The 50,468-nt window shown below is 74.0% G+C and carries 45 protein-coding genes, 1 pseudogene and 1 riboswitch (1 of these 47 only partly in view); of the genes and pseudogenes, 21 read left to right on the plus strand and 25 right to left on the minus strand.

Annotated features, from left to right (window positions below):
* The 7 genes and pseudogenes from AC0693_RS32545 to AC0693_RS32575 form a co-directional block, all read left to right on the plus strand.
* Positions 1-1,060, plus strand: partial view of an inorganic phosphate transporter gene (locus tag AC0693_RS32545; RefSeq protein ID WP_356409134.1) — the 3' portion only. 212 nt of this gene lie to the left of the window's left edge; the window shows 1,060 of its 1,272 coding nt (coding positions 213-1,272); its start codon lies off the left edge, out of view; the stop codon is at positions 1,058-1,060.
* Positions 1,061-1,080: 20 nt separating this feature from the next.
* Positions 1,081-1,302, plus strand: coding sequence for a hypothetical protein (locus AC0693_RS32550; protein WP_356409137.1), 222 nt, complete (start codon positions 1,081-1,083; stop codon positions 1,300-1,302).
* 105 nt (positions 1,303-1,407) lie between these two features.
* Positions 1,408-1,555: riboswitch (cobalamin riboswitch) on the plus strand.
* A 35-nt stretch (positions 1,556-1,590) separates the two neighbouring features.
* On the plus strand, positions 1,591-2,577 hold the full coding sequence (locus AC0693_RS32555; RefSeq protein WP_469319283.1) for a cobalamin biosynthesis protein: 987 nt from the start codon (positions 1,591-1,593) through the stop codon (positions 2,575-2,577).
* Positions 2,574-4,214: pseudogene (locus tag AC0693_RS32560) on the plus strand (cobyric acid synthase). Before AC0693_RS32555 ends, AC0693_RS32560 begins: the two are co-directional and overlap by 4 nt.
* 61 nt (positions 4,215-4,275) lie before the next feature.
* Positions 4,276-6,414 (plus strand): putative cobaltochelatase, encoded by a 2,139-nt coding sequence (locus AC0693_RS32565; protein WP_478803771.1) that lies wholly within the window; start codon positions 4,276-4,278, stop codon positions 6,412-6,414.
* Positions 6,414-7,013, plus strand: coding sequence for a cob(I)yrinic acid a,c-diamide adenosyltransferase (gene cobO, locus AC0693_RS32570; protein WP_356409143.1), 600 nt, complete (start codon positions 6,414-6,416; stop codon positions 7,011-7,013). Before AC0693_RS32565 ends, cobO begins: the two co-directional genes overlap by 1 nt.
* 5 nt (positions 7,014-7,018) lie before the next feature.
* Positions 7,019-8,503 (plus strand): cobyrinate a,c-diamide synthase, encoded by a 1,485-nt coding sequence (locus AC0693_RS32575; RefSeq protein WP_478803772.1) that lies wholly within the window; start codon positions 7,019-7,021, stop codon positions 8,501-8,503.
* 2 nt (positions 8,504-8,505) lie between these two features.
* On the opposite strand, the gene AC0693_RS32580 is transcribed toward AC0693_RS32575, so the two are convergent.
* Positions 8,506-9,252 carry a ZIP family metal transporter gene (locus AC0693_RS32580; RefSeq protein WP_356409149.1) on the minus strand — a complete coding sequence of 249 codons (747 nt, stop codon included), beginning with the start codon at positions 9,250-9,252 and terminating at the stop codon, positions 8,506-8,508.
* A gap of 80 nt (positions 9,253-9,332) precedes the next feature.
* Between AC0693_RS32580 and cobC the strand changes: the two genes are divergently transcribed.
* Together cobC and AC0693_RS32590 are read left to right on the plus strand one after the other, a co-directional pair.
* A complete protein-coding gene (cobC, locus tag AC0693_RS32585) occupies positions 9,333-10,793 on the plus strand; it encodes an Rv2231c family pyridoxal phosphate-dependent protein CobC (RefSeq protein WP_478803773.1) in 1,461 nt (486 codons plus the stop codon).
* 112 nt (positions 10,794-10,905) lie between these two features.
* Entirely contained in the window at positions 10,906-12,150 is a 1,245-nt protein-coding gene (locus AC0693_RS32590) for a CapA family protein (protein WP_478803774.1), read from the plus strand.
* 23 nt (positions 12,151-12,173) lie between these two features.
* On the opposite strand, the gene AC0693_RS32595 is transcribed toward AC0693_RS32590, so the two are convergent.
* The gene (locus AC0693_RS32595; protein WP_478803775.1) at positions 12,174-13,127 is read right to left on the minus strand and encodes an SCO1860 family LAETG-anchored protein; all 954 of its coding nucleotides are present in this window, start codon (positions 13,125-13,127) and stop codon (positions 12,174-12,176) included.
* Positions 13,128-13,389: 262 nt separating this feature from the next.
* Positions 13,390-14,484: an amidohydrolase family protein gene (locus AC0693_RS32600; protein ID WP_478803776.1), complete on the minus strand. Its 1,095-nt coding sequence runs from the start codon at positions 14,482-14,484 to the stop codon at positions 13,390-13,392.
* Between the two features lie 64 nt (positions 14,485-14,548).
* Between AC0693_RS32600 and AC0693_RS32605 the strand changes: the two genes are divergently transcribed.
* On the plus strand, positions 14,549-15,646 hold the full coding sequence (locus AC0693_RS32605; RefSeq protein WP_469337721.1) for an aminotransferase class V-fold PLP-dependent enzyme: 1,098 nt from the start codon (positions 14,549-14,551) through the stop codon (positions 15,644-15,646).
* Between the two features lie 53 nt (positions 15,647-15,699).
* Here AC0693_RS32605 and AC0693_RS32610 read toward each other — a convergent pair whose 3' ends face one another.
* The 8 genes from AC0693_RS32610 to AC0693_RS32645 form a co-directional block, all read right to left on the minus strand.
* On the minus strand, positions 15,700-16,818 hold the full coding sequence (locus tag AC0693_RS32610) for an aminotransferase class V-fold PLP-dependent enzyme (protein ID WP_478803777.1): 1,119 nt from the start codon (positions 16,816-16,818) through the stop codon (positions 15,700-15,702).
* Between the two features lie 91 nt (positions 16,819-16,909).
* Positions 16,910-17,620, minus strand: coding sequence for a DsbA family oxidoreductase (locus tag AC0693_RS32615; protein ID WP_478803778.1), 711 nt, complete (start codon positions 17,618-17,620; stop codon positions 16,910-16,912).
* A 123-nt stretch (positions 17,621-17,743) separates the two neighbouring features.
* The gene (locus AC0693_RS32620; protein WP_478803779.1) at positions 17,744-18,238 is read right to left on the minus strand and encodes an N-acetyltransferase family protein; all 495 of its coding nucleotides are present in this window, start codon (positions 18,236-18,238) and stop codon (positions 17,744-17,746) included.
* Between the two features lie 63 nt (positions 18,239-18,301).
* Positions 18,302-19,759, minus strand: coding sequence for a peptidoglycan D,D-transpeptidase FtsI family protein (locus AC0693_RS32625; RefSeq protein WP_469319275.1), 1,458 nt, complete (start codon positions 19,757-19,759; stop codon positions 18,302-18,304).
* A gap of 62 nt (positions 19,760-19,821) precedes the next feature.
* Complete coding sequence (locus tag AC0693_RS32630) at positions 19,822-20,484, minus strand: response regulator (RefSeq protein WP_478803780.1); 663 nt, start codon at positions 20,482-20,484, stop codon at positions 19,822-19,824.
* Positions 20,481-21,827 carry a sensor histidine kinase gene (locus AC0693_RS32635; protein WP_478803821.1) on the minus strand — a complete coding sequence of 449 codons (1,347 nt, stop codon included), beginning with the start codon at positions 21,825-21,827 and terminating at the stop codon, positions 20,481-20,483. Before AC0693_RS32635 ends, AC0693_RS32630 begins: the two co-directional genes overlap by 4 nt.
* A 149-nt stretch (positions 21,828-21,976) precedes the next feature.
* Complete coding sequence (locus tag AC0693_RS32640; protein WP_478803781.1) at positions 21,977-23,044, minus strand: hypothetical protein; 1,068 nt, start codon at positions 23,042-23,044, stop codon at positions 21,977-21,979.
* Between the two features lie 93 nt (positions 23,045-23,137).
* On the minus strand, positions 23,138-23,932 hold the full coding sequence (locus AC0693_RS32645; RefSeq protein ID WP_478803782.1) for an IclR family transcriptional regulator: 795 nt from the start codon (positions 23,930-23,932) through the stop codon (positions 23,138-23,140).
* Positions 23,933-24,067: 135 nt separating this feature from the next.
* On the opposite strand from AC0693_RS32645, the gene AC0693_RS32650 reads away from it, so the two are divergent.
* From AC0693_RS32650 to AC0693_RS32665, 4 genes are all read left to right on the plus strand, one after another.
* The gene (locus AC0693_RS32650) at positions 24,068-25,612 is read left to right on the plus strand and encodes an aldehyde dehydrogenase (NADP(+)) (protein WP_478803783.1); all 1,545 of its coding nucleotides are present in this window, start codon (positions 24,068-24,070) and stop codon (positions 25,610-25,612) included.
* A gap of 106 nt (positions 25,613-25,718) precedes the next feature.
* Positions 25,719-25,940 (plus strand): hypothetical protein, encoded by a 222-nt coding sequence (locus tag AC0693_RS32655; RefSeq protein ID WP_356409190.1) that lies wholly within the window; start codon positions 25,719-25,721, stop codon positions 25,938-25,940.
* 104 nt (positions 25,941-26,044) lie between these two features.
* Positions 26,045-27,259: a TerD family protein gene (locus AC0693_RS32660; protein ID WP_478803784.1), complete on the plus strand. Its 1,215-nt coding sequence runs from the start codon at positions 26,045-26,047 to the stop codon at positions 27,257-27,259.
* A gap of 113 nt (positions 27,260-27,372) precedes the next feature.
* Positions 27,373-27,552 carry a hypothetical protein gene (locus AC0693_RS32665; RefSeq protein WP_356409195.1) on the plus strand — a complete coding sequence of 60 codons (180 nt, stop codon included), beginning with the start codon at positions 27,373-27,375 and terminating at the stop codon, positions 27,550-27,552.
* A 106-nt stretch (positions 27,553-27,658) separates the two neighbouring features.
* Here AC0693_RS32665 and AC0693_RS32670 read toward each other — a convergent pair whose 3' ends face one another.
* Both AC0693_RS32670 and AC0693_RS32675 read right to left on the minus strand, forming a co-directional pair.
* Positions 27,659-29,104: an alkaline phosphatase PhoX gene (locus tag AC0693_RS32670; protein ID WP_356409198.1), complete on the minus strand. Its 1,446-nt coding sequence runs from the start codon at positions 29,102-29,104 to the stop codon at positions 27,659-27,661.
* A gap of 172 nt (positions 29,105-29,276) precedes the next feature.
* Entirely contained in the window at positions 29,277-30,836 is a 1,560-nt protein-coding gene (locus tag AC0693_RS32675) for a hypothetical protein (protein WP_478803785.1), read from the minus strand.
* 246 nt (positions 30,837-31,082) lie between these two features.
* Here AC0693_RS32675 and AC0693_RS32680 point away from each other — a divergent pair, with 246 nt between their 5' ends.
* Together AC0693_RS32680 and AC0693_RS32685 are read left to right on the plus strand one after the other, a co-directional pair.
* Positions 31,083-32,927: an endonuclease/exonuclease/phosphatase family protein gene (locus AC0693_RS32680; protein ID WP_478803786.1), complete on the plus strand. Its 1,845-nt coding sequence runs from the start codon at positions 31,083-31,085 to the stop codon at positions 32,925-32,927.
* 192 nt (positions 32,928-33,119) lie between these two features.
* Positions 33,120-33,374, plus strand: a complete 255-nt coding sequence (locus AC0693_RS32685) for a hypothetical protein (RefSeq protein WP_356409207.1) — start codon at positions 33,120-33,122, stop codon at positions 33,372-33,374.
* Positions 33,375-33,482: 108 nt separating this feature from the next.
* Here the strand turns inward: AC0693_RS32685 and dapD are convergent, their stop codons facing one another.
* The 11 genes from dapD to AC0693_RS32740 form a co-directional block, all read right to left on the minus strand.
* A complete protein-coding gene (gene dapD / locus AC0693_RS32690; protein ID WP_356409210.1) occupies positions 33,483-34,463 on the minus strand; it encodes a 2,3,4,5-tetrahydropyridine-2,6-dicarboxylate N-succinyltransferase in 981 nt (326 codons plus the stop codon).
* A 222-nt stretch (positions 34,464-34,685) separates the two neighbouring features.
* Positions 34,686-35,186, minus strand: a complete 501-nt coding sequence (locus tag AC0693_RS32695; RefSeq protein ID WP_478803787.1) for a TetR/AcrR family transcriptional regulator — start codon at positions 35,184-35,186, stop codon at positions 34,686-34,688.
* Entirely contained in the window at positions 35,147-36,532 is a 1,386-nt protein-coding gene (locus tag AC0693_RS32700; protein WP_478803822.1) for a hypothetical protein, read from the minus strand. Before AC0693_RS32700 ends, AC0693_RS32695 begins: the two co-directional genes overlap by 40 nt.
* 258 nt (positions 36,533-36,790) lie before the next feature.
* Complete coding sequence (locus tag AC0693_RS32705) at positions 36,791-37,135, minus strand: metal-sulfur cluster assembly factor (protein WP_330329783.1); 345 nt, start codon at positions 37,133-37,135, stop codon at positions 36,791-36,793.
* On the minus strand, positions 37,132-37,593 hold the full coding sequence (gene sufU, locus AC0693_RS32710) for a Fe-S cluster assembly sulfur transfer protein SufU (protein WP_053681643.1): 462 nt from the start codon (positions 37,591-37,593) through the stop codon (positions 37,132-37,134). The genes AC0693_RS32705 and sufU overlap by 4 nt, the downstream gene beginning before the upstream one ends.
* Positions 37,594-37,633: 40 nt before the next feature.
* Entirely contained in the window at positions 37,634-38,890 is a 1,257-nt protein-coding gene (locus tag AC0693_RS32715; RefSeq protein WP_356409216.1) for a cysteine desulfurase, read from the minus strand.
* Positions 38,887-39,654 carry a Fe-S cluster assembly ATPase SufC gene (sufC, locus tag AC0693_RS32720; protein WP_356409219.1) on the minus strand — a complete coding sequence of 256 codons (768 nt, stop codon included), beginning with the start codon at positions 39,652-39,654 and terminating at the stop codon, positions 38,887-38,889. Before sufC ends, AC0693_RS32715 begins: the two co-directional genes overlap by 4 nt.
* A 7-nt stretch (positions 39,655-39,661) precedes the next feature.
* Positions 39,662-39,979 (minus strand): non-heme iron oxygenase ferredoxin subunit, encoded by a 318-nt coding sequence (locus tag AC0693_RS32725; protein ID WP_330329787.1) that lies wholly within the window; start codon positions 39,977-39,979, stop codon positions 39,662-39,664.
* Positions 39,979-41,190, minus strand: coding sequence for a Fe-S cluster assembly protein SufD (gene sufD, locus AC0693_RS32730; protein ID WP_356409221.1), 1,212 nt, complete (start codon positions 41,188-41,190; stop codon positions 39,979-39,981). Before sufD ends, AC0693_RS32725 begins: the two co-directional genes overlap by 1 nt.
* A gap of 67 nt (positions 41,191-41,257) precedes the next feature.
* Positions 41,258-42,673 (minus strand): Fe-S cluster assembly protein SufB, encoded by a 1,416-nt coding sequence (gene sufB, locus AC0693_RS32735; protein WP_478803788.1) that lies wholly within the window; start codon positions 42,671-42,673, stop codon positions 41,258-41,260.
* A complete protein-coding gene (locus tag AC0693_RS32740; protein ID WP_469319266.1) occupies positions 42,670-43,449 on the minus strand; it encodes a helix-turn-helix transcriptional regulator in 780 nt (259 codons plus the stop codon). Before AC0693_RS32740 ends, sufB begins: the two co-directional genes overlap by 4 nt.
* A 173-nt stretch (positions 43,450-43,622) precedes the next feature.
* On the opposite strand from AC0693_RS32740, the gene AC0693_RS32745 reads away from it, so the two are divergent.
* The 4 genes from AC0693_RS32745 (at position 43,623) to AC0693_RS32760 (ending at position 47,634) form a co-directional block, all read left to right on the plus strand.
* A complete protein-coding gene (locus AC0693_RS32745; RefSeq protein ID WP_356409230.1) occupies positions 43,623-44,549 on the plus strand; it encodes an ABC transporter ATP-binding protein in 927 nt (308 codons plus the stop codon).
* Entirely contained in the window at positions 44,546-45,328 is a 783-nt protein-coding gene (locus AC0693_RS32750) for an ABC transporter permease (protein WP_468467363.1), read from the plus strand. Before AC0693_RS32745 ends, AC0693_RS32750 begins: the two co-directional genes overlap by 4 nt.
* A 152-nt stretch (positions 45,329-45,480) precedes the next feature.
* Complete coding sequence (locus tag AC0693_RS32755) at positions 45,481-46,638, plus strand: hypothetical protein (protein WP_478803789.1); 1,158 nt, start codon at positions 45,481-45,483, stop codon at positions 46,636-46,638.
* 33 nt (positions 46,639-46,671) lie between these two features.
* Entirely contained in the window at positions 46,672-47,634 is a 963-nt protein-coding gene (locus AC0693_RS32760) for a COX15/CtaA family protein (RefSeq protein WP_478803790.1), read from the plus strand.
* Positions 47,635-47,653: 19 nt separating this feature from the next.
* On the opposite strand, the gene AC0693_RS32765 is transcribed toward AC0693_RS32760, so the two are convergent.
* Positions 47,654-48,778, minus strand: coding sequence for an amidohydrolase family protein (locus tag AC0693_RS32765; protein WP_478803791.1), 1,125 nt, complete (start codon positions 48,776-48,778; stop codon positions 47,654-47,656).
* A 1,178-nt stretch (positions 48,779-49,956) separates the two neighbouring features.
* On the opposite strand from AC0693_RS32765, the gene AC0693_RS32770 reads away from it, so the two are divergent.
* Positions 49,957-50,468: hypothetical protein (locus tag AC0693_RS32770; RefSeq protein ID WP_478803792.1), on the plus strand; the 512-nt coding region annotated here is incomplete at its 3' end.

Here is a 50,468-nt window from a genome sequence, read left to right on the forward strand (position 1 = left end):
GGTCAACGAGCAAGGCATCCAGCCGGAGGTCATCTTCGCCGCGCTGGTCGGCGCCATCCTCTGGAACCTCGTCACCTGGCTGGTCGGCCTGCCGTCCAGTTCCTCGCACGCCCTGATGGGCGGCCTGGTCGGTGCGGCCGTCGCCTCCGCCGGTCTCGGCGCCGTCAACGGCGGCACGCTCGTCACCAAGGTGCTGCTCCCCGCGGTCGCCGCGCCCATCGTGGCCGGAGTGGCCGCGATGCTGGCCTCGCGGCTCACCTACAAGGTGGGCAAGAACGTCGACGAGAAGACCTCGGCCAAGGGCTACAAGGCCGGTCAGATCGCCTCGGCCGGACTCGTCTCCCTGGCGCACGGCACCAACGACGCGCAGAAGACCATGGGCATCATCACCCTGGCGCTGGTCGCCGGCGGTGCGCTCGCCCCCGGCTCCAACCCGCCGGTCTGGGTCATCTTCTCGGCCGGCATGGCGATCGCGATGGGCACCTACCTGGGCGGCTGGCGCATCATCCGCACCATGGGCAGCGGCCTGACCGACCTCCAGCCGCAGCAGGGCTTCGCCGCCCAGACCTCGGCCGCCAGCGTCATCCTGGCCTCCTCCAGCCTCGGCTTCTCCCTCTCCACCACCCACGCCTGCTCCGGCGCGGTCATGGGTGCGGGCCTGGGCCGCAAGGGCGGCGTGGTCCGCTGGTCCACCGCCAGCCGGATGTTCATCGCCTGGGGCCTGACCCTGCCGGCCGCCGCCCTGGTGTCCGCGGGCGCCGAGCTCGTCATGCGGACCGGTGACGTCGGCGTGGCCGCCGTCGCGCTCTTCCTCGTCGGCTCCTGCGTCGCCATCTGGCTCGTCTCGCGCCGCCAGGTCGTCGACCACACCAACGTGAACGGCACGCCGGACGCCCCGGCCGAGGCTCCCGGCGTGGTCACCACCGCGATCGCCGCCGTCGTCGTTCCGCCGCTCGCGGGCACCACCGCCGCGGTCACGGACGAGGCCTTCAAGGCGACCATCCCCACCCCGGCACCGGCCGCTCCCCCGGCCCCGGCGGCTCCCGCCGCCGCGGTCTGACCCACAGAGGAATCGGCAGTATGAAGATCGACTGGGCAGCACTCGGCTCCGTGTTCGGCGTCAGCCTCTCCGCCACCGTCGCCCTCGTGACCCTGTTCACCCTGGGCATCGTGGGCCTGTCGAAGCACGAGGCCGCGACCGGCCGGGGCGGCGCCGCCCACCTGGCACGCACCGGCGCCTACGCCTGCTTCTCGCTCTGCGCGGTGGCCGTCGGCTACGCGATCTACCTGATCGTCAGCTGACGCCGCGCGGCCACCCCCGCGCGTCCCACCCGCCCCAGCACGTCCGAAAGCTCCCTCCGGCCCACCGCCGGGGGGAGCTTTCGCAGGTCAACGGCAAGTTGACGGGCGTTCGCGGGGCGTGGTGGACTGCCGGAGCCAACACGGCGGCATGAAGAGGAAGTCCGGTGCGAATCCGGCGCGGTCCCGCCACTGTCACCGAGGAGCCGACGGCTCCCCGGAAGCCAGGAACTCTCGCCACCGGACACGTCGAACCAGGGCGCGGACCCTGAGTGAGGACCTACCTGCCACATGCGTGCCGATCGCGTTTTCGCGTACGGCGCGACGGCCGGCCTGATCGGCGACCGGATCCTCGGTGATCCGCGCCGCGGGCATCCCGTCGCCGCCTTCGGGCGGACCGCCGCCACCGTCGAACGGGCCCTGTGGGGCCACAGCCGGGCCCGGGGCGCCCTGCACGCCCTGGTGTGCGCGGGGGGCGCGGCCGCCGTCGGCGCGCTCGGCGCCCGCGCCGTGCGCTCCCGGCCCGCCGCCGCCCGCATCGCCCTGACCGCCGCCGCCACCTGGGCGGTGGTGGGCGGCACCTCGCTGGGCCGCGAAGCCCGGGCCATCGGGGGCGCCCTGGCCGCCGGGGACACCGAGGTGGCCCGGGAGCGGCTGCCGCACCTGTGCGGACGCGACCCGCAGGCCCTGGACGAGCAGCAGATCGCCCGCGCCGTCGTGGAGTCCGTCGCCGAGAACACCTCGGACGCCGTCGTCGGCGCGCTGGTCTGGGGCGCCCTGGCGGGGGTGCCCGGGTTGCTGTTCTTCCGCGCCGTGAACACCCTGGACGCGATGGTCGGCCACCGCTCCCCGCGCTACCTGCGCTACGGCTGGGCCTCGGCCCGGCTCGACGACGTCGCGGGCTGGCCGGGCGCCCGGCTGACCGCGCTGGCCGCCGTGGCGGCCGGACCCGACCGGCGGGGCGCCGTACGGGCCTGGCGCGCGGACGCCGCCGCCCACCCCAGCCCGAACGCCGGCCCGGTGGAGGCCTCCTTCGCGGGCGCGCTCGGGGTCCGCCTCGGCGGGACCCTGGCGTACGCGGGGCGCGTGGAGCACCGGGCGGTGCTGAACGGGGCGGCGGGCCGTCCGGTCGACGCCCCGGACATCGAGCGCGCCGTACGGCTCTCGCGCCGGGTCACCTGGATCTCCCTCGGGGCATGCGTGGCCCTGCGGTCGCTGGTGTCGTCACTGCGCGCGTCACGCCGCGCATCCGGTCGTACGACGAAGGGAAGCGCATGAGCGGCGCACGGCGCGGCGGCGGACTCCTGGTCGCCGGCACCACCTCCGACGCGGGCAAGAGCGTGGTCACCGCGGGCATCTGCCGCTGGCTGGCCCGCCAGGGCGTGAAGGTGGCGCCCTTCAAGGCACAGAACATGTCGCTGAACTCCTTCGTCACCCTGGAGGGCGCCGAGATCGGCCGCGCCCAGGCGATGCAGGCCCAGGCGGCGCGGGTCGAACCCACCGCGCTGATGAACCCGGTGCTGCTGAAACCCGGCAGCGACCGCAGCAGCCAGGTCGTGCTGCTGGGCAAGCCGGTGGGTGAGATGAGTGCGCGCGGCTATCACGGGGGGAGGCAGGAGCAGTTGCTCGGCATCGTCACGGACTGCCTGGAGCAGCTGCGGGGCACGTATGACGCCGTGATCTGCGAGGGGGCGGGCAGTCCGGCCGAGATCAACCTGCGGCGCACGGACATCGTGAACATGGGGATCGCGCGGGCCGCGCGCTTCCCGGTGGTCGTGGTCGGCGACATCGACCGCGGCGGGGTCTTCGCCTCCTTCTTCGGTACGACGGCCCTGCTGTCGCCCGAGGACCAGTCGCTGATCGCGGGGTACCTGGTCAACAAGTTCCGCGGGGACGTGTCCCTGCTGGAGCCGGGCATGGAGATGCTGCGCGGGCTGACCGGGCGGGCGACCTACGGGGTGCTGCCCTTCCGGCACGGGCTCGGCATCGACGAGGAGGACGGCCTGCGGGTCTCGCTGCGCGGCGCCGTACGGGAGTCCGTGGTCGCCCCGCCGGTCGGCGAGGACGTGCTGCGGATCGCGGTGTGCGCGGTCCCGCTGATGTCGAACTTCACGGACGTGGACGCGCTGGCCGCCGAACCGGGCGTCGTGGTGCGGTTCGTGGACCGGGCCGAGGAACTGGCCGACGCCGACCTGGTCGTCGTCCCCGGCACCCGGGGCACCGTGAAGGCGCTGGCCTGGCTGCGCGAGCGCGGGCTCGCCGACGCGCTGGCCCGCCGGGCCGCCGAGGGGCGTCCGGTGCTGGGCGTCTGCGGTGGCTTCCAGGTGCTGGGCGAGTCCATCGAGGACGAGGTCGAGTCCCGGGCCGGGGTCGTCGAGGGGCTCGGGCTGCTGCCCGTGCGGGTCCGCTTCGAGCGGGAGAAGACCCTCGCGCGGCCGAGCGGGAGCGCGCTGGGCGAGAGCGTCCAGGGGTACGAGATCCACCACGGCGTCGCCGATGTGCGGGGCGGCACCCCCTTCCTGGACGGGTGCCGGGTCGGTGAGGTGTGGGGCACCCACTGGCACGGGTCACTGGAGAGCGATGGCTTCCGGCGGGCCTTCCTGCGGGAGGTCGCGCGGGCCGCCGGCCGCCGGTTCGTTCCGGCCCCGGACACGTCGTTCGGCTCCCTGCGGGAGGAGCAGCTGGATCTGCTCGGCGATCTGATCGAGGAGCACGCCGATACCGATGCGCTGCTGCGGTTGATCGAGTCCGGCGCCCCGGCGGGGCTCCCGTTCCTGCCGCCGGGCGCGCCGTGACGGCGCCCCGGGCCCTGCGGGGCTCTCCCCCACCCCGCCCCTTCCCGAAACCGGGCTCCGCCCGGACCCGGTCCTCAAACGCCGGACGGGCTGACACCCTCCGGCCCCGCCCGCGATTGAGGCGCGGGGTCCGGGGCGGAGCCCCGGGTACGGTCCGCACCTTCGAAGGAGTGAGCAACACGTGAGCACCCCCTACCCGTTCACCGCACTGGTCGGTCAAACCGACCTGCGCCTCGCGCTGCTGCTCAACGCGGTGAGCCCCGCGGTCGGCGGCGTGCTCGTGCGCGGCGAGAAGGGGACGGCCAAGTCCACCGCCGTCCGCGCGCTGTCGACGCTGCTGCCGCACGTGGACGTCGTCCCCGGCTGCCGGTTCAGCTGCGCGCCCACCGCGCCGGATCCGGCCTGCCCCGACGGCCCGCACGAGCCCGGCCCGGCCGCCGCGCGCCCCGCGCGGATGGTCGAGCTGCCCGTCGGCGCCTCCGAGGATCGGCTCGTCGGCGCGCTGGACATCGAACGGGCCCTGTCCGAGGGCGTGAAGGCCTTCGAACCGGGCCTGCTGGCCGACGCGCACCGCGGGATCCTCTACGTCGACGAGGTCAACCTGCTGCACGACCACCTCATCGACCTGCTCCTCGACGCCGCCGCGATGGGCGCCTCCTACGTCGAGCGCGAGGGCGTCTCCGTACGGCACGCCGCCCGCTTCCTGCTGGTCGGCACGATGAACCCGGAGGAGGGTGAGCTACGGCCGCAGCTGCTGGACCGGTTCGGGCTGACCGTCGAGGTCGCCGCCTCCCGGGAGCCCGCGCAGCGCGTCGAGGTGGTGCGCCGCCGGCTCGCGTACGAGGACGACTCCGCGGGCTTCGCCGCGCGCTGGGCCGGTGACGAGGCGGACGTACGGGCCCGGGTGATCGCGGCCCGGGCGCTGCTGGGCCGGGTGGTGCTCGGGGACGGCGCGCTGATGCAGATCGCGGCGACCTGCGCCGCCTTCGAAGTCGACGGGATGCGGGCCGACATCGTGATGGCGCGCACCGCCACCGCGCTGGCGGCCTGGGCCGGGCGCACCGACGTGCGCAAGGAGGACGTGCGCCAGGCCGCGCTGCTGGCGCTGCCGCACCGGCGGCGGCGCAACCCCTTCGACGCGCCGGGGCTGGACGAGGACAAGCTGGACGAGATCCTCGACGGGTTCCCGGACGAGGAGCCCGAGCCCGAGCCCGGCCCGGAGCCGGAGCCGGAGGGTCCGGACGACGGCGGACCGGAGGGCGGCCCCGGGGACGGCCCCGACGGAGACCCCGACGGCGGCCCGGACGGCGGCGGGCTGCCGCCGCAGGGCCACGGGCAGGACCCGGCGCCGCAGACCGGACCGGCGGACGCGCCGGAGGCGGACGGACCGGCCGGTCCCGCGGAGCCGGAAGGGGCCCCCGAGCCCGCCCCGGCCCGCGCCGACGCGGCCGAAGGACCCACCCAGGCGGCCGTGCGCGCCGCCGACCCCTTCCGGACCAAGATGCTCAGCGTCCCGGGGCTCGGCGAGGGCGCGTCCGGGCGGCGCTCGCGGGCCCGTACCGCGCACGGGCGCACGACCGGCGCGCAACGCCCCCGGGGCCAGCTGACCAAGCTGCACCTCGCGGCGACCGTCCAGGCGGCCGCCCCGCACCAGCTGGCCCGCGGGCGCAGCGGCCGCGGCCTGGTCGTGCGCAAGGACGACCTGCGCCAGGCGACGCGCGAGGGCCGCGAGGGCAACCTCGTGCTCTTCGTCGTCGACGCCTCGGGATCGATGGCGGCCCGCAAGCGGATGGGCGCGGTCAAGGGCGCGGTCCTGTCGCTGCTGCTGGACGCCTACCAGCGGCGCGACAAGGTCGGCCTGATCACCTTCCGCGGCGCCGGCGCCGAGCTGGCGCTGCCGCCCACCTCGTCGGTGGACGCGGCGGCGGCCCGGCTGGAGCAGCTGCCGACCGGCGGGCGCACCCCGCTGGCGGCGGGGCTGCTCAAGGCCCACGAGGTGCTGCGCGTGGAGCGGCTGCGCGACCCGTCGCGCCGCCCGCTGCTGGTGGTCGTCACCGACGGGCGCGCCACCTCGGCGGGTCCGGCGGGCGGTGACGCCCGGGCGCTCGCGCGCCGGGCCGCGCTGCTGCTCCAGGGCGAGCACGTCGCCTCGGTGGTCGTGGACTGCGAGGCGGGTCCGGTCCGGCTGGGGCTGGCCGGATTGCTGGCCGCCGACCTGGGCGGCCCCGCGGTGACCCTCGACGGGCTGCGGGCCGACTCGCTGGCCGGGCTCGTGAAGAACGTACGTACCTCATCCCCGACCCACAGGAGGGCCGCTTAATGCCGCAGGGACAGCCGTCCGTCGTTCCCGACGACGGGCTCACGACGCGCCAGCGCCGCAACCGGCCGCTGGTCTTCGTCCACACCGGACCCGGCAAGGGCAAGTCGACGGCCGCCTTCGGGCTGGCGCTGCGCGCCTGGAACCAGGGCTGGCCGGTCGGGGTGTTCCAGTTCGTCAAGTCGGCGAAGTGGAAGGTCGGCGAGGAGAACGCCCTCAAGGCGCTCGGCGAGACGGGCAAGGGCGGTCCGGTCGTCTGGCACAAGATGGGCGAGGGCTGGTCCTGGGTCCAGCGCGACGCGCAGCTCGACAACGAGCAGGCGGCCAAGGAGGGTTGGGAGCAGGTCAAGCGCGACCTGGCCGCCGAGACGCACGCCCTGTACGTCCTGGACGAGTTCACCTACGCGCTGCACTGGGGCTGGATCGACGTGGACGAGGTGATCGAGGTGCTGCGCGGCCGTCCCGGAACCCAGCACGTGGTCATCACCGGCCGCAACGCCCCCGAGAAGCTGGTCGAGTTCGCGGACCTGGTCACCGAGATGACCAAGGTCAAGCACCCCATGGACACCGGCCAGAAGGGCCAGCGAGGCATCGAGTGGTGACGTCCGTGACCGTCCCGCGCCTGGTGATCGCCGCGCCGTCCTCCGGCAGCGGCAAGACCACCGTCGCGACGGGTCTGATGGCGGCCTTCACGGAGCGCGGCCTCGCCGTCTCCCCGCACAAGGCCGGGCCCGACTACATAGACCCGGGCTACCACGCGCTGGCCACCGGCCGGCCGGGGCGCAACCTGGACGCCTTCATGTCCGGCCCGGACCTGATCGGCCCGCTGTTCGCGCACGGCGCGGCCGGGTGCGACCTCGCCGTGGTCGAAGGCGTGATGGGCCTCTACGACGGGGCGGCCGGCCGCGGTGAGCTGGCCTCGACGGCGCAGGTCGCGAAGCTGCTGCGGGCTCCGGTGGTGCTGGTGGTGGACGCGTCCTCGCAGTCCCGGTCGGTGGCGGCGCTCGCGCACGGCTTCGCGTCCTTCGATCCGCAGGTGCGGATCGGGGGCGTGATCCTGAACAAGGTCGGCTCCGACCGGCACGAGGTGATGCTGCGGGAGGCGCTGGAGGAGGCCGGGATGCCGGTGCTCGGCGTGCTGCGCCGGGTGCCGCAGGTCGCGGCGCCCTCCCGGCACCTGGGGCTGGTCCCGGTCGCCGAGCGCCGGGCGGACGCGCTGGCCTCGGTGGCGGCGCTGGCCGAACAGGTGCGGGCGGGCTGCGATCTGGAGGCGCTGATGGCGCTGGCCCGGACCGCGCCGCCGCTGGACTGCGAAGCCTGGGCCCCGGAACAGGCCCTGTTCCGGGCGCCGGACGGGCTGGATCTTCCAGCCCCGCCGGCGTTCGAGGCGCGGGGTCCGGGGCGGAGCCCCGGCGGCGGCGCCGTACCCGTCGTCGCCGTCGCGGGCGGGCCCGCCTTCACCTTCTCCTACGCCGAGCACGGGGAGCTGCTGAGCGCCGCCGGGGCGCGGGTCGTCACCTTCGACCCGCTGCGGGACGAGGCGCTGCCCGAGGGCACCGCCGGGCTGGTCATCGGCGGCGGGTTCCCCGAGATGTACGCGCCCGAGCTCTCGGCCAACGCACCGCTGCGCGCGGCGGTGGCCGCCTTCGCCGCGTCGGGGGCGCCGGTCGCCGCCGAGTGCGCGGGGCTGCTCTACCTGGCGGGTTCGCTGGACGGCAAGCCGATGTGCGGGGTGCTGGACGCCGACGCGCGGATGTCGGACCGGCTCACCCTGGGCTACCGGGAGGCGGTGGCGGTCTCCGACAGCCCGCTGGCGCGGGCGGGGACCAGGCTGCGCGGTCACGAGTTCCACCGCACGGTGATCGAGCCCGGGGCGGGGACCGGCGACGGCGCCGGGGCGGGCGCCGCGCCCGCGTGGGGCTTCACCCGTCCCGAGCGCCGGGTCGAGGGCTTCGTCCTGGGCTCCGTACACGCCAGTTACCTGCACACCCACTGGGCCGCGGAGCCGTCGGTGGCGTGGCGCTTCGTCGCCGCGGCGCGCGCGGCCGCCGTGCGCGCGGGGGCGCCGGCGGGGGCAGCGGAGGTCCCGTGAGGTCAGTCCGCGAGGCCCACGAGCAGCCAGATGCCCGCGACCCCGCCCACCGTGCACATCAGCGTGGACAGGGCGGGGTGGCGGTGGTGCGCCTCGGGCAGGATCTCGGCCGACGCGAGGTAGAGCAGGATGCCGGCGAAGAAGCCGAGGTATCCCCCCAGCGGTTCCTCCGGAAGGGTGAACAGCAGGGTGGACGCCGCTCCGGCGACGGGGGCCACGGCGTCCGCGAAGAGCATCATCAGGGCCTTGCGGCGGGCGTTCCCGTACAGGCTGGTGAGGGTGTAGGTGTTGAACCCGTCGGCGAAGTCGTGGGTGATGACGGCCAGCGCGACGGCCACCCCCATCCCGCCGCCGACCTGGAAGGCGGCCCCCAGCGCGACCCCGTCGGCGAGGCTGTGGCCGACCATCGCGCCCGCCGCCGTCAGGCCGACCTGGGGCACCCTGGCCCCGTGCTCGCCGTGCCCGGAGCCGTTCGCGCCGCCGTGCGAGGCCTGGCGGACCGCCAGGGCCCGCTCCACCACGTGCGCGACGAGGAACCCGGCCACGAAGAGCAGCAGGGCGAGCGGGACGCCGAACACCTCGTCCCCGGCCGCCCGCATCGCCTCCGGCAGCAGGTCCAGGCCCACGACGCCGAGCATCAGCCCGCCCGCCAGGCCCAGCACGAGGTGGCGGCGGTCGGTGACGCGTTGCGCCGTCCACCCGCCCGCCAGCGTCATCAGGAACGCGCCCAACGCCACGATCACGGCCATAGGCCCCTGGATACCGACTGCCGGCCCCGCGCGCACCTTCGCGCGCGGGGCGGCGGACGATGCGAAGTTGACGGCTGACGATGTCGAGGGAGCGAGGGTCACCGGTGGGCGAGCAGGGCGGTTACAGCGGGTACGAGCGGGTGGTCGTCGGGGTCGGCGGCCGTTCGGGGGTCTCGGCGGCGGAGGTGTGCGCCCTGGTCGAGGAGACGCTGCGGGACGCGGGGCTGGCCGTGGCGGCGCTCACCGCGCTGGCCACGGTGGAGTCGAAGTCGGCCGAGGCCGGGATCTCGGGCGCGGCCGAGCGCTTCGGCGTGCCGCTGCTGACCTACGGGCCCGGGGAGCTGGAGCGGATCGCGGTCCCGCATCCGAGCGAGGCCGCCCGGGCGGCGGCCGGCACGCCCTCGGTGGCGGAGGCGGCGGCGCTGGCGGCGGGCGGCGAGCTGCTCGTCCCCAAGCGGAAGTCGGCGGCGGCCACCTGCGCGGTGGCCCGGGCCGAGGCGCACGACCTGCGCCACCACGGGGACGCGGAGCTGGTGGACGCGCCGGGGCGGCTGGTCGACCTGGCCGTCAACGTACGGTCCGGCACACCCCCGGCCTGGCTGAAGGAGCGGATCGCCGCCTCGCTGGACACGCTGTCGGCCTATCCGGACGGGCGGGCGGCGCGCGCGGCGGTGGCCGCGCGCCACGGGCTGCCCGTGGAGCGCGTCCTGCTGACGGCCGGGGCGGCGGAGGCGTTCGTCCTGATCGCCCGGGCGCTGGGCGCCGTACGGCCGGTGGTGGTGCACCCGCAGTTCACCGAGCCGGAGGCGGCGCTGCGCGACGCCGGGCACCGGGTGGAGCGGGTGCTGCTGCGGCCCGAGGACGGCTTCCGGCTGGATCCGGCCGCGATACCCGAGGACGCGGACCTCGTGGTCATCGGCAATCCGACCAACCCGACGTCGGTGCTGCACCCCGCGACGGGGCTGGCCGCGCTGGCCCGGCCGGGGCGGACGCTGGTGGTCGACGAGGCCTTCATGGACGCGGTGCCGGGGGAACGCGAGGCGCTGGCCGGCCGGACGGACGTGCCCGGGCTGGTGGTGCTGCGCAGTCTGACCAAGACGTGGGGGCTGGCCGGGCTGCGGATCGGGTACGTGCTGGCCGAGCCCGCGGTGATCGCCGCGCTGTCGGCCGCGCAGCCGCTGTGGCCGGTGTCGAGCCCGGCGCTCGCGGCGGCCGAGGCGTGCGTGGGCCCGGCGGCACTGGCGGAGGCGGAGGCCGCCGCGCGGCAGATCGAGGTGGACCGGACCCACCTGCTGGCCGGGCTGGCCGAATTCGACGAGGTCACGGTGGCGGGAGAGGCGGCGGGCCCGTTCGTCCTGATCCGGGTGGACCGGGCGCCGGAGGTACGGGACCGGCTGCGGGCCCTCGGCTTCGCCGTCCGGCGCGGGGACACCTTCCCCGGGCTGGACCGGTCCTGGCTCCGGCTGGCGGTGCGCGACCGCGCGACGACGGGGCGGCTGCTCCAGGCGCTGGACCACGCGCTGACGCTGACGTCGTCCTGACCGCGGGGCGGCCGGTGATCGCCTCGCCCGCCGCGAACGACCGTGCGAGAGTGTTCGGACACGAAGCGTGGCCGGAACGGGCCGGTGCGCGAGGCTCCGGGGGAACACCAGGATGAGGACATCCGTCAGGATCGCGGTGGGCGCGGCGGGGCTGGCCCTCGTCGCGGGCGGCGTCCACGCCGTGCCGAGGCTGCTCGACGGCGGCGCCCCGGCGGCCGGGCAGCGGCTGGCCGCCGACGCGCCCGAGCCGGGCGGGACGGGCGGGACCGGCGCGGCGACGGGCGGGGCGGCCACCCCTTCGGACGCCCGGCCCTTCACCCTCGTCGGGACGGGCGACATCATCCCGTACCCCTCGATCATCGAGCGCTCGGCGCTGGACGCGGGCGGCGACGGCGGCCACGACTTCCGCAAGATACTCGCGGGCGTCAAGCCCGTGGTGAGCGCCGCGGACGTGGCGATCTGCCACCACGAGATACCGTACGGGGAGCCGGGCGGCCCCTTCACCGGCTACCCCGCCTTCAAGGCACCGCACGAACTGGCCGACGCCCTGAAGGACACCGGGTACGACAGCTGCTCGACGGCGTCGAACCACACCCTGGACGCCGGTTACCCCGGCCTCGCCCGGACGCTCGACCACCTCGACCGGGTCGGTCTGGGCCACACCGGCTCGGCCCGCAGCGCGGCCGAGGCCAAGACCCCGGCGCTGCTGAGCGCGGGCGGCGCGAAGATCGCCCAGCTGTCGTACACCTACGGCACGAACGGCATCCCGGTCCCCGAGGGCAAGCCCTGGTCGGTGAACCTGATTGACCAGGGGCGGATCCTGGCCGACGCCCGGGCGGCGCGGGCGGCGGGCGCCGACGTGGTGGTCCTCAGCGTGCACTGGGGCACCGAGTGGCAGACCGCGCCCGACGCCCAGCAGCTGGAGCTGGCGCGGGCGCTCACCGCGTCCCGCACGGACGGGCAGCCGGACATCGACCTGATCCTCGGCACCCACAACCACGTGCCGCAGCCGTACGAGAAGATCAACGGCACCTGGGTGGTGTACGGGATGGGCGACCAGGTCGCCAGCTTCGTGCCGCCGGAGATGAAGCGCGGCAACATGGGCTCGATCCCGCGCTTCACCTTCTCCCCGTCGGCCTCCCGGCCGGGCCGCTGGGAGGTGACCAAGGCCGAATTCCTCACCCAGTACTCGGACATGGACGCGCCGTTCCGCGTGGTGTGTGCCTCCTGCGCCGCCTCGGACACCGGGCTCGGCGCCGGCAAGCGGGCGGAGTACGCCGCCGTCGACCGGCAGGTGACGGAGGCGGTGCTCTCGCGCAAGGCGGCCGAGCAGGGGCTGACGCACGCCACCCGCTAGCGTTGTGGCCGGGGTCGGGACCGCTACTGGGTCCGGCCGCGGCCCCGGCCGCGGGTCACCACGAGGGCGGCGACGCCCGCCCCCAGCAGGAGCAGCGCGCCGCCCGCCACGTACGGGGTGACCGAACCGGCCCCGGTCTCGGCGAGGCTGGCCCCGCCGCCCTGCGACCGGGGCTTGACGTCGGCCACCGCGGCGGGCTTCACGGCAGAGGGCGGCGCCGCGGACGGGGCGACGGAGGGCACGATGCCGCCCGCCCGCTCGCAGTGCGCTTCGGCCAGGACCACCTCGCCGGTCACCTGGGCGACGTTCAGGTTGCCCGGGTTCAGCGACACCGTGAGCCGCAGGGCTGCCGCGGCGGCGGTGGTCGAGGTGGTCCGCGTACTGGACAGCTCCAGGCCGACCTCGCCCACGCCGGGGACGGCGACGCGGGTCGGGCCGCCCGCGGACAGGGTGATCTTCTTGCCGAGCGCGGTCACCGTGCCGAGCACGTTCGAGGTGGCCACCGGCGCCCTGCCGGGCTCGCACACGGCCTTCGAGGTGACCTTGTCGACCTCGATCAGGGAGAGCGCGGGCAGCCCGGGAACGTGCACCTTGGCGTGCACGAGGTTGGCCTCGGCCCGGGCGCCGGTCTTGTCCGCGGTCGCCTTCGAGGTGGCGGCGTCGGCGCGCAGGACGCTCACCGGCTGCCCCTGCTCCACCCCGTCGAGGGTGACGGTCAGGGCGGTCTTCGCGGCGTCGGCGGGGGCGCCGACCTCGTTCAGGGTGGCGGTCAGCGGGATGTCGACGGCCTTGTTGAGCAGGCCCACGTCGAGCCCGGTGCGCAGGACGACGGCTCCCGACGTGCCGACGGCGCCCGCGCCGCCCTTCGTCGCGGTGCCGGAGCCGCCCGTGGCGTGGGCGGCGGGGGCGGTGAGCAGGGCGACCGCGCCCGCGGCGAGCAGGACGGCCGCGGGCATGCGGAAGGTGTTGCTGTTCACGGTGGTGGAACCTCCGGGGAGGTGGATGCCGTCGCGTCGCCCATGGGGGACATCGCGCGCCGACGGCCTGGACCCCGGAATCTTTACGCACGGAGAGTGAACAGGCGGCCACCTGACGTGAGTTCACCCCAAAGGGTGGTTTCCACGCAGATATTCGAATCAGGGGGCACAGGAGTGCGCCACAGTCCCGCACCCCACACGTTTCGGCCACTCCCAACGACCGGGCACCGGTCGGCGTCACGCACCGGTCAACCCGGCGCCCTCAGCCGCGGATCCGCCCCGCCAGCACCACCCGGCGCGGGTCGGCCAGGACGGACACGTCCGCGCGCGGGTCCTCCCCGTAGACCACGAGGTCCGCCGGAGCGCCCTCCTCCAGTCCGGGCCGGCCCAGCCATGCGCGCGCTCCCCACGCCGTCGCGGAGAGCGCGGCCGATGCCGGGATGCCGGCCTTCACCAGCTCGGCGACCTCCGCGGCGACCAGCCCGTGGGGCAGCGAACCGCCCGCGTCCGTCCCGACGTACACCGGCACGCCCGCGTCGTACGCCGCGCGCACCGTGTCGTAGCGCCGCTCGTGCAGCCGCCGCAAGTGGGACGACCAGCGCGGGAACTTGGCCTCGCCGCCCGAGGCCAGCCGGGGGAACGTCGCGATGTTCACCAGCGTCGGGACGATCGCGACCCCGCGCTCGGCGAAGAGCGGGATGGTGTCCTCGGTCAGGCCGGTGGCGTGTTCCACGCAGTCGATGCCCGCCTCGACGAGGTCGCGCAGCGAGTCCTCGGCGAAGCAGTGGGCGGTCACCCGGGCGCCCAGCCGGTGCGCCTCGGCGATCGCCGCCTCCACCTCGGCGCGCGGCCAGCAGGCCGTCAGGTCACCCACCTCGCGGTCGATCCAGTCACCGACCAGCTTCACCCAGCCGTCGCCGCGCCGCGCCTCGCGGCCGACGTACGCGACGAGGTCGGCGGGCTCGATCTCGTGGGCGTAGTTGCGGATGTAGCGCCGGGTCCGGGCGATGTGCCGGCCGGCCCGGATCACCTTGGGCAGGTCGTCGCGCGCGTCGATCCAGCGGGTGTCGGAGGGGGATCCGGCGTCCCGGAGCAGCAGGGCGCCCGCGTCCCGGTCCGTCAGCGCCTGCTTCTCGCTCGTCGCGTCGTCCACCGGACCGTGGGCGTCGAGCCCCACGTGGCAGTGCGCGTCCACCAGCCCCGGCAGCACCCAGCCGCTCACGGTGGTCACCTCGTGCGCACCGGCCCCGGCGCGCGGGCGCTCGTACGAAATCCGGCCACCGACGACCCACAACTCGTCGCGGACCTCGTCCGGCCCGACGAGCACCCGCCCCTTCACGTGCAGCACATCGCTCATGGCGGCACTGTAGCCACCCGCTCGGTACGCTCTGCCGGTAACCTCGGACGAAGAGAGCACCCCCGTGACCAGCACCGCGCCCCACCCCCTCCTTGACCTGCCGCCGCTGACGGCGGAGCGCTTCGCGTCGATCGAACGAGGGGTCGCGGAGCTCCTCTCCACCCGCCAGGACGTGGTGATCACCCAGGGCGAGGCGCTGCTCCCGCTGGAGGGCTGCATCCGCTCGGGCGCGCGGCCCGGTTCGACGGCGCTGAACATCGTGACGGGGCCGTACGGGACCACCTTCGGCAACTGGCTGCGCGACTGCGGCGCGACCGTGGTGGACCTGACGGTGCCGTTCGACACGGCCGTGAGCGCGGCGCAGGTCGAACGCGCCCTCGCCGAACGGCCGGAGATCGACTTCGTCTCGCTGGTGCACGCGGAGGCGGCGACCGGGAACACCAACCCGGTCGCGGAGATCGGTGAGGTCGTCCGGGCGCACGGCGCGCTGTTCATGCTGGACGCGGTGGCCTCGGTGGGCGCGGAACCCCTGCTGCCGGACGCGTGGGGCGTGGACCTGTGCGTGATCGGGGCGCAGAAGGCGATGGGCGGACCGGCCGGGGTGTCGGCCGTGTCGGTCTCGGAGCGCGCGTGGGCCCGGTTCGCGGCGAACCCGTCGGCGCCGCGCCGCTCGTACCTCTCCCTCCTGGACTGGAAGGAGCGCTGGATCGACGGCGGCCGCACCACCTTGCTGCACGCTCCGGCCCAGCTGGAGATGCTCGCGCTGGAGGCGTGCCTGGCCCGGATCGCCGAGGAGGGCCCGGCGGCCGTGATGGCCCGCCACGCGGCCGCCGCGGCGGCGACCCGGGCGGGCGCGGCGGCGCTGGGGGTGGACCCGTACGTCGTCGACGCGGCGGACGCGGCCCCGGTGGCCACCACCTTGCGGGTGACGGGGGCCGCGTCGGTGGTCGCACGGGCCCTCGCCGCCGACCCCTCGGCCCCGCTGGCCGCGGGCGGCGGCGCGCTGGCCCAGGAGATGATCCGGGTGAACCACTTCGGCCCGGCCGCCGCGCTCCCCGCGGTGCACGCCTCGCTGACGGCCCTGGCCGCGGCCCTGTCCGTCCCGGCGGCTCCGGCCGTGGACGCGGCCACCGCGGCTTGGGGGCGCGCCGGGGCCGCCTGAGGCCGGGGGTCGGACGGGCAGCGGTCGGACGGGCAGGGCTCAGCCGGACAGGCTCAGCCGGACAGGGCGTCGAGGGCCCGGTCCACGTCCGCCTCCGTGGTGTAGAGGTGGAACGAGGCCCGCAGCGCGCCCGCGCGGGCGGCGGTGGGGATGCCCGCCGCGAGCAGCGCGGGCTGACGGTCGGCCAGGCCCGGGACGGAGACGATCGGGGCGCTGCCCGGGACGGGTTCGTGCCCCAGGCGCGCGAGCCCGGCCCGGAACCGGGCCGCCAGGGCGGTGTCGTGGGCGTGCACCGCCTCGATGCCGACCCGCTCCAGCAGGGCCAGCGACGGCTCGGCGGCGTGGTAGGCGAGGAAGGCCGGTGATTCGTCGAACCGGCGGGCGTCGTGGGCGAGTTCGGGCATCGGCCCGTAGAAGGACTCCCGCCCCGGGGTGGCCGCCACCCAGCCTGCGTGCAGCGGCACCAGCGTGTCCTGCGCCTCCTCGGAGACCGTCAGGTACGAGACCCCGCGCGAGGCGAGCAGCCACTTGAACCCGGCGGTCACGGTGTAGTCGTAGGGCGCCGCGTCGAAGGGCAGCCAGCCGACCGCCTGCGTCGCGTCCACCAGCATCCGCGCCCCGTACCCGGAGGCCGCCTCACGGATCGCCGCGAGGTCGGCCGGCCGGCCGTCCGCGGACTGTACGGCGCTCAGCGCGACCAGCGCGGTGCGCTCGCCGACGGCTTCGGCGACCGATTCCAGCGGGACGAACCGCAGCGTCAGGTCGCCCCGCACCACGAAGGGGTTCAGCACGGAGGCGAAGTCGTCCTCGACGCACAGGACTTCGGCCCCGGCGGGCAGGGCGGCGGCGATGAGCGCCACATGGGTGGACACCGCCGAGCCGACGGCCACGCGCGACGGCGCGACCCCGGCCAGCCGCGCGAAGCCCTCGCGCACCCGGCCCACGACGCCGAGGTCACCGAACCCGGCGGGATCCCCGGCCCCGGCGGCGTCGGCCAGGGCGTGCACGGCCGCGACGGCGGCGCGCGGGAGGATCCCGCAGGTGGCGGTGTTGAGGTAGGCGGTGGTGTGGCCGAACTCGGCCCGGACCGCGTCGGCGAGACCGGGTTCGGCGCGGCTCGGTTCGACCGGACTCGGTTCGGCACGACTCACGTCGGCACGGGGAAGATCCATGGTCCCCACTCTGCGGGAGCAACAGCCCCTCGTCCATGGCCGGTTCGGCCGAACGTGGCGGGATCCGGGGCCCGGCGCGGGCCCCCGGTTCTCAGCCCTGGCCCGGCACCGCGCACGCGCCGTCCGGCTCGCAGGCGTCCGCCGCGGCCGGGGCCGGTACGTCCTCGCGCCCGGCCCACGCCTGCTCCAGCGCCCGGGTGAACACCTCGGCCGGCTGTCCGCCGGAGATCCCGAAGCGGCGGTCCAGGACGAAGAACGGCACGGCGTTCGCGCCGAGTTCGGCCGCCTCGCGCTCGTCGGCGCGCACGGCGTCGGCGTAGGCGGTCGCGTCGGCGAGCACCGCGGCCGCCTCGCCCGCGTCCAGGCCCGCCTCGACGGCGAGCGCCAGCAGGGTCTCGGAGTCGAAGACGGACCGCTCCTCGGCGAAGTTCGCCCGGTAGGCGAGGTCGAGCAGCTCGTCCTGGCGGCCCTGGGCGGCGGCCAGGTGCAGGAGGCGGTGGATGTCGAAGGTGTTGCCGTGGTCGCGGCCCTCGGTGCGGTACTCCAGCCCCTCGGCGCGGGCGCTCGCCGCGACGTGCTCCTCCATGCCGCGCGCCTCCTCCAGGGTGCGGCCGTACTTCTTGGCCAGCATCTCCAGGACGGGTGCGACGCTCCCCTTGGCACGGTTCGGGTCGAGCTCGAAGGACCGGTGGACCACCTCGACCTCCTCGCGGTGCGCGAAGGCGGCCAGCCCCTTCTCGAAACGGGCCTTGCCTATGTAGCACCAGGGGCAGGCGATGTCGCTCCAGATCTCGACGCGCATGATCCTTCTTCTCTCCGGGTCCGGGTGGGCTCTGGGGGTGCGCAGGGGTCGCCTCCGCCGTCCCAGCGGCACAACGCCCACCCGGCGCCGCTCATTCCCCGGCGCACCGCCCCCCGGTGGCCCTCACTCCGCGCCGACCGTCAGCCAGAGCGTGTGGTGGGAGCCCGCCCGGGGGGTGCGCGGGTCGGGGCGCCAGCCGTGGGCGGCGTAGAAGGCCTGGGCGCGCAGGTTGTGTTCGTAGACCTCCAGCCGGACCCGGGGTATGCCCGCCCGGCGCCAGCGGTCGAGGCAGGCGGCGTGCAGGGCGGTGCCGGTGCCGCGCCGCCAGTGGCCGGGATCGACGTGCAGCTGGGTGAGCGTGGCCTCGCCGTCCACGGTGCGGAAGGCGGCGACTCCGGTCAGCTCGCCGTCCTGCTCGGCGCAGAGCACCGCGCTCGCGCCCTCGGCGCCGCCGTCTCCGCGGGCGACGGCCCGGGCCCAGCCCTCGCGGGTACGGGCCCGCTCGTCCTCGCCCGCGTAGGCGTCCGCGGGGATCCTGCCCCGGTAGTAGGTGGCGCGGGCGCGGGCGTGCAGGTCTGCGATCGCGTCGAGGTCGGCGGGGAGTGCGGTCCTGATCATGGGAGACAAGACGCGCCGGGACCCCCTCGGGTTCCCGGCGCGCTCGCACTTCTGTACGGGCGGCTACTTACCCAGCCACGCGCTCATCATCTTCTGGGCCACGGGGGCGGCGAGCCTGCCGCCGCCGATCTCGGAGCGGTCCGTGTCCGAGTTCTCGATGACCACGGCGACCGCGATCCGCTTGCCGTTCGCCTTGCCGTATGAGGTGAACCAGGCCAGCGGCGCGAGGCTGTTCTTGACGCCCCGCTGGGCGGTGCCGGTCTTGCCGCCGACTTCGGCGCCGGGGACCTGCGCGGGCTTGCCGCCGCCGTCGGAGACCACCGTCTTCATGGCGTCGCGGACCATGGCGGCCGTCCGCTCGCTCATGACCTGCTGGGACTTCGGGTCCTTGAAGCTCTCCAGGACGTTGCCGCTGGAGTCGGTGACCTCGGAGACCACGTGCGGGGCGACGAGCTTGCCGCCGTTCTCGATCGCCGCCGTCACCATCGCCATCTGGAGCGGGGTGGCCTGGACGTCGAACTGGCCGATGCCGGTCTGCGCCACCTGGTCCTTGGACATCTTCTTCGACGGGTACTTGCTCGTCGGAGTGGTGCCGATCGGGATCTTGGTGTCCGCGTTGAAGCCGAGCTTCTCCGCCATGGCGCGCATCTTGTCCTGGCCGAGCCGGTAGGCCAGCTCGGCGAAGACGTTGTTGCAGGACTTCTTCAGGCCTTCGCGCAGGGTCACGTTGTTGCAGCCCGGGGTGGGGGCCTCGCTCTTCAGCGCGGTCGTGGTGCCGGGGATCGTGTAGGGGTCCGGGATGCCGGTGGGCGTGTCGATGGAGCTGAACAGGCCGTTCTCCAGCGCCGCCGCCAGCGTGACCAGCTTGAAGGTGGAGCCGGGGGCCTGCGGCTTGCGCAGCGCCACGTTGAGCATGGGGGCGCCCTGGTTCTCCGAGAGCTTCACCCACGCCGCCTCGTCGGCCTTGGTGTTGCCCGTGATGCTGCCCGGGTCGTAGGACGGGTTGTTCACGATGCCGAGGATCTCCCCCGTCTCCGGGTCCATCGCGACGGCGGCGCCCTGCTTGCCCTGGAGCGCGTCGTACCCGGCCTTCTGGACGTCCTTGTCGATCGTCGTCAGGACGTTGCCCGGGTCGGCCCGCTTGTTGGTGAGGACGTCCATGAACGACTTGAGCCGGTTGTCCGAGCCGTTCAGGACGTTCTTGTAGATCCCCTCCAGCATGGTGGAGGTGTACGCCTGCGAGGTGTGACCGGTGATCGGCGCGTACAGCGGGCCGTCGGTGTACGTCCGCTTGTAGGCGTAGGTCTTGCTCCCCTCGGTCTTCGTCGAGCCGGTGATCGCTTCCCCGCCCACGATGATGTTGCCCAGCGGGTTCTCGTACTGCCCGATGATGTTCCGCTGGTTGTTCTTGTCGTCTGCGAGGGCCTGGCCTTGGTACGCCTGCACCCAGGTGACCCGCACCAGCAGGGCAAGCACCAGAAGCAGACAGAAGACCGACGCGCGCCTGATCGTCTTGTTCATCTCCCGGAAAGACGCACCGGCGTCCCCGGACGTTCCACTCTGCCCCGATTGTGGCGGGCTTCTCAGCCTTTCCTCATGAGGAAGCCCCCCTCGTAGGCGGCGATGACCGCCTGGGTCCGGTCACGGGAACCGGTCTTGGCCAGGACCGCCGCCACGTGGGTCTTCACCGTCTGCGGGCCGACCCCGAGCCGCTCGCTGATCTCGTGGTTCGACAGCCCGGTCGCCATCAGGCGCAGCACGTCGGCCTCCCGCTCGGTCAGCCGGGCCGCCCAGACCGCGGCGGCGGGGCGGCCAGGCCGGTGGGCGGCGGCCAGCGAGCGGACCGCCGCCGGAAAGAGCAGCGAATCGCCGCGGGCGACGAGGCGGACGGCGCCGATCAGCTCCTCCGGATGGGCCCGCTTGAGCAGGAACCCCGCGGCGCCCGCGCGCAGCGCCTCGTACACGTACGAGTCGTTCTCGAAGGTGGTCACCACCACGATCCGGGGCGGCTCCGCCATGGTGGCCAGGATCTGGCCGGTGGCCCGGATGCCGTCGGTCTCCGGCATCCGGACGTCCATGAGGACCACGTCGGGGGCCAGGGACCGGACCAGGGAGACGGCCTCGGCGCCGGTTGCCGCCTCACCCACCACCGTGAGGTCCGGCTCAGCGTCCAGGATGACCCGCAGGGCGGTGCGGACCATGCGCTCGTCGTCCGCGACCACGATGCGCAGCGGCGGCCGGTTCACCGGGCGCCGCCACCGAAGGGGAGGACGGCGCGCAGCAGCCACCGGCCGTCCCGTTCCCCCGCCTGCACCCGGCCGCCGAGCAGCGCGGCCCGCTCGGCGGCCCCCCGCAGCCCGCGCCCCCCACCGGCCCGCGGCTCCCGCCCATCGGCCGTACCCGGCGGGTTGGTCATGATCAACTCCAGTTCGCGCGGTCCGGGGTGACGGTGTTCCCCGTGGTGGTCGTCGTGGGAGCCACGCGCGCCGGGATCGGCGTGGTCGCCGGGGGCACCGGGGGCGCGCCGGTCACCGGGGGCGTCGGGGACGGCGGCGCCCGGGCGTCCGCCCGCTCGCCGCGGTTCGCTGACCCGGATCCGCAGGTCGATAAGCCCGCCGCCGTGCCGCAGCGCGTTGCTCAGGCCCTCCTGGACGATCCGGTACGCCTCCCGGGAGACGACCGCGGGCAGCTGCCCCCAGTCGCCGACGGGTCCCGGGTCCTGGAGGGCCGTGATCCGCACACCCCCCGCCCGGCTGCGGGCCAGCAGCCCCTCCAGGTCGGCGGCCAGGGTCGGCGCGGGCGCCGCGCCGGGTCCCTCGCCCACTCCCTCGCCCTCCCGGAGCAGGCCCAGGACGGTGTCCAGCTCCCCCACCGTGCGCCGCGTGGTGTCCTCGATCGCGGCCAGCGCCTCCCGGACGAACTCCGGATCCGTGTCCAGCACCCGCCGGGCCGCCCCCGCCTGGAGGGTGACGGCGCTCAGCGCGTGCCCCACCGCGTCGTGCAGCTCCCGCGCCAGCCGGCCCCGCACCGCGAGGTCGGCCGCCCGCTCCTCGGCCGCGGCCAGCCGGTCCGCTCCGGTGGGCCCGAGCAGTACGGGCGCCAGCCGGGCCAGCAGCGCCGCGGCCCCCGCCGCGCACAGCGCCAGCCCGCCGAGCAGCCCGAACCCGAGCAGCGGGGCGACGTACGCCGCGGCCCCGGTACCGGTGCCCACCCAGCCGAGTCCCCAGCGGACGTCCCGCAGCCCGCCCACGAACGGCAGGACGATCAGCACCACCGCCATCGGCGGCACCGCCAGCGTCATCCCGCTCAGGGCCGCCCCGACCCCCAGGTGCAGGGTCCACCACGCCGAGGTCCGCCCCCGGGCCGGCCAGGACCGGCCGGGACCCTGCGCCAGCCGCTCCCCCGGTACCCCGCACAGCGCCCGGACCGCGGCCACCGACATCGGCCTGACCAGGGGGAACACCGCACTCACCGCCACCAGCGGCAGCGCCGCCGCGTACGCGATGAGGGTCAGCGGGAAGGAGCTGAGGGCATTGACCCCGCCTGCCACCACCCCCACCACCACCTGGGCCAGCAGGAAGTACGGCATCAGCAGCGCCCCGCCGAGCACCAGGTGCACCCAGCGCAACCCGAACGCCTTCAGCCCGTCCCTGCTCACCCCCGCCCCCGCCACCCGAACCCCTCCGATCGCCGAACCACCCGATCCCCCCGATCATCCGGATCACCCCGACCACCCGCTCACCGGTCCGTGCGCCGGACGGTGAGGAACCTCGCGAGCACGGCGACCCCTAGCAAACCGGTGATCATCTGGCCAGCGTAGGCCAGGTACATGCCACCCGTGGTGCCCTGCGCACCCTCGAACTCCCCGCTCAGGGAAGCGATCAGGAGCCAGGCCCCCCAACTGAGCGCCGCCGCCGATCCGGTCCACGCGAGGGCCAGCGGCCACCGGGCCCGGCCCCGGCCCGGCCCCCTGCCCGGCCACCACCCCCGGCCCAGGAGCACCGCGCCCGCACCGGCGCCCCCCGCACAGGCCGCGTGGATCACCGACACCACGGTCCAGTCCGCGGTGCGCTCGGCCCGCTGCCCCGCGGTCAGCCCGGCCGTGCCCCCGAACCCCCAGTACAGGTAGGCCGCGCCCACCAACAGGCCCGCCGCCGCCGCGGCTCCCGCCACCACCCCCGTGGACGACGGAAGCCGCGGACCCGGCACGCCCTGCCACCGGTGGCCCCAGCGCTGTCGCGCATAGGGCACGAACAAACCGGCGAGGGCGAGTCCTTGAACGGTGAAACCGGTGTAGACGACGTCGAACACCCACGGATCGAGGAAGGGCTCCCGGACGGCCCGGGCCGCGCCCGTGTCCGCCTCCACCCCCAGCGCCCGTATGAGCAGCTGGCCCGGAAACCCCGTGAGGATCGGCGTGAGCAGCCCGGTGGCCACGAAGGCGGGGACGACCAGCAGCCAGGCCGGCACCCGCATGCCCCAGGGCCGGGTGAGCACCAGCACGAGGGCGATGAGGCAGGCGTCCATCGCCAGCGTCAGGGAATTGGCCACGGTGAAGAACAGCCCCGGATCCCGCAGCACGCTCCCCCGCGGTATCCCGATCCCGCTCCCCGCCAGCCAGGCCGCCTTGAGCGTCAGGTACGGCACGGTGGCGGCCAGCGCCACCGCCCTCAGGACCCTGCGGCCGACACCGATCCCCGCCCCGGCCCCGCCCGCCGCCCCGAGTGCCGGGGATTGCGGGCCGGGTACCTGGTCGAGATCCGCCGACCGCGTCGGATGCGCCGTCTTCACGGCTCGCGTGTTCATGGGTCCACGGTCCCGTCTGCGCCGCCCCGCCACCTCCCCCGTGAAGGTGATCCGTCTCCCCCGCCCGGGGGAGACACCCCCGGACCGGACGCCTCACATCCGCCGCGTCACCACCGTCAGCCGGTCCCGCGCCTCGAACAGCGCTTTCTTGATCACCCGCTCGTGCCCCGGCGTCAGCCGCGCCACCGGCACCGAGCAGCTCACCGCGTCCCGCGCCGGAGACCGGTAGGGCACCGCGACCCCGAAACAGCGCAGCCCCAGCGTGTTCTCCTCCCGGTCCACCGCGTACCCCTGCTCGCGTACCAGCGCCAGTTCCTCGATCAGCGCCTCGCGGTCCGTGATCGTGTGCTGCGTGACCGCTTCCAGCCGCTCCGGGAGCAGCAGCCGCACCTCCTCGTCGGTGTGCGTGGCCAGCAGCGCCTTGCCCAGCGCGGTCGAGTGCACGGGCAGCCGCCGGCCGACCCTGGTGAAGGGGCGCAGGTAGTGCTGGGACTGGCGGGTGGCCAGGTAGACCACGCTCGTACCGTCCAGCCGGGCCAGGTGGATGGTCTCGGTGGTCCCGTCCGAGAGCCGGTCCAGGGTCGGCCGGGCGGCCGCGACCACCTCGTCCCCGTCGATGTACGAACTGCCGACGAGCAGCGCCCGTACCCCTATGCCGTAACGGGTCCCCTGGGCGTCGGTCTCCACCCATCCCATGCCCACCAGCGTGCGCAGCAGCATGTACAGGCTGGACTTGGGGAGTCCGAGGTCGTGCTGGATGTCGGCCAGGCTGTGCAGGCCGGGCCGCGCCGCGAAGTGCTCCAGCAACCGCACCGTCCGCACCGCGGACTTCACCGGCGCGCCCGCCGCCGCACCCTCCTCCGTACCCGCCGACCCGGCTGTCGTCATGCGCGTTTTCGCCCCTTTGCCTTGTCAACCCCGAAGACCCGGAAATAGAGTCCGCAGCGGATGTGATCATTCATCCACCAGAACGGCGTTCAGAATACTGAACGATCCCTCTCCAGGCCCAGGAGGCAGTGCAGCATGGCAGGAACACCAGTCTGGAGTGTGGACCCCCGTACCGGGAAGCAGCGCGATCAGGTCGCGGCCGAGGCCACACCCCGTGAGGTGGACCAGGCCGTGCGCGCGGCCCACGCCGCCCTCGGCGCGCTCGCCGACCGCGCCGTCCGCGTCGCCTTCCTGCGCGCCGCCGCCGCGCTCCTGGACGCCTCCGCCGCGCAGGTCGTCGAGGCCGCCGATGCGGAGACCGCCCTCGGCGCGGGCCGCCTCACCGGCGAGCTGGGCCGCACGACCTACCAGCTGCGCGCCATCGCCGACGCCGTCGAGGACGGTTCGTACCTCGACGTCCGGATCGACCGCGCCGACCCCGCCCTCAGCCCGCCCCGGCCCGAACTGCGCCGCTACAAGGTGCCGCTCGGCGTGGTCGCGGTCTACGCCGCCTCCAATTTCCCGCTCGCCTTCTCCGTCCCGGGCGGCGACACCGCCAGCGCGCTCGGCGCGGGCTGCCCCGTCGTGGTCAAGGCGCACCCCGACCACCCCGCCACCTCGGCGCTGTGCGCCGCGCTGCTGCGCCGCGCCGCCGAGGAGAGCGGGCTGCCGCCGGACGTGGTGTCCGTCGTCCACGGGTTCGACTCGGGCCTGGAGCTGATCCGTCACCCGCTCGTCAGCGCCGCCGGGTTCACCGGTTCCATCCGGGGCGGCCGGGCCCTGTTCGACGCGGCCGCCGCCCGGCCCGTCCCCATCCCCTTCCACGGCGAACTGGGCTCACTGAACCCGGTGGTGGTCACGCCCGCGGCCGCCGCGGAGCGCGCCGAGGAGATCGGCGGCGGCCTCGCGGGCTCGGTCACGCTCGGCGTCGGCCAGTTCTGCGTCAAGCCCGGGCTGGTGCTCGTACCCGAAGGAGCGGACGGCGACCGGCTCACCGGCGCGCTCACCAAGGCGCTCGGGGAGACCGGTCCGGGGGTCCTGCTCGACCACCGGATGCGGGAGAACTTCGTCGCCGGCGTCCGCGAGCGGGCCGCGCTGCCCGGGGTCACCGCGCCCGTCGCGCCCGGCTCCGGCGGCCCGCACACGGTCGGCGCGGGCTACCTGACCGTCGCCGCGAACGGCCTGCTGGCCGAGCCGCAGACGTACGGGGCGCTGCTGGAGGAGTGCTTCGGCCCGGTCACCGTCGTCGTGCGGTACGCCGACCAGGGCGAGGCGGCCGCCGTCCTGTCCCTGCTCTCCGGCAACCTCACCGCCACCCTCCAGCTGTCGGCGGCGGAGTGCGCGGGCGCCGGGCCCGAGGGCGCGGCCGCCCCGGCGGCGGAGCTGATCGGGCTGGTCACGCGGCTGGCCGGGCGGGTCGTGGTGAACGGCTGGCCGACCGGTGTCGCGGTGGCCCCCGCCCAGCACCACGGCGGCCCGTACCCGGCCGCGACCTCGCACTCCACCTCGGTCGGCGGGACGGCGATCGAGCGGTGGCTGCGCCCGGTGGCCTACCAGTCGGTGCCGGACCCGCTGCTTCCGCCGGAGCTGCGCGAAGCCAACCCGCTGGGCCTGCCCCGCCTGGTGACCGGCGCCTCCTAGCCACCCCGCGGCCGGACGTCATGACGGCCGTCGTGGCGTCCGGCCCGGGCCGCCGCGGCGGCAAATCCGGTTGCCCGCGCCTCCCGGCGGGAGGCAGGCTGCCGCCATGCCGAGACCGCACGGATTCACGTACGAACAACGCCGCGACGGGGCCGTCGTCATCACCCACCAGGGCCGTGCGGCGGGCACCCTGCGCGGGGCGCGGGCGGAGAAGTTCCTGGCCGAGGTGGCGTCGGGGGACGCCCAGCTGGTCATGGCCCGCTGGACCGGCGCCTACAAGTTCGGCAACGAGCGGACGGCGCGGAACCACCCCCGCAACCGCCGGTAGCCCGCGGCCCGGAACCCGCAGGGCCGGACGGGGCCGAACGGGGCAACCGGATGCGCCGCTCGCGGGTAAGGGAACGGCAAAGGGCCTTCGGTCGTTCTCCCGGCATGACCGCTATGACCCCTGGTTCGAACCTGCCGCTCCATGCCGTCCGCGTGACGGTGGATGTGGCCGCTCCGGTACGGCTGGACGTATCCGGGCTCCTGCTCGCCGCCGACGGCAAGGTGCGCTCCGACGCCGACTTCATCTTCTACAACCAGCCCGCCGGCCCCGGTGTCAGCTACCGGTCCGGTGGCGGTTCGGCGCCGGACTCGATCACCGTGGACACCTCCGCGGTCCCGCCCGGCATCGAGCGGATCGTGGTGACGGCCAGCCCCGACGCCGCCGGGCAGAGCTTCCAGGGCGTCGAGCCCACCGCCACCGTCCGCGACGCCGACGGCGGCGCGGTGATCGCCACCTTCACCCCGCCGCGGCTGGGCACCGAGACCGCCCTGGTGGTCGTCGAGGTGTACCTGCGCGGCGGCGCCTGGAAGGTCCGCGCCGTCGGCCAGGGGTACGCCAACGGCCTCGCCGGGATCGCCACCGACTTCGGCGTCTCGGTGGACGAGGAGCCCGCCGCCCCCGCCCCCGCGCCCGTCCCGGCCGCCGTCCACACCCCGCCGCCCTCCCCCGCCGCGGCCGCCGCCTTCCCGCCGCCGCAGGCGCCGCCCGCCGCCCCGCCGGCCCAGCCCGCCCCCGGCGCCGGAAAGATCAACCTCGACAAGGGCCGGGTCAGCCTCCAGAAGAACCAGACCGTCTCCCTGGTCAAGGGCGGCCGCCCGCTGCTCTCCCAGGTCAAGATGGGCCTCGGCTGGGAGCCGGCCTTCGGCGGCCGGGACATCGACCTCGACGCCTCGGTCATCGCGTACGGCCCGCAGCGCAACCACATCGACAGCTGCTACTTCGGCAAGCTGTCGATCCTGAACGGCGCCATCAAGCACTCCGGCGACAACCTGACCGGTGAGGGCGCCGGGGACGACGAGGTCATCGTCGTGGACCTCGGCCGGATCCCCGCCGAGGCCACCGGCCTCGTCTTCACGGTCAACTCCTTCTCCGGCCAGAAGTTCACCGAGGTCGCCAAGGCGTACTGCCGGCTGATCGACGCGGCCAGCGGCGAGGAGCTGGTCCGCTTCGACCTCACCGGCGCCGAACCGCAGACCGGCGTGATGATGGCCAAGCTGATCAAGCAGTTCTCCGGCGAATGGGAGATGACGGCCATCGGAGATTTTGTGAAGTCCCGCACAGTGCGCGGCATGGTCAAGCCCGCCGCTCAGGCGCTCTGACGCAGGTCGGCGCCGCCCGCCGGGTCCGGCGGAGGGCCCGGGGTGACCCACGCCACCCCGGGCCGCGGTTTAACCGGAGGTGGCTGTCAGTGCCCGCCCGTAGCCTTGACCCCATGTACAAGACACTCCCGACCGCGGGTCCCGCCCGCCCGTCCGCCGCAGAGGCGAACGAGGCGATCCGGCACCTCGTCGAGACCGGGGTGGACAGCGAGTGGCCCTCCGAGGCGTATGAGTTCCTCCTCGGCGAGTGGGCCGCGGGCAGCCACGAAGAAGTCGGCTCCCTGGCCCTGTAGGCCGCCGCCGTCCCCCCGGGTCCCGGCGACGGGCCCATCCCCCCTGTCCACGTCCCACCCCCGCGTGGTGCGCCGCTCAGTGCACTGGTGCTCAGCGCTTCGGTGCTCAGTGCTGCTTGGAGCGGCGCCACGGTCCGGTGACCGCCAGCATGATGCCCGGCTCCTGGATGTTGGCGAAGAGCGTCCGCCCGTCCGGGGAGAAGCAGACACCCGTGAACTCCGAGTACTCGGGCTCGGCCGCGGTCCCGATGTTCAGCTCGTTGCGCGCGAGCGGGTAGGTGCGCCCGTCCTCCGTGGCCCCGAAGAGGTGCTGCAGCCCGCTGCCGTCCTCCGCGATGATCAGGCCGCCGTACGGGGACACCGTGATGTTGTCGGGGCCGTCGAAGCCGCCCTCCGCCGACGGGTCGGCGTTCACCCCGATGACGACCATCAGCCGGACCGTGCGCCGCTTCGGGTCGTAGAACCACACCTGGCCGTCGTGCGCCGCGCCCGGGCTCTCCTCGCGGGCGTAGGAGGAGACGAAGTACGCACCTCCGTCGGCCCACCACATGCCCTCCAGCTTCCGGGCCCGCGTCACCGCGCCCGCCCCGAACTGCTTGCGGACCGACACGGTGCGCGCGTCGCGGTCGGCGACCGTCACCCAGTCGACGCCGTACACGGTGCCCACCGTGGTGGCGCGCGAGAGGTCGTCCACGAACTGCCCGGCCTTGTCGAAGCACTTGGCGGCCGCCAGCACGCCCGCGTCGGGGGCGAGCGTCCGCAGCTTGCCGCGCCCGTGCCGGAAGCCCTGCGGCGGGGTCCAGCGGTAGAGCAGCCCGTTGGGGCCGGAGGCGTCCTCGGTCAGGTAGGCGTGGCCGCTGCGCGGGTCGATCACCACCGCCTCGTGGGCGTACCGGCCGAAGGCCTTCACGGGGCGCGGGTCGCGGTTGGCGCGGCGGTCGTTCGGGTCGACCTCGAAGACGTAGCCGTGGTCCTTGGTCATGCCGTTCTTGCCGGCGAGGTCCTCGGTCTCCTCGCAGGTCAGCCAGGTGTCCCACGGGGTGGCGCCGCCCGCGCAGTTGGTGGAGGTACCGGCGACGCCCACCCATTCGGCGACTTCGCCGCCGCGCCGGACCTCGACGACCGTACAGCCGCCGGCCGCGGCCGGGTCGTAGACGAGGCCCTCGGTCAGCGGGACCGGGTGGGCCCAGTTCTCCCGCTTGCCCTTGAGCTCGTGGTTGTTGACCAGGAGGGTGACCCCGCGGTGGCCCTCGAAGGCGGCCGTGCCGTCGTGGTTGGACGGGGTGCTCTCACCGGAGTCGAGCTTCGTCACGCCGCTGTGGGTGATGACGCGGTACGAGAACCCGGCCGGGAGGGCCAGGAGTCCGGCCGGGTCCGGGACGAGCGGCCCGTACCCGGGCCGGCCCGGGCGGCCGTACGCGTCGGCGGTGGCGGTGTCGTCCGCGGCGAGGGCTCCCGGGGCGGTGGCGAGGGCGCCCACCGTTCCGGTGAGCGCGACGCCCGCTCCGGCGAGGACGGTGCGGGCGGTGAAGTCTCTGCGGCTGAGCGGCATCTGTTCTCCTGGGTGGGGAATGGGCCGGAATCGTGCGGTCGGCGAGGCCAGAATCGCGCCCCTATGTGAACGGCGGCTGACTTCCCCGCCAAGAGGAGTGGTCCCCTTTCCCGCCGCCGATTGGCCGACTCCCACCCAGGAACGGCGCGTTAGGCCGCCTCTTTCCTTTCGCCTAGGTGCCGGGCGACTGCCGCGAACGCGCCTTGAAGGCCGCCTTGCGGGCATCCTTGGCGGACTTGCGGTCGGGGTGCATCCGGCCCATCGCCTCCAGCACCTGCGCCGTGTACGGGTGCTCCACCCGCCACACCGCGTCGAAGAAACCCGTGTGATGCGCCGTCAGGCCGACCATCAGATCGGGCAGTTCAGCGGACTCGGCGTCCTCGGCCAGCTGCGCCGCGATCGTGTCGACGGTCAGCCAGAACACCATGGCCTCGGAGGGGGCGGGGACGTCGGCGGCGCCGTGCTCGGCGAGCCAGACCCGGGCCAGTCCGCCGAGTTCGGCGTCGTCCAGGACCGCCCGGACCACCGGTTCCGCGGCCGGTCCGGCCGGGGCGAGGGCCTGCTGGCAGCGCAGTCGGCGCAGTGGCCCGCCGGCGTCCGCGCCGCGCGCGGCGGCGAGCAGCTCGGCGACCGCCTCCGGCAGTTCGCGGCCCTCGATCCACCGCTCGATCTCGGCCTGCGCGGCCTCTTCGGGGTAGCCGGACACCGCGTCGAGCAGTGCGTCCGCGCCCTTGTCGGCCAGATCGCCGATGGCGGGCGCCTCGACGCCGGCCTCCCGCATGCGGGCGCGGATCCCGTAGAGGCCGAGCGGGGTCAGCCGGACCATGCCGTACCGGGAGACGTCCTCGTCGTCGAGGTCGTCGGGCGCGGGGAGCGGCTCCTCGCCGTCGGTCTCCGCCATCAACTCCTCGTCCACGGGCCGGAAGACGACCAGCCCGATCGGCTCCAGCTGCCGGAACTGGTCGTCCAGGCGCATCATCGCGTCCGAGACCTGCTCCAGCACCTCGTTCGTGGGGTCGGCCATGCCGTCGGGCACGACCATCGAGGCGGCGAGGACGGGCAGCGGCACCGGGGTGTCGGCCGCGCCGCCCTCCGCGACGGTGAGCAGGTAGAGGTTGGCGAGCACGCCGTCCAGGAAGTCGGCCTCGCGCTGCGGGTTCCAGTCGAGCCGGGTGAAGTCGATGTCGCCGCCCGCGTCGAGGGCGTCGACGAGGTCGTCGAGGTCGGGGACCGCCGCGTCCGCGAGGACGGCGTCGAGCGCGGCGAGCCACAGGTCCAGTACGTCTCCGGGCGCGCCGCCGGTCACCAGGGCGAGGTCCTCGCCCGGCCCGGCGACACCGAAGACGTCCGGCGCGGCGTCCGCGTCCGCCTCCGCGTCCTCCTCCGCACCGGCCTCCCCGGCGGCGACCGAGGCACTCGCCCCGGCGTCCTCCTCCGCGAGGTCCTCGACGTCGGTCACCTCGATGAGGCCGGTGTCCACCGCCACCCGCCAGGCCTCGCTCGCGTACGCCGCCCCGTCCGGGTCGTCGTCCCCGAACCCGAGGAGGCGCACCGCCTCGGGCAGCCGGTCGGCGAGGAGTTCGCCGCCGGCGCCGACCGGGGTACCGGGGCCGGTCCAGCGGGCCAGGCGCACGGCGCGGGCGAACAGCGGTGCGGCGAGGGCGTCGCGCGCCAGTTCGGCCTCGGAGTGCAGCCGGACCGGCGGCAACGTGGGGTGCGCCTCAGCGGGCATGGGGTGTTTCTCCTCGCGTGAACTGTGTGACAGCGCTCACCAGCGTAGACGCATCGGGGCGGCGCCCCGGGGGCCATCGCCTTTGGTTCATCCCACAGTCGGCCGCCGTATCCCCTGGAGGCCTTGACAACGTCGCGGCTCAGGAAGGAAATTGACGCGCGTAGATCTGTTCGGCGGCCCACCCGGATGCCGGACGGGTCGCGCACCCGCTCCGCTTCACCCACCCACACACCGGAGTTCCCGCCCATGCGTTCCTCGCATCCCCGTTCCGCCGCCGTCGCGGCCCTCGTGGCCACCGCCCTGGCCACCGGTCTGCTCGCCGGCTCCGCCGATGCCGCCGAAGGCGCCACGGCCGCCGACCCGGTGCGCATCCACGACATCCAGGGCACCACCCGCATATCCCCGCTGAACGGCAAGCCGGTCGCGGACGTCGCCGGGATCGTGACGGGCGTCCGCGCCTACGGCTCGCGCGGGTTCTGGATCCAGGACCCGGACGCGGACGACAACGACGCGACCAGCGAGGGCATCTTCGTCTTCACCAGCTCGGTGCCGACCGTCGCGGTCGGCGACGCCGTGACGGTCTCCGGCACCGTCGGCGAGTACGTCCCCGGTGGCGTGTCCTCCGGCAACCAGTCGATCACCCAGATCTCCAAGCCCGTCGTGACGGTGGTCTCCTCCGGCAACGCGCTCCCCGCGGCCGTCGCGGTCAACGAGTACTCGGTCCCGGCCGAGTACGCCCCCACCGGCGACCCCGCCGCGGCCAACGGCATCAACGGGCTGACCCTGGAGCCCGCGCGCTACGCCCTGGACTACTACGAGTCGCTGGAGGGCATGAACATCAAGATCGGCACCTCCCGCGTCGTCGGCGCCACCGACCCGCACGCGGAGCTGTGGGTCACCGTGAAGGGCTGGGAGAACCCCCTCAAGCGCGGCGGCACGCTCTACGGTTCGTACGCGTCCCAGAACACCGGCCGGCTCCAGATCCAGCAGCTCGCCCCGCTCGCCACCCAGCCCTTCCCCGTGGCGAACGTCGGCGACAAGCTGACCGGCACCACCGAAGGCCCGCTGGACTTCAACCAGTTCGGCGGCTACACCCTGGTGGCCCGCACCCTCGGCACCGTCAAGGCGGGCACCCTCGCCCCCGAGAAGACCAAGCCGCAGGCCGGTTACGAGCTGGCGGTGGCCACGTACAACGTCGAGAACCTCGACCCGAGCGACCCGCAGACGAAGTTCGACAACCTGGCGAAGGCCGTCGTCGAGAACCTCGCCTCCCCCGACATCGTGGCCCTGGAGGAGATCCAGGACGACAACGGCGCCACGAACGACGGCACGGTCTCCGCCGAGCAGACGCTGGCCAAGTTCACCGCGGCCATCACCGCCGCGGGCGGCCCGGCGTACCAGTGGCGCACGGTGAACCCCGAGAACAACAAGGACGGCGGCGAGCCCGGCGGCAACATCCGCCAGGTCTTCCTCTTCAACCCGCTGCGCGTCTCCTTCACCGACCGCGCCCCGGGCGACGCGTTCACCGCGACGGAGGTGACCGCGGACCACAAGGGCCAGGCGGCCCTGACGCACTCCCCCGGCCGGATCGACCCGGCGAACCCGGCGTGGGCCGACAGCCGCAAGCCGCTGGCCGGCGAGTTCGTCTTCCACGGCAAGACGGTCTTCGTGATCGCCAACCACTTCGGCTCCAAGGGCGGCGACGAGGGCCTGACCTCGGTCCACCAGCCCCCGGTGCGCTCCTCGGAGGCCAAGCGGCTGCTCCAGGCGCAGGCCGTGAACGGCTTCGTGAAGAGCCTGCTGGCCACGCAGAAGGACGCGAAGGTCCTGGCGGTCGGTGACATCAACGACTTCGACTTCTCGGGCACCACGACCGCGCTCAGGGACGGCGGGGCGCTCTACCCGGCGATCCAGTCGCTGCCGAAGTCGGAGCGCTACTCGTACGTCTACCAGGGCAACGCCCAGGTGCTGGACCAGATCCTGACCAGCCCGGCGATCACCGGCTTCACGTACGACAGCGTGCACATCAACGCCGAGTTCTCGGCGCAGAACAGCGACCACGACCCGCAGGTGCTGCGCTTCCGCCCGTAACCCGCGCCCGTGGGAGGCCCGGCCGCCGTCCCGGCCGGGCCTCCCACCCCGAGCCCGGGGCCGGAAAAGGGCCCGGATCGGGACCTTCGGCCCTGGCGTGATCCTGACCACAGCCCCACCGCATTTCGCGATGTGTGGTGGAGAGTGTCCTCACGCCCGATTTCGTACCGCCCGCACTCCCGGGAGGACCACGTGTTCCCCTCCGTTTCGCTCGCCCAGGAAATCGGCCTCGCCGTCCTGCTGGTGGCCGCCTTCATCTGGATCCTGGGTCTCGGCCACATGCTGTGGGACAGCCGGTTCCACCACCCCGGGCCGGGCGCCTTCGAGGGCCTCCCGGTGATCCCTGCCCAGCGCGACCGCGACGCCCACCCGCTGGAGCGCGTGGAGCTGACGGAGGCGGAACAGCAGGCCTTCGCGGGCCTGGTCCGCACGATCCCGCTGCACTGACCTGCCGGACGGGACGCGCGAGCACAGCGCACGAAGCACAGACGACGCAGGCCCGTCGGCCGGATCTCCGGCCGACGGGCCTCCGTCGTGACGAGCGGTGCGGACGGCTCAGTTGTGGCTGTGCAGGATCTCGTTCAGCCCGCCCCAGACCGCGTTGTTCGGGCGGGCCTCGACGGCGCCGGTGACCGAGTTGCGGCGGAAGAGGATGTTGTCGGCGCCGGAGAGCTCCAGGGCCTTGACGATCTGGCCGTCCGGCAGGGTGACGCGGGTGCCCGCGGTGACGTAGAGGCCGGCCTCGACGACGCATTCGTCGCCCAGGGCGATGCCGACGCCCGCCTCGGCGCCGACCAGGGAGCGCTCGCCGATCGAGATGCGCTGCTTGCCGCCGCCGGAAAGGGTGCCCATCGTGGAGGCGCCGCCGCCGATGTCGGAGCCGTTGCCGACCACGACGCCCGCGGAGATCCGGCCTTCGACCATGGAGGTGCCGAGGGTGCCCGCGTTGAAGTTCACGAAGCCCTCGTGCATGACCGTGGTGCCCTCGGCGAGGTGCGCGCCGAGGCGGACGCGGTCGGCGTCGGCGATGCGCACGCCCTTGGGGGCGACGTAGTCGGTCATGCGCGGGAACTTGTCGATCGAGGTGACCTGGAGGTGCAGGCCCTCGGCGCGCGCGTTGAGGCGGACGGTCTCGATCTGGTCCACGGCGACCGGGCCCAGCGAGGTCCAGGCGACGTTGGCGAGCAGGCCGAAGAGGCCGTCCAGGTTCTGGCCGTGCGGCTGGACCAGGCGGTGGCTGAGCAGGTGCAGGCGCAGGTACGCGTCGTGCGCGTCCAGCGGCTTGTCCTCCAGGGAGGAGATCACGGTGCGGACCGCTACGACCTCGACGCCGCGGACCTCGTCGCGGCGGACCGCCTTCGGCGCCCCGGCGCCGAGCAGCTCGGCGGCCTGCTCGGCCGTGAGGCGCTCGGTGCCGGCCGGGCCGGGATCGGCGACCAGCTCGGGGGCGGGGAACCAGGTGTCGAGGACGGTGCCGTCGGCGGCGAGGGTGGCAAGTCCGGCGGCGACGGCGCCGGTAGTACGCGTAGCAGTCATGCCCGAAACCTAACCGGCGACGGCCCGCCGGGGCGAACCGGTCTCATGTGCCGGTCGCGGCGCGCGCCGCGCCACCCGTCCGGACCTGCGCGAACACGCCCGGCACGACGGCCCGGCGGCCCCGGCCGGCGGGGCGCGCAGCGGCTACTTGGGCATGTTCCGCGCGCCGTCGGCCGCCAGGGGCTGCGGCGCTCGTGGGAGCCGTGTACCGGCCGGCCGCGCTCAGTGCGTGGCGGGCCGCAGGACCCGGGCCAGTACCTCGCGGGCGTAGGCCTCGTCGTACGGGGCCCCCGTCAGCGGCACCTGGAGGCCGACCCCGTCCAGCACCGCCACCAGCGCGCGGGCCGTCACCGGGTCCGTGCGCCGCGCGAGGGCCTCGGCCGTAGCCCCGCACCACTGCGCGGCCACCGGCCGCGGCGCGGCGCGGCGCAGGGCGGCCAGGTACAGCTCGTACTCCGGCTCCATCCGGCTCCGGTCCAGGGCCAGGGCCTCGCCCAGCAGCCGGGCCGGCGCGGTCGCGAGGTCCACCACCGGGTCGGCCAGGGCGGGGCTCTCGGCGAGGTCCCGGGCGAAGCCCTCGTCGGCCTGCCGCAGGGCCGCGACCAGCAGGTCGTCCAGGGTCTTGAAGTGGTAGGTCGTCGAGCCGAGCGGTACGTCCGCCGCCGCGGCCACGCTGCGGTGCGTCAGCCGATCGTGAACCAGCCCGAGCGCGCCTTCTTCCACTCCGGGTGCGTCAGGTCCTTGGCGTCGGTGCCGTCCCCGTACAGGTCCGCCGAGCCGCAGTCGGTGATCAGCTGCACCCGGGCCCCCGGCACGCTCAGGTCCGGCACCTCGACGATGGCCTCCCAGCCGCCCGCGTCCCGGGTCGGCAGGTCGGTCCGCTTCACCGGGACGTGCCCGGGCACCCCGTCCCAGGAGTACAGGGCGTAGGGGTCGGTGTTGTCGTCGGCGGCCCAGGAACCGGCCAGGATCAGGTACTGGTCGGCCGCGTTCTTGCGGATGTCCCGCACCGCGAGGCCGCCGAGGTCCAGCTCGATGCCCGCGCCGAAGGTGGCCTTGGCGCCGCTCGCGAGCACCCGGTCCATGTTGGTCACCGGCACGAGCAGGGCCTTGCCGCCGGGCACCGCGGGGGCCAGCGGCGCGCGGAAGCCCAGGTAGGCGGTGGTGGTGGAACCGGGCGCGAACTCCAGCCCTTCCACGTTGAACCCGTCGATCTGCTTGGGCGCCTCGCCGTCGGCGGTGCCCGCCGCGAACCCGTAGCGGTTCCCGTGCGCCTTGTCCCAGGCCACCAGGTCGTCGCGGAGCTTCTTGTAGGAGCGCCCGTACGCGAGCTGCGTCGTGGACCCGGACCCGCTCACCTTCGTGGTGAACACCGTGTTCCGGGGGGCCTTGTACTCGCCGTCCTTGTTGTTGCCGAGCGAACCGGTCCAGTAGATGGTGTCGCCGACACGCGTGGCGCCCTCGATGTCCACCTCCTTGGTGACCCCGAGCTGCGTGCTGAAGTCCCAGGTGCGCACGGGGGCGCCGGAAGCGGAACGGTCGTACAGCCGCAGCACGTTCGACTCGTCGTCGGCGACGACGGTGTAGCCGCCCCCGACGTCCACGGCCGCCGAGGCGTCCGCGGATCCGGTGAGGTAGCGGGCGTCGGCCGGGTTGCCCACGGCTCCCGAGGCGGCGTACGCGAGGGTCCTGGTGGCGCTCTTGCCGCCGAGCCCGGTCACCTTGACGGTGAGGTTGGTGTAGCCGCGGCCGCGCGCGGTGACGGCGAGCCGGCGGACCGCCCCGGCACCGGTGACGCTCACGTCGCCGGTGCCGGCCACCGAGGACTTGCTCGACGCGGTCGCGCTGACGGTGAGCGCCGACGCGTCGGCGCCGCTCTGGCCGACCGTGACACCGACGACCGGATCGCCGACCCCGCCGACGGCCCCGGAGAGGTACCCGGCGGAGAGCGCGATGGTCGGTGTGCCGTAACTGACGGCCTGGGCGGGCATGTTCATCAGGCCGGCCAGCATCAGCGCGGCGATTCCCGCCGTGCCCAGCTGCTTCGTGAACGGCTTCATCGGCTTCATCGGCTTCATTCGGTGTCCCTCGGACGGATGCGAGCGCGAACCATGCGGACCGGAACTCTCGCCCGTGGAGCGGCGGAAGTCCATGGTCATCGTCGAGAAGGTTCGGCGACCGCGGCCAACTTCCGGTGCACGCGATCCGTCCGCCGGGAGAACACGCCGGGAGAACAGCGGCCCGGACATACGGAAGACCCCCCGCGTACCCGTGCGGGGGGTCTCTGCCGGCGCGCCGACGCGCTGCGTCGAAGGTCGTGCGACCGGTCAGACGTTGAAGCCGAGCGCGCGCAGCTGCTCGCGGCCGTCGTCCGTGATCTTGTCGGGGCCCCACGGCGGCATCCACACCCAGTTGATGCGCAGCTCGTTGACGATGCCCTCCGTCGCCGACTTCGCCTGGTCCTCGATCACGTCGGTCAGCGGGCAGGCCGCGGACGTCAGCGTCATGTCGAGGGTGGCGATGTTCGCGTCGTCGACGTGGATGCCGTAGATCAGGCCCAGGTTGACCACGTCGATCCCCAGCTCGGGGTCGACCACGTCGTAGAGGGCCTCGCGGACCTCTTCCTCGCTGGCCGGCGTGATCGACGCCTCGGGCGTCGCGTTCTCGGTCATGCCGTCTTCCTCTCCGCGTCGCCCAGAGCCTGGGCGGTCGCGTCCTTCCACGCCATCCAGCTCAGCAGAGCACACTTGACCCGCGCGGGAAACTTGGCGACACCGGCGAACGCGACCGCGTCCTCCAGCACCTCTTCCATGGCCTCGTCGGGCTCGATCTTGCCCTTCGACTGCATCAGCTCCAGGAAGGTCTCCTGGATCCGGCGCGCGTCGGCGAGGTCCTTGCCGACCAGCAGCTCGTTCAGCACGGACGCGCTGGCCTGGCTGATGGAGCAGCCCTGGCCCTCGTAGGAGACGTCGGTCAGCGTCTCGCCGTCGTACTTCACGCGCAGCGTGATCTCGTCACCGCACGTCGGGTTGACGTGGTGCACCTCGGCGTCGCCGTCGCGCAGGCCGCGCCCGTGCGGGTGCTTGTAGTGGTCCAGGATCAGTTCCTGGTACATCGAATCCAGCTTCACTGCGTCCTCGTCGCCTTCGTCGCCCTCGCCGCCTTCGTCGTTATCCGAAGAAGTTCCGTACGTGCTCCAGCCCGTCGATCAACGCGTCGACCTCGGCCGGAGAGGAGTACAGGTAGAACGACGCCCTGGTGGTCGCAGGAATTCCGTAGCGCAGGCAGACGGGGCGCGCGCAGTGGTGTCCCACGCGGACCGCGATGCCCTGCTCGTCCAGGACCTGGCCGACGTCGTGCGGGTGGATGTCCCCCAGCGTGAAGGAGATGGCCGCGCCGCGGTCCTCGGCCGTGGTGGGGCCGATGATCCGCAGGTCGGGCACCTCCAGCAGGCGCTTGACCGCGTACTCGGTGATCGCGTGCTCGTGGGCGGCGATCTTGTCCATGCCGATCGCGGTCAGGTAGTCCACGGCCGCACCGAGGCCGACGGCCTGGGCGATCGGGGGCGTGCCCGCCTCGAACTTGTGCGGGGCGGGCGCGTAGGTCGAGGCGTGCATCGACACGGTCTCGATCATCTCGCCGCCGCCGAGGAACGGAGGCAGGTCCTCCAGCAGCTCCTGGCGTCCCCACAGGACGCCGATGCCGGTCGGGCCGCACATCTTGTGGCCGGTGAAGGCCACGAAGTCGGCGCCGAGCGCCTGCACGTCGAGCGGCATGTGCGGAGCGGCCTGCGAGGCGTCGATCAGCACCAGCGCGCCGACCTCCTGCGCGCGCCGGACGATCTGCTCGACCGGGTTGACCGTGCCCATGATGTTGGAGACCAGCGTGAAGGAGACGATCTTCGTCTTCTCCGTGATGACCTCTTCGATGTTGGACAGGTCGAGGCGGCCGTCGTCGGTGAGGCCGAACCACTTCAGCTTCGCGCCCGTGCGCTGCGAGAGCAGCTGCCACGGCACGATGTTGGAGTGGTGCTCCATCTCCGTGATGGCGATCTCGGTCTCGCGGTCGACCCGGTAGGGCTCGTCCGCCCAGCCGAGCATGTTCGCGACCAGGTTGAGCGACTCCGAGGCGTTCTTGGTGAAGATCACCTCGTCGCGGCTCGGCGCGTTGATGAAGGCGGCGACCTTGTCGCGGGCGCCCTCGTACAGCGCCGTGGCCTCCTCGGCGAGCACGTGCACGCCGCGGTGGACGTTGGCGTTGTGCTGCTCGTAGTACTCGTTCAGCGCGTCGAGCACCTGGCGCGGCTTCTGCGAAGTCGCCGCGTTGTCCAGGTAAACGATCTTCTTCCCGTCGTGGACCACACGATCCAGCAGGGGGAAGTCCTTGCGGATCGCCTCGATGTCGAGGAGGCCGGGCAGCTGCGTCACGCGGTAGCGCCACCCTTCGTGCTGTACGCCACGTAACCCTCGGCCTCCAGCTTGTCGGCGAGTTCGGCGCCGCCGGACTCGACGATGCGGCCCTCGGAGAAGACGTGGACGAAGTCGGGCTTGATGTAGCGCAGGATCCGCGTGTAGTGCGTGATCAGCAGCGTGCCGACCTCGCCGCTCTCGCGGACGCGGTTGACGCCCTCGGAGACCTGGCGCAGCGCGTCGACGTCGAGGCCGGAGTCGGTCTCGTCGAGGATCGCGATCTTCGGCTTGAGGAGCTCCAGCTGGAGGATCTCGTGGCGCTTCTTCTCACCGCCGGAGAAGCCCTCGTTGACGTTGCGCTCGGCGAAGGCCGGGTCCATCTGGAGCTGCTCCATGGCGGACTTGACCTCCTTCACCCAGGTGCGCAGCTTGGGGGCCTCGCCGCGGATCGCCGTGGCCGACGTGCGCAGGAAGTTGGAGACCGAGACGCCGGGGACCTCGACCGGGTACTGCATGGCGAGGAAGACGCCCGCGCGGGCACGCTCGTCGACGGACATCTCCAGGACGTCTTCGCCGTCGAGGGTCACGGTGCCACCGGTGATGGTGTACTTCGGGTGACCGGCGAGCGAGTACGCGAGGGTGGACTTGCCGGAGCCGTTCGGACCCATGATGGCGTGCGTCTCACCCTGCTTGACGGTGAGGTCGACGCCCTTGAGGATCTCGCGGGCGCCGTTTTCGGCCTCGACGGAGACGTGCAGGTCGTGGATTTCAAGCGTTGCCATGGATACCTCAGGACTCCTGGGTGAGGGAGACGAGCACGTCGTCCCCTTCGATCTTGACGGGGTATACGGGTACGGGGCGCGTGGCCGGGAGCCCGGACGGCTTGCCGGTCCGCAGGTCGAACGCCGAGCCGTGCAGCCAGCACTCGATCATGCAGTCGTCGACCTCGCCTTCCGAGAGGGACACGTTCGCGTGCGAGCAGATGTCGTTGATCGCGAACACCTCCCCCTCGGTGAGGACGACGGACACCGGCGTGCCGTCGAGTTCCACCCTCTTGGGGGTGTCCTTCTCCAGCTCGCTCAGCGCGCAGGCCTTGACGTAGGTCATCAGACGGACGCCTGCAGCTCGGTGTCGATCTTCGCCAGCAGGCGCTCCTCGATGTCGTCGACACCGATCTGCTGGACCAGTTCCGCGAAGAAGCCGCGCACGACCAGGCGGCGCGCCTCGTCGGCGGGGATGCCGCGGGACTGGAGGTAGAACAGCTGCTCGTCGTCGAAGCGGCCGGTCGCGGAGGCGTGGCCGGCGCCGACGATCTCGCCGGTCTCGATCTCCAGGTTCGGCACCGAGTCGACCCGCGCGCCGTCCGTGAGGACGAGGTTGCGGTTCATCTCGTAGGTGTCGGTGCCCTCGGCGGTCTTCTCGATGAGGACGTCGCCGATCCAGACCGCGTGCGCGTCCTGGCCCTGCAGCGCGCCCTTGTAGACCACGTGGGACTTGCAGTGCGGGGCACCGTGGTCGACCAGGAGGCGGTGCTCCTGGTGCTGGCCCTTGTCGGTGAAGTACAGGCCGAGCAGCTCGGCCTCGCCGCCGGGACCGGCGTAGTTCACGCGGGGGTGCAGCCGGACGAGGTCGCCGCCGAAGGTGATCACGATCGACTTGAAGGTCGCGTCGCGGCCGACCAGCGCGTTGTGCTGGGAGCAGTGGACGGCGGTGTCGTCCCAGTCCTGGACCGAGACGACGGTGAGCTTGGCGCCGTCGCCGACGAGGAAGTCGACGTTGGCGGCGCGTACGCCGTCACCGGTGTGGTCGATGACGATGATCGCCTCGGCGAAGGGCTTCACGTCGAAGACCGTGTGGCCGAAGGTCGTGCCGCCCTCGCCGTGCAGCGAGACGCGCACCGGCTCGGTGAGCACCTGCTCCTTGGGCACGGTGACGACCGTGGCCTTGGCGAACGAGGAGAACGCCTGGGCCGCGACGCGGTCGACCGGCGTGCCGGCCTTGCCGACGCGGGCGTCGTCGCGGTCCACCGACTCGATGGTGACGCCCTCGGGCGCGTCGATCTGCGCCTTCATGGTGCCGTTGGCGACCGCGGTGCCGTCGTGGAGACCGCGCAGGCGGGCCAGCGGAGTGAAGCGCCACTCCTCCTCACGGCCGTGCGGCACGGGGAAGTCCGCCACGTCGAAGGACGGGGGCGCGCTCATCCGGGTGGCGACGGTGGATTCGGCGGCCACCGCGATCGCGCCGGCGGTGGTCGAACCGACCGCGGGGGTACCTCCCGGGACCGTCGGGTCCTTGGGGGCGTTCTGAGCCTCTGCCATGGCTGTCGTCTTGCTCTCTTCCTGCGTCGTGCGTCAAAGGGATCTGCGCTGCGGGGGTGGGGCCGGACTAGCCGACCGAACCCTCCATCTGCAGCTCGATCAGCCGGTTCAGCTCCAGCGCGTACTCCATCGGCAGTTCGCGCGCGATCGGCTCGACGAAGCCGCGCACGATCATGGCCATCGCCTCGAACTCGGTCAGACCGCGGCTCATCAGGTAGAAGAGCTGGTCGTCGGAGACCTTGGAGACGGTGGCCTCGTGGCCCATGGACACGTCGTCCTCGCGGACGTCCACGTACGGGTACGTGTCCGAGCGGGAGATGGTGTCGACGAGCAGGGCGTCGCACAGCACGTTGCTCTTGGAGCCGTGCGCACCCTCGCCGATCTCGACCAGACCGCGGTACGAGGTGCGGCCGCCGCCCCGCGCCACCGACTTGGAGACGATGTTCGAGGAGGTGTTCGGCGCCATGTGGACCATCTTGGAGCCGGCGTCCTGGTGCTGGCCCTCGCCCGCGAAGGCGATGGAGAGGGTCTCGCCCTTGGCGTGCTCGCCCATCAGGTAGACGGCCGGGTACTTCATGGTGACCTTGGAACCGATGTTGCCGTCGATCCACTCCATGGTCGCGCCCTCGTACGCCACGGCGCGCTTGGTGACCAGGTTGTAGACGTTGTTCGACCAGTTCTGGATCGTCGTGTAGCGGCAGCGGCCGCCCTTCTTCACGATGATCTCGACGACGGCGCTGTGCAGCGAGTCCGAGGAGTAGATCGGCGCGGTGCAGCCCTCGACGTAGTGGACGTAGGCGTCCTCGTCGACGATGATCAGCGTCCGCTCGAACTGGCCCATGTTCTCCGTGTTGATCCGGAAGTAGGCCTGGAGCGGGATGTCGACCTTGACGCCCTTGGGCACGTAGATGAACGAGCCGCCCGACCACACGGCGGTGTTCAGCGACGCGAACTTGTTGTCGCCGACCGGGATGACCGTGCCGAAGTACTCCTGGAAGAGCTCCGGGTGCGTCTTCAGCGCGGTGTCCGTGTCGAGGAAGATCACGCCCTGCTCCTCCAGGTCCTCACGGATCTGGTGGTAGACGACCTCGGACTCGTACTGGGCCGCGACACCGGCGACGAGGCGCTGCTTCTCCGCCTCCGGGATGCCGAGCTTGTCGTACGTGTTCTTGATGTCCTCGGGCAGGTCCTCCCAGGAAGCGGCCTGCTTCTCGGTGGAACGCACGAAGTACTTGATGTTGTCGAAGTCGATGCCGGAGAGGTCGGAGCCCCAGTTCGGCATGGGCTTCTTGTCGAACAGCTTGAGGCCCTTGAAGCGGAGCTTCAGCATCCACTCCGGCTCGGACTTCTTCGCCGAGATGTCGCGGACGACGGCCTCGGACAGACCCCGCTTGGCCGCGGCACCGGCCGCGTCGGAGTCGGCCCAGCCGTACTCGTAGGTGCCCAGGCCATCCAGCTCAGGGTGAGCGATCTCCGTGGTCATGCGGGGTTCCTCCCGGCGGTGCGTACAGAAGCTGATGCTGATGTGTCGGTCTGTGGGGCGTGCGGGGCGGGCGCGGCGCTTCGTGGGATGAAGGTCGTGCACACTCCGTCGCCGTGCGCGATGGTGGCGAGCCGCTGCACGTGCGTGCCGAGCAGGCGGGAGAAGACCTCGGTCTCCGCCTCGCACAGCTGCGGGAACTGCTCGGCCACGTGGGCGACCGGGCAGTGGTGCTGGCAGAGCTGCTCTCCGCTGTGCGGCCCCGGGGCGCTCTTCGCCGTAGCAGCGTACCCGTCCGCGGTCAACGCCCTGGCAAGGGCCTCGGTGCGGTCCGCGGGATCCGCCGCCTCGACCGCTTCCCGGTAGGCGACCGCCTGCGCGTCCAGCCTCGCCCGGGCGAAGGCGGCGACCGCCGCCTCGCCCTGCTCCCCGCCGCCCGCGGACTGCGCGATCCAGCGCAGGGCCTCGGTGGCGAGGGCGTCGTAGGACTGGTCGAAGGCGTCCCGGCCGCAGTCGGTGAGCGCGAAGACCTTGGCGGGCCTGCCCCGGGTCCGGGCGCCGTACACCCGCTGCTCCCGGGCGGCGACCACGTCGTCGGCGACGAGGGCGTCCAGGTGGCGCCGGACGGCGGCCTGGGTGAGGCCGAGCCGCTGGGCCAGGTCGGCGACGGTCGACGGACCGTGGTCCAGGATCGACCGCGCGACCCGGTTGCGGGTGGACCGCTCCCCGGTCGCGAGTTCCCCGTGCGGGGTCTCGGTCAGCCGTTCGCCGTATTTCACAACGCCATTGTTGCGTAATTACCCGCGGACCGACAAGCCGTGCCGGAAGACACCCCTGGTGGCCTCCATCACTAAGGGTCACCTAATGCGTCGACGCAGTGTGACGCGGGAGGGTCCGCGGCCCCCCGACCCGGGGCCCGGGACCCCCCGGGCGGCTCCGTAGACTCACCCGCATGAGCAACGACCCCGCCGTGGAGATCCGCGGACTGGTGAAGCGGTACGGCCCCAAAACGGCGGTGGACGGCCTCGACCTCACCGTCCCGAGGGCCTCGGTGACCGCGGTCCTCGGTCCCAACGGCGCGGGCAAGACGACCACCGTCGAGATCTGCGAGGGCTACCACCGCCCCGACGCCGGATCCGTGCGCGTCCTCGGGCTGGACCCGGTCGCCGACGCCCCGGCGCTGCGGCCGCGGATCGGCGTGATGCTCCAGTCCGGCGGGATCTACTCCGGCGCCCGCGCCGTCGAGATGCTCCGCCACATGGCCGCGCTGTACGCCGACCCCCTCGACACCGGCCTCCTGGTGGAGCGGCTCGGGCTGGGTGACTGCGGGCGCACCCCCTACCGCCGGCTGTCCGGCGGCCAGCAGCAGCGCCTGGCCCTCGCCATGGCCGTCGTCGGCCGCCCCGAGCTGGTCTTCCTCGACGAGCCCACAGCCGGCCTGGACCCGCAGGCCCGGCGCGCGACCTGGGACCTCGTCCGGGAGCTGCGCGCCGACGGGGTCACCGTCGTCCTCACCACCCACCACATGGACGAGGCCGAGCAGCTCGCCGACGAGGTCGCCATCGTCGACGCGGGCCGCGTCGTCGTCCACGGCACTCCCGAGCGGCTCTGCCGCGGCGGCGCCGAGAACACCCTGCGCTTCACCGGCCGACCCTCCCTCGACCTGGGCTCCCTGCTCAAGGCGCTGCCCGACGGCACGCAGGCCGCCGAGACCGGCCCCGGCGTCTACCGCCTCACCGGCGCCATCGACCCGCAGCTGCTGGCCACCGTCGCCTCCTGGTGCGCCCAGCACGGGGTCATGCCGGACAGCCTCACGGTCGAACGGCACACCCTGGAAGACGTCTTCCTCGACCTCACGGGCAAGGAGCTGCGCGCATGAGCGCCGGTACGTTCACCCCCGGGCCGGGGGCCGCGCCCGTGTCCCGCATGATCTTCGCGCAGACCGCGCTGGAGACCCGGATGCTGCTGCGCAACGGTGAGCAGCTGCTGCTCACCGTGATCATCCCCGCGCTGCTGCTGGTGCTGTTCTCCACCGTCGACATCGTCGCCGTCCCCGCGCGGGAGGGCGGCCCCGACCGGTCGGTGGACTTCCTCGCCCCCGGCGTCCTGGCCCTCGCGGTGCTGTCCACCGCCTTCACCGGCCAGGCCATCGCCACCGGTTTCGACCGCCGGTACGGGGTCCTCAAGCGGCTCGGCGCCTCGCCGCTGCCGCGCTGGGCCCTGCTGACGGCCAAGACCCTCTCGGTGCTGGTCACCGAGGTGCTCCAGGTCGCCCTGCTGTCGGTGATCGCGCTCGCGCTCGGCTGGTCCCCGCAGGGGAACCCGCTGTCCGTGGCCGCGCTGCTGCTGCTCGGCACCGCCGCCTTCTCCGGGCTCGGGCTGCTGATGGCGGGCACGCTCAAGGCCGAGGTGACGCTGGCCGCCGCGAACCTGGTGTTCCTGCTGCTGCTGGTCGGCGGCGGGGTGATCGTGCCGATGGAGAAGTTCCCGGAGGCGGTGCGCTCCGTACTCGAACTGCTGCCGATCACGGCCCTCTCCGACGGGCTGCGCGCGGTGCTCCGCGACGGCGCGGGGCTGCCGTGGGGCGACGCGGCGGTGCTGGCGGTGTGGTCGGCGCTGGGCCTTGGCGCGGCGGCGCGGTTCTTCCGCTGGGAGTAGTCTTCCGGCCCCGCTGACCACGTCCCCCGGCGGGGCCGCGCGGGAGTGACCGGTTCCGTATCGCGCCGGCAGGAAGGCCTTCCTTCTGCCGGCGGCTTCCCGCGAGGATGGGCGCCTCCACACTCCACACGACACGAGGCCGGGGGGCGGGCATGGCGCAGCGGGAGGCCGCACTGCGGCTGGACGAACAGTGGGACCGCATCCGGTCGGGCGCCGCGCACGCGCAGCCGGGCGACCGCGCGCGGCTGCTGGGCGAGCTGATCTCCGCCCTGCGGGAGCCCGCGCTCGGCGATCCCGAGTGCGCGGCCCGGCTCGGTCTGCGCCTGGGCGACCTGGCGGCCCGCCGGTTCGCGGACGGGGACCGGGCGGGAGCGCTGTCCGCCCTGGAGGACGGCCTGCGGCACGCGCGGCAGGCCGCCGGGCACTCCCCCGAGTACGCGCGCTGGTACGCCCGCGGCCTGATCAACCAGGGGGTCTGGCTGGCCTGGCCGCTGAGCGACGCCGACCGGCTGCCCCGGCACCCGCTCGGCGCGGCGGCCGAGGAGGGCCCGAGCCCGATGGAGCGGGCGGCCGGCGAGCGGGCCCTGGACGTGACCCGCGCGGCGGTGGACGTCCTGGCCGGGCTGGACCCGCGCGATCCGGTCAACCAGCGCGGCCTGGCCCAGGCGAAGGTGTTCCTCGGGGACCGGCTCGCCGAGCTGGGACTGGCCGAGGACTCGGTCGCCTGGGCCGTCGACGCCGAGCGGGACTTCCGGCGGCTGCTCCAGGTCGGTCCGGGGCCGGAGGAGGCCCAGGAGGCCGAGGACGCCCTGGCACACATCGAACGACAGCTGGAACTGCGGCTGCGCTTCCTCGACTTCGCGTCCCTGGCGGGGCTGCGCTCGGACGGGCTGCTGCCCGAGCGACTGCTCCCGCGGGCCGCGCTGGCCGCGCGCATCCAGGGCGTGGAACCGGAGCGGATCGCCGCGGGGCTGCGCCTGGACGGTGAGCGGGTGGCGGAGGCGCTCGCCGGCCTGGCGTGGCGGGCGGTGTGGCGGGTCGACGTGCGGGGCCCCGACGGGCTGTGGAACGTACAGGGACATCCCTGGCACAGCGCCGCAGACGTGACGAACCGGACGGCGGAGCAGGTCGCGCAGGAGGTGTACCGGGGCTTCACGGGCTCCCCGGACTACCCAGGCCCCGGCGCGCATTGGCGGATCCGGGTCTGGTGGCAGGAGGAAGGGGACCCGGCGGGCGCCCGGTTCCGGCTGGTCATCGCACCGGAAGGGCCAAGTGACGCGCCTGACACACCTGGCGGCGCCCCCTCGTGAAAGTTTGCACAAGGCGCCGCCTACGATAGGGGCGTGTTCTCCCCCCTCGCTTATATCGCCAGCCGCTGGACGCCCTCCGCGCGCACCGTCCAGCGAGCCGCGCTCATCGCCGTCGTGATGAGCGTGGTCATCGTCGTCACCGGCGGCGCCGTCCGGCTGACCGGCTCCGGCCTGGGCTGCGACACCTGGCCCAAGTGCACGGACGACAGCCTGTTCGCGACTCCCGCCCAGGGCTTCCACGGGGCGATCGAGTTCGGCAACCGCATGCTGACGTACGTCCTGTGCGCGGCCGTCGGCTGGGGCATCATCGCGGCCCGCTCGGCCAAGCCGTGGCGCCGGACGCTGACGCGGCTCGGGTGGGCGCAGTTCGTCATCGTGATGGGGAACGCCGTCCTCGGCGGCATCACCGTCATGACGGGCCTCAACCCCTACAGCGTGGCGGGCCACTTCCTGCTCGCCACCTCGCTGATCACCGTCACCACGGTCACCTGGCAGCGCACCCGCGAGGGTGACACGGCGCCGCGGCCGCGGGTTCCCGCGCCGGTGCGCAAGCTCTCCTGGGCGCTGCTCGCGGCGACGCTGGTGCTGATCGCGGCGGGCACGGTGGTCACCGGTTCCGGTCCGCACGCGGGCGACAGCAGTGACATCAAGCGGATGCCGTTCGACTGGTCGGGCACCGCGCACGTGCACGCCATCGCGGCCTGGGTGGTGTGCGCGCTGGCGGTGGCGGCGTGGCTGGTGCTGCGGGTGGTGGACGCGCCGGACGACACCCGGGCGCGCGCCCGTGACTTGCTGGTGGTGCTGCTCGCCCAGGGCGCCATCGGGTACGTCCAGTACTTCACCAAGCTGCCGGAAGCGCTGGTCGCCGCGCACATGCTCGGCTCCTGCCTGGTGTGGATCGCCGTCCTGCGCGTCGTGCTGAGCCTGCGCGAACGCACGGCGGAGCGGGCGGGGATCCCGGCCCAGTCCGACCCGGCGCTCCCCGCGTCGGTCTGACGGTCCGGACGCCTGGAAGCTACGGCCGGTCCAGGGCGTAGACGCGGCGGGCGTTGCCCGCCGCGACCAGCCCCGCCACGCGCTCCGCGTCCCGCCAGGACCACGCGCCCTCGGCGACCCAGCCGCCCAGCACCCGGCCCAGCGCCGCCCGGAACCCGCGGGCCGCCACCACGTGCAGTTCGGGCAGCTCGCGGGCGCCGCTGGAGAACAGCAGCTTGCCGAAGGGCGCCAGCTCCAACAGCTCCGCCAGCACCGTGTCGACGCGCGCCCCGGTGCGGGCGAGGGCCGGGCCGAGGTCGGCGTACACGTGCGGGAACGCGGCCGCGAGGTGGGCGGCGTGCCGGTGGTACGGGTACCCGTGCAGCAGCACCAGGTCCCCGCCCACGCCCGCCGTCGCCCGGACGAAGTCCGTCAGCAGGGCCGGATCGCCGCGGTCGGGGCACTCGTACGGATCACCGGAGCCCGCGTGCAGCTGGAGCGGCAGGCGCGACTCCACCGCGCTCCACAGCAGGTGCCGTACGAGTACGGGGTCCCGCACCGGCCCGCCCTTGGCCCGGCGGGCCAGCCAGCGCGCCGCCGCCCCGTGCACCTCGCCGGGGGCGGGAGGGCCGGGGGCGAAGGCCAGGGCCGAGCCGTATCCGGGGCCCGCGCCCGCCCCCGCCGCGAAGGCCGCGGCTCCGGCGGCCGCGTGCTGGAGGGCCTCGGCGAGGTTGGCGAGGTACGCCTCGGCGGTGCCGGAGGTGTCGGCGACGTGCTCGGCCAGCAGCTCCAGGCGCACGACCTCGTGGGCCTCGGCGTCCCCGGCCAGCGCCAGTTCCTTGGGGCCGGTCAGGTCCCCGGGCGCGCCGGTGTCGACGAGGTAGGCGCCGGTGCCGGAGCCGCGCAGCAGTCGGCGCGCGGACTCCTGGACGCCGAGCTCGCGGCGGCGGGCCAGGTAGCGGGCGGGCGGGCAGTGGGGCTCCAGCCCGAGCAGCGGCGGGCACCAGCGGCGCACGGCGAAGCCGGCCTGCGTGTCGAAGAAGGTGGTCCCGGCGGCGGCCGGCCCCACCGACCGGCCGAGCCGGTCCTCGAAGGTCCCGAGCCCCAGCTCCGTGCGGAGCAGTCCGTGGCAGTACTGGTCCACCAGGGGCGGCGTTTCGATCATCCGGACATCCCGTTGCGGACGTGGGCGAACGTGCGGTGCTCTTCCATCCGTCCTAACGGGTGAGCGGGGTGTGAGGTGTTGCTCGCGCTGTTGACCGACCCCGCACCGGGCCCTGCCCCGGGCCCCGGACCGCGCCTCAGTCGCCGGCGGGGGCCGGGGGCCGGCCTCCGGCAGCGCCACGCCGCCTGCGGCGAACGCCCCCTCGGCCAAGGCCCCTGCGGGGGGCCGCGGCGCCCCTGCCCCGAGCCGCGCCTCAAACGCCGGCGGGGCTGCAGTTGCCAGCGGCACGCCGCCTCACGGAACGGCCCCACGGCCAAGGCACCTACGGGCGGACGCGGCCCCCATGCCGCAGGCCGCGCCTCAAACGCCAGCGGGGCTGCAGTTGCCAGCGGCACGCCGCCTGACGGAACGGCCCCACGGCCAAGGCCCCTACGGGCGGGCGCGGCCCCCATGCCGCAGGCCGCGCCTCAAACGCCGGCGGGGCTGGAGTTGGCTGCGGCAGCGCCGACCGGAGCGACACGCCTACGCTGCTTGCGGGCCGGTCCTGCGCCTCAATCGCCGGCGGGGCTGAGGTCGCCTGCGGCGGGGCCCGCCGCCTGGCAGCGAACGGCCCCAGGGCCAGGGCCCGACGGGCGGCCACGGCGCCCGGCCCCGAGCCGCGCCTCAAACGCCGGCGGGGCTGGAGTTGGCTGCGGCACGCCGCCTCACGAAACGGCCCACGGCCAAGGCCCCTACAGGCGGGCGCGGCCCCCATGCCGCAGGCCGCGCCTCAAACGCCGGCGGGGCTGGGAGGGTCGGCCCCGGCGGCGGCACGCCGTCTGCGGCGAACGGCCCCACGGCCAAGGCTCCTGCGGGCGGACGCGGTCCCCGTGCCGCAGGCCCGGCCCAAGCCGTCGGCGGGGCTGGTGATCGCATGCGACAGCGCCACGCCGCCTGGCGGCGAACGCTTCTACAGCCAGGGGCCCGGCGGGCGGGGCGGTTGCCCCTGCCCCAGGCCTCGCCTCCAACACCGGCGGTCAGCACGGCCCGGCGTGCTCCACCGGCAAGGTCGGAGCAGCGGGGGCGCTGAACCCGGCGCGGACCCCCGGCCCGGGGGTCCGCCTCGGCCGGACCGGCCGGGCTGCGGTTACTTGGCGGCCGGACCGGTCCCGTTCTCGGGCTCCGCAGCCTCGGGCTTCGTGTCCGCGTCAGCGGCATCAGCTTCCGCAGCCGCCGCGCCGGCGGGCTTCGCCGCCTCGGGGTCGACCGCCTCGGGCTCGGAGGCCGCAGGCTCCGCCGAAGCCACGGGCTTCGGCTGGGCCTTGGCCTCGGCCGCGGGCTTCGGGGCGGCCACCGCGCCGGCCGGTTCAGCCGCGGCCTCGGCAGCGGGCTTCGCCGCAGTCGGCTCCACCGCTGTGGGGGCGGGGGAAGCGACGGCAGCCTTCGGCTCGGCCTCCGCACCGGCGGGCTTCGCCGTAGCCTCGGCAGCCGGCTTCGGCTCCGCCGCGGCGGGGGCCGGGGAAGCCGCTTCCTTCGGCTCGGCGACCTCCGGGACCGCGGCGGGCTTCGCCTCGGCACCGGCAGGCGCAGACGCCGCGGCCGCGGAGGACGGGGCCGCGGAGGACGGGGCCGCGGAGGACGGGGCCGCGGAGGACGGGGCCGCGGAGGACGGGGCCGCGGAGGACGGGGCCGCGGAGGACGGGGCCGCGGA

This window comes from Streptomyces sp. NPDC043876, assembly GCF_056435825.1.

Excerpts from the sequence above, each read along its gene's own strand:
- AC0693_RS32550 (WP_356409137.1), top strand. The coding sequence starts at position 1,081 with ATGAAGATCGACTGGGCAGCACTCGGCTCCGTGTTCGGCGTCAGCCTC.
- AC0693_RS32555 (WP_469319283.1), top strand. The coding sequence starts at position 1,591 with ATGCGTGCCGATCGCGTTTTCGCGTACGGCGCGACGGCCGGCCTGATC.
- cobO (WP_356409143.1), top strand. The coding sequence starts at position 6,414 with ATGCCGCAGGGACAGCCGTCCGTCGTTCCCGACGACGGGCTCACGACG.
- AC0693_RS32580 (WP_356409149.1), bottom strand. The coding sequence starts at position 9,252 with ATGGCCGTGATCGTGGCGTTGGGCGCGTTCCTGATGACGCTGGCGGGC.
- cobC (WP_478803773.1), top strand. The coding sequence starts at position 9,333 with ATGTCGAGGGAGCGAGGGTCACCGGTGGGCGAGCAGGGCGGTTACAGC.
- AC0693_RS32590 (WP_478803774.1), top strand. The coding sequence starts at position 10,906 with ATGAGGACATCCGTCAGGATCGCGGTGGGCGCGGCGGGGCTGGCCCTC.
- AC0693_RS32600 (WP_478803776.1), bottom strand. The coding sequence starts at position 14,484 with ATGAGCGATGTGCTGCACGTGAAGGGGCGGGTGCTCGTCGGGCCGGAC.
- AC0693_RS32610 (WP_478803777.1), bottom strand. The coding sequence starts at position 16,818 with ATGGATCTTCCCCGTGCCGACGTGAGTCGTGCCGAACCGAGTCCGGTC.
- AC0693_RS32615 (WP_478803778.1), bottom strand. The coding sequence starts at position 17,620 with ATGCGCGTCGAGATCTGGAGCGACATCGCCTGCCCCTGGTGCTACATA.
- AC0693_RS32620 (WP_478803779.1), bottom strand. The coding sequence starts at position 18,238 with ATGATCAGGACCGCACTCCCCGCCGACCTCGACGCGATCGCAGACCTG.
- AC0693_RS32625 (WP_469319275.1), bottom strand. The coding sequence starts at position 19,759 with ATGAACAAGACGATCAGGCGCGCGTCGGTCTTCTGTCTGCTTCTGGTG.
- AC0693_RS32635 (WP_478803821.1), bottom strand. The coding sequence starts at position 21,827 with ATGCCGTACTTCCTGCTGGCCCAGGTGGTGGTGGGGGTGGTGGCAGGC.
- AC0693_RS32640 (WP_478803781.1), bottom strand. The coding sequence starts at position 23,044 with ATGAACACGCGAGCCGTGAAGACGGCGCATCCGACGCGGTCGGCGGAT.
- AC0693_RS32645 (WP_478803782.1), bottom strand. The coding sequence starts at position 23,932 with ATGACGACAGCCGGGTCGGCGGGTACGGAGGAGGGTGCGGCGGCGGGC.
- AC0693_RS32650 (WP_478803783.1), top strand. The coding sequence starts at position 24,068 with ATGGCAGGAACACCAGTCTGGAGTGTGGACCCCCGTACCGGGAAGCAG.
- AC0693_RS32655 (WP_356409190.1), top strand. The coding sequence starts at position 25,719 with ATGCCGAGACCGCACGGATTCACGTACGAACAACGCCGCGACGGGGCC.
- AC0693_RS32660 (WP_478803784.1), top strand. The coding sequence starts at position 26,045 with ATGACCGCTATGACCCCTGGTTCGAACCTGCCGCTCCATGCCGTCCGC.
- AC0693_RS32665 (WP_356409195.1), top strand. The coding sequence starts at position 27,373 with ATGTACAAGACACTCCCGACCGCGGGTCCCGCCCGCCCGTCCGCCGCA.
- AC0693_RS32670 (WP_356409198.1), bottom strand. The coding sequence starts at position 29,104 with ATGCCGCTCAGCCGCAGAGACTTCACCGCCCGCACCGTCCTCGCCGGA.
- AC0693_RS32675 (WP_478803785.1), bottom strand. The coding sequence starts at position 30,836 with ATGCCCGCTGAGGCGCACCCCACGTTGCCGCCGGTCCGGCTGCACTCC.
- AC0693_RS32680 (WP_478803786.1), top strand. The coding sequence starts at position 31,083 with ATGCGTTCCTCGCATCCCCGTTCCGCCGCCGTCGCGGCCCTCGTGGCC.
- dapD (WP_356409210.1), bottom strand. The coding sequence starts at position 34,463 with ATGACTGCTACGCGTACTACCGGCGCCGTCGCCGCCGGACTTGCCACC.
- AC0693_RS32700 (WP_478803822.1), bottom strand. The coding sequence starts at position 36,532 with ATGAAGCCGATGAAGCCGTTCACGAAGCAGCTGGGCACGGCGGGAATC.
- AC0693_RS32705 (WP_330329783.1), bottom strand. The coding sequence starts at position 37,135 with ATGACCGAGAACGCGACGCCCGAGGCGTCGATCACGCCGGCCAGCGAG.
- sufC (WP_356409219.1), bottom strand. The coding sequence starts at position 39,654 with ATGGCAACGCTTGAAATCCACGACCTGCACGTCTCCGTCGAGGCCGAA.
- AC0693_RS32725 (WP_330329787.1), bottom strand. The coding sequence starts at position 39,979 with ATGACCTACGTCAAGGCCTGCGCGCTGAGCGAGCTGGAGAAGGACACC.
- sufD (WP_356409221.1), bottom strand. The coding sequence starts at position 41,190 with ATGGCAGAGGCTCAGAACGCCCCCAAGGACCCGACGGTCCCGGGAGGT.
- sufB (WP_478803788.1), bottom strand. The coding sequence starts at position 42,673 with ATGACCACGGAGATCGCTCACCCTGAGCTGGATGGCCTGGGCACCTAC.
- AC0693_RS32745 (WP_356409230.1), top strand. The coding sequence starts at position 43,623 with ATGAGCAACGACCCCGCCGTGGAGATCCGCGGACTGGTGAAGCGGTAC.
- AC0693_RS32750 (WP_468467363.1), top strand. The coding sequence starts at position 44,546 with ATGAGCGCCGGTACGTTCACCCCCGGGCCGGGGGCCGCGCCCGTGTCC.
- AC0693_RS32755 (WP_478803789.1), top strand. The coding sequence starts at position 45,481 with ATGGCGCAGCGGGAGGCCGCACTGCGGCTGGACGAACAGTGGGACCGC.
- AC0693_RS32765 (WP_478803791.1), bottom strand. The coding sequence starts at position 48,778 with ATGATCGAAACGCCGCCCCTGGTGGACCAGTACTGCCACGGACTGCTC.